Origin of the sequence: Rhizobium sp. SSA_523 (assembly GCF_030435705.1) — a bacterium.
Taxonomy (GTDB): Bacteria; Pseudomonadota; Alphaproteobacteria; order Rhizobiales; family Rhizobiaceae; genus Neorhizobium.
This window is the reverse complement of sequence record NZ_CP129379.1, coordinates 1-57,671: the sequence shown is the minus strand read 5'-3', so window position 1 is coordinate 57,671 and position 57,671 is coordinate 1. Positions and strand designations below refer to the sequence as shown.

Here is a 57,671-nt window from a genome sequence, read left to right as displayed (position 1 = left end):
ACCGACAAAGCAAGCTCGGCCGCCAGGATCACGCCGGCCAGCAGGGCCGCATTGGCCGGTGCGTCAACCGCATCGAAGGCGCGGGAAAAGGCGTTCTGGGCGCGCAGGAAGGCCGTACCGGTCTTTTCCGACAGCCGGCCCCCAATGCCGGCATCGGCGGCGGCCTTATCGGGAAAAGCCTTGTCGGCAAAGCCTTTGTTCGCAAAACCCTTATCGGAGAAACCCTTGTCTGAGAAATCCTTATCCGAAAACGCCTTGTCGGAAAGGCCCTTGGCATGCGCCTCGCTGTTTTCCAGCTTGAACAGCAGGAAAATGGCGGAGATCGACATGATGATGCGCGCGGCCGGATGGATGACGACATTCTTCGCCTGGCCGGAGCGGATCGACAGATAGGCCCGGACGGAGGATTCGAATTCGGTGATCAGCGCGGTGATATTGGCCGCCGAGAGGCGCAGGCTCAACGGATCGCAGATGAGGTGGCAGCGTCCGTCGATGCGCGCCACATGCAGGAAGACGTCCTGGGAGGCGAGATCGAAAAAGACCAGCCAGGGTTCGCCAATATCGCTGACGCCGCGGTCAATGCCGATGGCCGCGCCGTTTTCGCCGAGCAGCCGGTGCGCCCGGTAAAAATCTGCAATTTCCTGCTGTGACCAGTCCGCCACGGGCTGGGCAAACTTGCGGGCGTTTCGTGTCGGAAAAGGCAGAATGCGCATGCAATCCGTTCTCTGTTTGCGAACTGAAATCCACAGGCGTGCCCTGCGCCCCGGGGCGGGGCACGCAAAGCACGGGAATCCTGTCCCAATTCAGTATGCCAATTTGCTGACGCTTGCAATCCAGATCGCAGCCCGACCCCCGTCAATTCAGGCCATTAGCAGCCATTCGGCCATTATCGGCCACTCTCTTCCGTCCGGCCCCTGTCTTTCGGCCGTCCTCGTGCCGTCCTTGCACAGGCATGCCGCGCTATGTCCCGCTCTCACGGCGCCGGCCGCGCTTTCCCTTACGCGTCGGCGAAGGGCAGATGGCGGGCATGGCCGCGCATGGCCACGGCGCTGTAGCGCGGCGGCTCATAATGCTGTTCGGCCGTGTATGGGCCGATGAACAGATCCTCCCGGCACAGATCCTGGCGCACGAAAAAGGCATTCACGCCGAAAATATCGCAGCCGACGAGACAATAGCCGTGTTCGGCGCCGATCCGCTCCAGCGCCTTCAGGCTGGCGCCGAAACGGGTGGTGCCGGTCCAGGCCTTGTCCTGGTCGTAGGGGACCTCGAAATCCAGGCTCGGCGGGTAATGACCGTTGAATTCGATGCAGAACAGGCGCGGCCGAAAGCGCATCAGCCTGCGCCAGACATGCGCCGTATTGTAATCGATATCGACCGAGACATAATCGGGCGTGACGAAGCCGCTCTCTTCGACCATGGCCTCGACATTGTCCGGCGTGACCCGGTCATTGACGAAGACAAGCCGGCCGTCATCCATCGGCTGGCGCATCAGATTGCGGATGCAATCGGCTTCCGCCGGGCCGGCCTCGACCCACAGACCCCGCCATCCGGTTTCCAGAAGCAGGCGGGTGGTGTTTTCGATTCCATCGCCGGCGGCAATCTCGATGAAGGTGCGGCTCTCGGTCCCGATGCGCCGGAAGATCTCGCTGATAATACCGTCTTCGTTGTTCTGGCTATAGACCTGGCCGGGAGCGGCCGCAATACAGCGCGGATCGGCATATTTTGCTGCGGTCTGCTTGACGAGATCGATGTAGAGATTGGCGTTCAACTGGGTGATGCGATCGAGCCGGCCTGCGAGACCGGCCATTTCCCGTGACAGATAGGCAAGGTCATCCTGTTGAATATATTTAATACTTTGCAACATCTCCTTGAGCTGCTGTGTCAGTTTTGCTAGCATTCCGGGCATATCCTGTCATTTCATCGGCTTCGCGTCCGGCGCAGCCGGAGCGAGGTGGTTTTCGACAGGTCTTACCCCAGAAAGGTTGCGGACGGAATGGAGCCCCTGTCATCGAGCCCGGATCATCCCGTGCCTGTCCCCTTGCCGCAAGAGAAAGCCTGACCGGGCCCATGAAGCGCGCCAAATTCACCCTCATGCCGCGCGAGGATTTCGCCAGCCTCACTTTGCATGAGAAGAACGCCTATCTGCAGGATCTGTCCAAGCAGTTTGCCGCCCTGCATGGCCGCGACCATGGCGATCTCGACAGGGATGCGCTGAGCCGGCTCAGGCGCTATTACAGCCGGCGCGTCTGGGCGGATCTGAAGCTGGACCAGATCGGCGCGGAGGACAATGCCGTCAACCGGGCGATCCGCAATCTCGGCGAGGCGATCCGCGCGGAAAGCCTGCAGGCCGATGTGGCGGCCGTGCTGATGCAGGAAAGCAAGCCGAAACGGATCCTGCGCTCGGCGCCGCCGGAAGATGCGCAGCTGACCTTCTTCGTTCCCACCGTCTATGATGCGCCGATCAAGGACGACGTCAATCTGATGGATGTGGCGCCCTTCTCGCTCAGCAAGCGGGCCAATGCCGGCATCATCCGCTATGAGCTCAAGGACAGCCTGATCACGATTGAAGGCGGCGCCGAGACAGGCCTTGCGACGGTCTTCGACTATGACATCTTCCTCAACATGGTCTCGCACCTGGCCGACGAGGTGCAGCGCTTCCGGCGCGAGGAGGCCAAGGGGCTACGTCCGAGCCTGCCGCCGAAAACCTATCGGCCAAGCGCCTCGCATATCCTGAAATTCTGCCGCAGGTCGGATGGCGGCAAATCCTACGAGGATCTGGAAGCGGCGCTCGACAGGCTCGCCAATACCACGATCAAAGTGGTCAATCTCTCCAATGGCCGCCGCCGCCAGGTGGACAGCCGCCCCCTGATCGGCGGCTACAGCGTTGTCAGCCGGACCAATGCCAATCGCATCGACATGATCGAGATCACTATTCCCGACTGGGTCTATACCAGCGTCGTGCGCAACGAAAAGACCATTCCGCTGCTGACGCTGCATGAGGATTACTTCCTCATCAGCTCCGGCCTCGGCCGCTTCATCTATCGCCTGGCGCGCAAGGCGGCCGGCAAAGGCGGCGCGACCTACAGCATCCGCGAAATCCACAAGCGCAGCGGCTCCACCCAGGAATTCCGCAAATTCGCCTACGACCTGAAGGAATTCGTCATCCGCACCCAGGCCTTCCCCATGCCCGATTACGATCTGGCGCTGCAGGAGGGCAAGGATGGGACGGTGCTGGAAATGCGGCGGAGGGACGAACTCACCTCCTCCATGGCGCCGCTGATGATCGAGGATCCGTGAGCTGCGGCCGAGGCAGGACCGCATGTCCGATAAAACCCTTTCCCGCTAATTTTTGTCGCAGGATTTCCGTACTTGGCCGACGACAAAAATGGCCCGGCAATTCCGTACATGACCGACGACAAATCGTCGCGCGCGCGAGGCGGGCCCTCTGTCGCGATAGCCATGCCGAAACCGTACTTGGCCGACTTTTTTCCGTACTTGGCCGACGACATCCCGTACTTGACCGACATTTTTCCGTACTTGGCCGACGACAAAAATCGATATCGTGCTGAAAACCAAAGAGAAAAAGGCCATTTTTTTGGCTAAAACTATTTAAAACACTCAAAACAAGACAAAAACTCAAAAGCGGCGACAAAAGTGCTGCGCCAAGGCCCTGAAAAAGGGCAGATGAAAGAGCGGGGAAGAGCGGCAGAAAGGCTGCGGACAGCCGACAGAATTTCGCCAAAGGGTGCAAAAAAGCGGATAAGCCCTCCCCTTTTTTCGGGCAAGCCTTCGCTCTCTGGTCCTGCCCCACGGCTTTGCCCCGGGGTCCTGCCCCAGTCTGCCAGGCGCGTCGCGCAAATCGTTCAGGATCGTCCAAGATCGTCCAGGCCCGCGCGGCTCCGGATGGAGCTCCGTCGGTCAAGTCCGCGGGTCTGCCCCGCTTTCGCCGCGGCTGTCGGTTGCGGCGCCCATTTCGGCTTCAAGCAGGGCGACCGCTCTTTCGAAAGCCTCGCCCAGACCCCAGCCTTTCGCATCGGCAAGCGCATAGAAAAGCGCCATGGTCTCGGGCCGGAGCTTGAGGTTCAGCTGGGCCGAGCGGCCGGTCCGGCGGCGTCGAACCGAGGGGGATGATGATAAAGGCGCAACGGCGCGGGAAGCCGCAGCCGGCTGCTGTTCGACCGCTTGTCCCAAAGGGGCGGCCTCAGCATGGGCCGGACGAGCATCGGCTGAACGATGATCAGGGGACGGATGGTCAGAAGACGGACGAAACGGCGCCGGTTTCGCCTCGCGGCTTCGGAAGCTGGTTTTGGCAGCCGCCTCTTCCACCTTGAGGCGGTCCGGCCGCAGAGCGGGTTTCGGCCGGAACATGCTGAGATCGAAGGGATCGGCGGCAGGCGGTACGATCGCCTCGTCATCCTCTTCACCGAAACCCAGGCTGGGACGTCTGCTCATCAGGCTGCCCTCCCCTGCCCGTTTTGAATGTCCTTCAGCCGCGACACGACTTCGGCGGCAAATTCCATGGCATTCTGAACCGCCTTGTCGAGATTGCTCACCTGCCTGGGATCCAGCCTTCCCAGCAGGCCGCCGAAATCCAGAAGATCGCGATAGGCGGCCCTTTCGACGATGGAATTGGTCATGACCTCGATTCCCGCCGTATGCAGCTGCTCGCGGACATTCTTCAGCGATCGCGAGGTGACGGCGGCACTGACGCGGGTCAGCAGCACGGCATAGGGAATATCGCGCTTGGCCATGCGCGACTGGTTGCGGATGAGCCGGATGGTCTTCGACGCGCCCTTGGCGTCCATCGAGGCGCCCTGCGTCGGGATGATGACGAGATCCGACATGCCGATGGCATTGGCCACCATGAGGCTGGCGGTTCCTTCCAGATCGATGATGACGAACTGATACTGGTTGGACGCCTCCTCGACCAGGTCGACGATCGAATCCTCGGTCACGTCGCTGAAGATGCGGATCGTCTCCGGCCGGCCCGGAAGCGCGCCCCATTGGGAGATCCAGCGTTCCGGGTCGGCGTCGATAATAGCGATCGAGGCGCCGCGGGCGGCAAGTTCGCCGGCAAGGAGAAGCGCTGACGTAGTCTTGCCGGCGCCGCCCTTGGGATTTGCAAATGAGATGACTGGCATGGCGGCGCTCCTCGCGAATCAGAGATCGGCTAGTCTTAGGCTAGCAGATAGCTACTAGCTAGCCGAAGTTAACAGATAGCTACCAGATACCAGTAGCTACCATATTAGTACCGGATAGCTAACTGGTAGCTAGGAAGTAGCCTTTTCCGGGCGAATGGGGATCGTTTGCCTGTCGCCGCCTGAAATGCCGCGGAAACTCGGCCCTGACGCTGTAAGGCCGCTCCAAACCGGGAGACCGCTCCAAGCCCGGGGGGCCAAGCCGACACGGTCAACGCAGAGCGCGGACTGTGGCCCTCCATGCCTGCACCATCCCCCCGCCGCGCCCCGGCCATGCCTCCGTGATGCCCCCGGGATGCCCCCGGGATGCCGTTGACGTCCACCTTCAAGCTGCTACAACGCCGCGACGCCCGCGCGTGGGACGCCCTATCCGGCGGCTTCGCCGGGCAGCCATGACGAAACCTACCATTGGGGATCTGACCGTGAAATTCGGCACGAGCGGGCTTCGAGGCCTTGTGAAAGACCTTGAGGGTCACGCGTCTGCACTTTATGCGACGGCCTTCGCACGGCATTTGCTTTCGACCGGCATGGCTGTGGCCGGCAGCCGGATCTATGTCGGCGCCGACTACCGCCCCTCGAGCCCCGATATTGCCGCGACCTGTATCGGCGCCCTGCAAAGGGCCGGTTTCGATCCGGTGGATTGCGGCGCCCTGCCGACGCCGGCACTCGCCCTTTATGCGATGAAAAACGGTGCGGCCTGCCTGATGGTCACCGGCTCGCATATTCCCGCCGACCGCAACGGCATCAAATTCTACCGTCCCGACGGCGAGATCGACAAGACCGACGAGGCGGCGATCACCCGGCTTGCTGCCGAGCTCAAGGGCGATATCGTCGATCTGACGCCCGCCAGCGCCCCGAATGAAGGGGAGGCGGCCCAGGCGCTGTTTCTTCAGCGCTATCGCGGCCTGATCGGCACCACAAGCCTGGCCGGCCTCAGGATCGGCGTCTACCAGCACAGCAGCGTCGCGCGCGAGGGCCTGATCGCGCTTCTGGGCGAAAGCGGCGCCGAAGTGGTGCCGCTCGGCTTCTCGCAGAGCTTCATCCCCGTCGATACCGAAGCCGTCTCCGAGGAGACCGTGGCGCTCCTGAAGGGCTGGGCAGGCGAGCATGGGCTGGATGCGATCGTGTCGACCGATGGCGATGGCGACAGGCCGCTCGTTGCGGATGAAACCGGCCTGCCGCTGCGGGGCGATCTCCTCGGCCTGCTCGTCGCGCGTTTCCTGGCCGCCCGGGTGGTCGTGACCCCCGTCACCTCCAATTCCGGCCTGGAGGCCGCCGGGACCTATCATGTGGTGCGCACGCGGGTCGGCTCGCCTTTCGTGGTGGCGGAGATGAATGCCGCGCTGCAGGCCGGGGACACGGCGGTGATGGGCTTTGAGGCCAATGGCGGCGTTTTGACCGCCTCGGATTTCACCGTCGGCGAAACCCGTCTCGCCGCCCTCCCGACGCGCGACAGTTTCCTTCCCATTCTCGCCAGCCTGTGCCAGGCGGCGGCGGCCGCAAAGCCGCTTTCGGCGCTGGCCGCCGAGATCCGGCTGCCGGTGGCCGATGCCGACCGGCTGGAAAACATGCCTGTGGAGACGAGCCAGGCACTGATGCGCCATCTGCGTGCGTCTTCCGCCAATCTCGCCGATTTCCTGGCGCCGATCGGCACAGTGGCCTCCGTCAGCGATATTGACGGCCTGCGCGTGGTGCTGGCCGATCGCCGCATCATTCATCTGCGGCCTTCCGGCAATGCGCCGGAAATGCGCTGCTATGTCGAAGCAGAGACCGAGGCGGATGCGCGCGCGCTGCTGGGCGAGGGGCTGGCGCTGGTGCGCCGATTTGCCGGCGCCTCGCAATGACCCGACCGACCCATCCGTTTGCTGTTCATTCCCGAAGCTGGAGAATTCTATGAGCCAGAAGATCATTCCCGTTATCATGGCCGGCGGCAAGGGAACCCGGCTCTGGCCCCTGTCGCGCGCCAGCGCGCCGAAGCAGTTCATCAAGGTCGTCAACGACAGGACGCTGTTCCAGGAGACCCTGGAACGGGTGGCGGATCCTGAGATCTATGCCGCGCCGGTGGTCATCACCAATCAGGATTTCCGCTTCCAGGTGGCCGAACAGGCGCGGGAAGTGGGCATTGACCTGTCCGGCATCCTGCTGGAGCCGGTGGCGCGCAACACCGCCGCCGCCATTGCCGCGGCCGCCTTCTTCCTGACCGCCCGCTTCGGCGAGGATGCGATCCTGCAGCTGCTCGCCTCCGATCATGAGATCGATGCCGGCACGGCCTATCGCCAGGCGATCGAGACCGCCCGCGAGACCGCCAGAAGCGGCAAGATCGTCACCTTCGGCATCACGCCCACCGAACCGGTCACCGGCTACGGCTATATCGAACAGGGCGAGCCGTTGAAGAGCGGCGCCTATACGGTGAAGCGTTTCGTCGAGAAGCCGGCCGCCGACAAGGCGCAGGACATGCTGGAAAAAGGCGGCTTCTACTGGAATTCCGGCATCTTCATGTGCAAGGCAAGCCTCTTGCTGAGCGAGCTGGAACATTTTGCCCCAGACGTCCATGCCGCGGTCAAGGCCTCGGTCGACAAGGCCGATACCGATCTCGATTTCGTCCGCCTGGAAGAGGCGAGCTTTGCCCAGAGCCCGGACATTTCGATCGATTATGCGGTCATGGAAAAGACCCGCAATGCCGCGGTCGTCGCCTCGAGCTTTTCCTGGTCGGATCTCGGCAGCTGGGATGCCGTCTGGAAGCTCGGCGACAAGGATGAAGGCGGCAATGTCGTGCTCGGCAATGCCACGGTGCTGAATACGGAAAATTCCCTCGTCCTGTCGCGCTCGGCGCATCTGGCCGTGCAGGGTCTGAAGGACGTTGCCGTGATCGCCAGCGAGGATGCCGTCTATGTCGGGCGGCTGGCCGATGCGCAGGAGGTCGGCAAGCTGGTCAAGCTTCTGGCCTCTTCCAAGGCCAGCTCGGCCCTGACCGAGACCCATCCGACATCCTATCGTCCCTGGGGCGGCTATACATCCCTGCTGCATGGCGACCGTTTCCAGGTCAAGCGCCTCTTCGTGCTGCCGGGCAAGAAGCTGTCGCTGCAGAAGCATTTCCACCGGTCGGAACATTGGGTCTGCGTCAAGGGTACGGCAGAGGTCACCATCGGCGATTCCGTCAGGTTCGTGCGCGAAAACGAATCCGTCTACATTCCCCAGGGCGAGTTGCATCGCCTCTACAATCCCGGCAAGATCATGCTGGAGATGATCGAGGTCCAGACCGGCTCCTATCTCGGCGAAGACGATATCGTCCGCGTATCGGATGAATTCGGCCGCGGGACCTGAGCCGTCCTTTCCGACATGATCCAGAACCGGTGCGCCAGGACCTTTAGCACGCCCGACGGGCGGACAAGGGGTCTTGCGATCGCCGGATGTGGCGCGAGCGCGAGATCTTGCCATGAATGAAGCCCATCCTGCATTCGGCGAGAGAGGATCTCGCTGTGCTCTGGTGTCGATCGTCGTGCCGGTCTTCAACGAGGAGGATGCCGTGGCCCTCTTCGTCGAGACGGTCAGCATGCATTTGCCGGCCGGGATCGATCATGAAATCGTCTTCGTCAATGATGGCAGCCGCGACGATACGCTGGCTGCGCTTCTGGCCCTCCAGGCGCAGAATCCCGTCTTGCGCATCGTCGATCTGAGCCGCAATTTCGGCAAGGAAGCGGCCATGAGCGCCGGGCTGCAGCATGCCAAAGGCGATGCCGTCATCGTCATCGATGTCGATCTGCAGGAGCCGCCCGAACTCATTCCCGCCATGATCGCCAAATGGCAGGAGGGGTTCGACGTGGTCTATGGGCAAAGGGTGTCGCGCGCCAGCGACAGCCCGCTGAAGCGCGTCACCGCCGGCGGTTTCTACACCTGGTTCAACCGCATGGCGGATTTCAAGATCCCGGCCGATGTCGGCGATTTCCGGCTGATGGACCGCGCCGTCGTCGAGACCTTGAACGCGCTTCCCGAACGCGTCCGGTTCATGAAGGGTCTGTTCGCCTGGGTGGGCTTCAAGACCTATGCGCTGGAATTCGAACGGCGCGAACGGCAGGCGGGAACGACCAAGTTCAACTATTGGCGCCTGTGGAATTTCGCGCTGGACGGGATCACCTCCTTTTCCACCTTTCCGCTGCGCATCTGGAGCTATGTCGGCCTTGCCACCGCGGGCCTGTCCTTCCTCTACGGAACCCTCATCATCCTGAAGACGCTGATCCAGGGCGTGGATGTCCCCGGCTATGCATCGCTTTTGACGGTCACGCTCTTCCTCGGCGGCGTGCAACTGATCGGGCTTGGCGTGCTGGGAGAATATCTCGGCCGGGTCTATATCGAGGTGAAGCAGAGACCGCTCTTCGTCGCCAACAAGGTCTATGAGGAACGCCAGGACGGGCAGGCGGCCCGCGGCCAGGGCCGGATGGTCGAACCCGCCTCCGCTACCGCCTCAAATAGAGGTCAGGACGACGGCGGCAACGGGGGGCCCGGCGCAGGCTATGGCGGAAGCCAGGGTGTGGACCAGAATGGAGACCAGAGCGGAGGCCAGAGGGAAGCCCAAAGGGACGCCAAGGACACAGGGCCGGGGGCAAATCAGGATTTCGCATCATGATGCCGGCCGGCCTGGCACCGCATTATGCGAAATTCCGTCAGGTCGCGATCTTCGGCCTGGTCGGTGTCTCGTCCACCGCCGTGCATTACGGCGTGGCGCTTCTTCTGTCGCAGGCCATGCCGCTTGCCTATGCCAATCCGTTCGGCTTCCTGGCGGCCTTTCTCGTTTCCTATCTCGGCCATAGCCATCTGACCTTTGCGGTTGCAGAGGGACAGCGCCGCCATGCCGAGCGCCTGCCGCGCTTCGCGCTGGTGGCTGTCGCCGCCTTTTGCCTCACCCAGGCCATCGTCATGGCGCTGTCGGCCCTGACCGGATTGCCGAACTGGCTGATCCTGGCGATCGCCCTGGTGGTGGTGCCGGTCCTCACCTTCATCGCCGCCAAATTCTGGGTGTTCGGCAGCAAGGCGGCCGCGCCCCGAAGGGCATCCGACCCAACATCCGTCCGCCCGCCCGCTCTCTCGCCGGCGCATTCGGGCACACATCCAGCCACGCATTCGGGCGCGCTTCGAGGCGCGCTTTCATCCGCCGCAACCCCGGCCCTCTCATCCTATGGACTTGCCGCGGGCCTGGCGCTGGCCTTCTTTGCCCTGACCTATCCGCATCCGCTGCAATTCCTGCTCGGCGACAGCGTCTATTTCGAAATCGGCGACATGCCGCAGCATGTGACGGGCTGGCTGTTCTTCGCCAAGGATCAATGGCGCTGGCCGCTTCTGACGACGCAGCTCGTCCATCCGCCGCAGGGCATCCATATCGCGCTGACGGACAGCATCCCGCTGGCGGCCCTGCTGGTGAAGCCGTTTTACGCCTGGCTGCCGGAGAATTTCCAGTATTTCGGCCTCTGGCATCTCATCAACAAGCTGGTCTTGGCCCTGGGAGCCGTTTTTCTCCTGCGCAGCCTGCAGCAGAAAAGCCTTGTTCTTGCTCTTGCCGCCGCCTGCCTTGCCCTTTTATGGCCGGCCTCGCTTGCCCGCCTGACGCATACGGCGCTCGCCACCCATGGCCTGCTGCTGGTGGCGCTCGGCCTTTACTTTCGCAGCGTCGCAACAGCCGGCGCGCTTCACCGTCACAGCCTGGCCTTTGCCGCTCTCAACAGCGCGCTTCTGCTGATCCATCCCTATCTTCTGGCCATGTCCTTTGCGATCACGCTTGCCGCGGCCGCCGATTGTGGGCTGCAGCGCCGCCAGGCGCTCGGCGCGATCGAAATGGCGCTGTCGAGCCTCGTCGCGGTGGGCGGCCTTGCCCTCCTGCTCGGCTATGGCGGCAGTCAGTCCGATACGGCCGATACCTATCGCATCTTCAGCATGAATCTGTTGAGCCCGGTCTGCGGCGGAGCCCTGTGTGCGGCCGTCGATGCGACGGGCGGACAATATGAAGGGATGAACTATCTCGGCCTGGGCGGCCTCCTGATCGTGCTCCTGGCGCTTGTGCGCTGGCAGGGCAGGGCGGTGGAGCGCTTTGTCCGGCGCCATCCGGTCTTCCTGCTGATGCTGCTCGGCCTGACGGTCTATGCGCTGTCGAACCAGATTTTCCTCGGCGGCGAGAAGATTGCCAGCTATCCGCTCTTTGCACCCCTGTCGGTCCTGACCAGCATTTTCCGTGCCGCGGGCCGCTTTTTCTGGCCTGTCGGTCTTTCGCTGCTCTTTCTCTCGCTGGTTTATGCCTTCAGGGGACGCAGCATCTGGTTCACCCTGCCAATGCTGATCCTGGCGCTTTGCCTGCAGTGGTTCGACACGCAGCCTCTGCGGCAGGCCAATCTTGCGCTCCTCTCCATGCCGCGCCCCTTCGACTATAGCGGCTGGAACAGCCTGGCCATCGACCGGATCGACATTGATCGGCCCTATGGCTGCGACGCGACGATCGAGAACATGAAATATCTCTATTTCCAGATCGTCGCGGCGCGAAAGGGGATCGCCATCAACACCGCCTATCTGGCCCGGGCGCAGAATGACTGTCGGCAGGAGACAGGCGCCGATCGCCTGGAGCCGGGCGTTCTGTCGGTCTTTCTCGATCCGCCGCCGGCCGGGCCGCTGGCCGATGCGATTGCCACAGGCCTTGCCACCGGCTCCTGTTTTCGGTGGAGCTATTGGAAGACCATCCTGTGTCTCAAGGGGGCAAGGCCGCAGGACTGGCAGGCGCTTCGCCTGCCCTGAGGGCCGGGATCTGGGTGCAGGCGCTCGAAAAGCGATCAGGAAGCGCTGAGGACATGCCCAGGACGTGCCGAGGACGCGTATTGAAGCGCCCTGAGCCCAAGCGCATTGCCGGCGCTACCAGTCGCGCGCCGAAAAGCCCCCGGTCGCCCATTCGGTGATCCGCCGATGGGCGGCAGGATCGAGATCCGCCGGCAGGCTGTCGAGGCCGAAGAAACGGCTTTCGACAATTTCCAGCGTGCCGGTGAAATCGGTCTCCTGGGCAACGCTGACCGTATAGAAGACCACGTGTTCGCGGCTCAGCCTGTCGGATTTGAGATAGATCTGGCGCAGCACAGGACGGTCGAGCGGCATGAGATGTCCCTCCTCGCGCAATTCCGCCAGAAGCGCCTCCTCGCTGCTCATGCCATTGTCTATGCCGCCGCCCGGCAGGTGCCAACCGGGCGTATAGCTGTGGCGCACCAGATAGACGTCCTTGCCGTCGCGGGTGCAGATTGCCCGCACCGACAGGACCTTGCCGCTGAAAAGCGCATAGCGCAGCAGGAGGATGTGCGAGAATATTCGACTTAATGCGGAAGCGAGATGCAATTTCATCGGCATTTGGTATCGTAACTTGGCGGGTGATGCATCTTGCTATGTGGGGTCGACGATCACTGACAGGTTTGCGGCAAGGTTTGTGGCCAGGATTGTGGCCAAGAGAATTCGGGGGAATTGAAATGGCATCTTATGTCTTGTCCGGACCGAAATGGGGAAATCCGAGCTATGGAACCTCCGGCGGCCAGATCTTCTGGAGCTTTGCCGGCCGCAGCTGGGGCGGCTATGCCTTCCAGCCTCTGGCCGATCCCACCTTCCAGCAACTGGTGCGGGACGCCTTTGCCGCCTGGGAGACGGTGGCCGATATCGATTTCGTCGAGATCGCCGATGGGACATCGGCCAATATCCGCGTCGGCTGGGACGCCATCGACGGCGCCGGGCAGACCCTGGGCGAGGCCAGCTGGCAGGCAAGCTCGTTGAACGGCATCAGCTACTCGATCAGCGGCGCGGAGATCCGCTTCGACCTGGCGGAAAGCTGGTCGTCGAGCAAGACCGTGCTGGGCGCTACGCAGTCGAATTTCTACACGACGGCGGTGCATGAAATCGGCCATGCCATCGGGCTTGGCCATCCCGACGACAAGACCCAGATCATGTATGCCTTCGCCAATGACCAGCTGACGCTGAACACCGGCGATATTGCCGGCGCTCAGGCTCTGTATGGCGCGGCGAAGAAGACGGCGGCAACCGCCGGCAATGATGTCTTCGTCCTGTCGGCCGGCAATGACGTGATCGACGGCCTGGCCGGAACCGATACCGCCGTCTTTTCTGTCGGCCGCGCCGCCGTCACCATTGCCAAGGCCGGCGCCACCGTGACGGTGACGGGGCAGGGGACCGACCAGCTGACCAATATCGAGCGGCTGCAATTTTCCGATGGCACTCTGGCCTTCGATACCAGCGGCAATGCCGGGCAGGTCTACCGCCTCTACAAGGCGGCCCTCGACCGGGTTCCGGATGGTCCCGGCCTCGGCTTTTGGATCAAGCAGATCGATGCCGGCAAGGGCGATCTTATCTGGATGTCGGCCAATTTCATCGATTCACAGGAGTTCCGCTCCACCTATGGCACGCCGCAGACGGTGACCAATACGGCCTTTATCAGCCTGGTATACAAAAATGTGCTTGGCCGCGCGCCCGATTCCGACGGCTTCGGCTTCTGGGACGCCAAGCTCTCGACCGGCTATCAGCGCGAAAGACTGATGGCCGATTTCTCCGAAAGCGCGGAAAACCAGGCCAATGTCGCCGCCGCCATCAAGGACGGCATCTGGTATGTCTGAGGCACGGGCTGAAGGATCAGCCTGGGTGCGTAATTCATCCAAGTTGTGAGGCTATCACGTCTTGGGCAAAAGAATTTCTTTTGCTGGTGCCTCGTCTTTCCAAGGCGATCATTATTCGTCTCTCACATTACCGAGATCCATGACATGGGCAGGTAGGTGTGGAGTTGCACCTACGTTGATGCGGCAGCAGACCACTCCAACTGCTTCGTTGTTAAGATCTTCACATCGAAGCAAATCTAACATGTGAACACAAGCAGGTTAAGATCAAAACATACGTGTGAACGCACGCTTTAGGACATCTATCAAACCACACGAGTTAGTCGTGTGGTTTAGCCGAGTGCTCAGGTCGAGTGGTGAACCCCGGAGCCGCGTGAGGCCGTCTTTGGCGCTCGCACGGAGGGCGCAAGGGCGAAGAGCGAAGCGTCCCTTGCGCCTGAGTACGAGGGACAGACAAAGGCCTTCAGAAGCGGTTTGGCGGTGAACCCTGGTGAGCGTTCCAACGGAAAGGGTGCGAAGCGAAGCGGAGCGGAGCCAGTCGAGAGGTGAAATTTGGTTGAAATTGGGGGATAGTGCTTTAGGTTTAGAGTGGCAGGATACGCAAAAATGTTTTACATTTTGCATCACGATCGTGGGACAAGCCCACGATGACGGTCGCAAGGCTCCGGGAAGGCTTAATTGATTGACGAGTAAAGACACGATCGAAGTGCCGACAGCCAAGCAACGCAAGGGGCGTCTCATCAACGTCCGCGTCAGCGATGCAGAGCATTCGGCTATCGAAGAAGCGGCCAAGTCGGCCGGTATGAGTGTGTCTGCTTTTTTCCGTTCTCTGCTCCTCGAGGGTGCTGGCGTTCGACCTATTCTGACTGCGGAAGACAGGTTGATCATGGCCGCATTGCTCGAAGACATGCGGATGATCGGCATCAATTTGAATCAGGTCGCCCGCTCCCTGAATGCAGGAAAGAGTGTCCATCCCTCAGAGCTGGACATCAACCTTGGCAACGTCCAGCGGATTCAGGCGGCCGTAATGAGTGAGCTGCGGACATTTTCGCGCCGTGCCGGGCATGAGCGCCGAGGCGAGGTGTAGGCCGTGGAGTTCTTTTTCGGCACGTTCACAAGCGAATGGGAGCAAAGGCGCGCGGCGCTATTGCACGAAATGACGCTTGGCGGCCGTCGGAGCGCTGTCGAGGAAGAGCTTGAGAAGAGACTGAAGAATCTGCAGCACCAGGTTGGGATGTCGAAACGGGGCTCAGGATCTAGGGGAGGCCTGAGGACTTCGGCATTCAACGTGTCATCCCCTTCGAGTTCGGTCGCTGCCGGTTCGGGTGCTATGCGATCAATGGATGTTCGTCTTGCGAGCGTTGCCAAAGGAAGCCAGCCAGCAGTTGTCAAACTGGCTTCCTACGGTGGTGGCGCCCGCGTCGGCTCGATGCTCAACTATGTTTCCAGAGGGGGGGAGCTGAAGGTTGAGAACGAGAACGGCGAGACGTTGCGTGGCCGTGAGGAGCTGGCGCGTCTCCGTGGCGATTGGGATCACCTTTTCCAAAACAGGACCGAGAGCCGCGATATCGGCGCGTTTAGCGTCGAGGTGAGCGTTTCCGGCGGCTCGAACCCGCATGAGATGGTGCGGGACATTCTCAGCAGTGGCTTTGGTGATCGACGCTACGCTTACTCTGTCGAAACCCGAAACAATGGATCGCTGAAGGTCGAGGGCTATGTCGTGCTGCGCAGCGGGCAGGGCGAGCGGCTGACGGCTGACGCGAAGGCGGCCGCCATCGTTCAGGAGCGTTTCAACGCCAGCGCCGTTGCGAAAGAGGCCCCTGCGGCTTTCTCGTTCACAGGCTATGGCAACGGCGTGGAATATGGCGCTGCCAAGTTGCGAGACCTGATCGCGCAGCGGAACGACGTTCGAGACGATCAGGGACGTTCGATTGCCGATGACAAGGCTGCGGGCGACCTGGTGCAAAAGGAATGGCGGGATGAGCTGCACAGCCGCAAGAGCCGTGACGTGATGCACGTGATCATGTCGGCGCGTGCCGGCACGGATGCTGTCGCGTTCGAAGGAGCTGTTCGCGACTTCCTGGCTGAGCAGTTTGCGGGCCACGGTTATGTATTCGCTATGCACGATCCGGAGAACGATCCGAAAGAAGCAGGGGAGGGGGGCAAGCGGCCGCATGTTCATGCCCATGCCATCGTGACGATGCGGTCGGAATCGGGCGATCGGATCGAGACGACTCCGGCCACCTTCCGGCAATGGCGGGAGGTCATGGCCGAGAAGGCGCGTGACCACGGCATCGATATGGAAATGACCGATCGGCGAGAGTTCGCCACGCCGCCAGCCTTCATGCGAAATCAGGTTCGCGCCGTCAAGCATGACGGTCGAACCGAGCATGTAGGCACCAGCGAGCCGGCACAGGCGCGATATGACGCAAAGCGAGCTGGTCGGCGCGTGGTGGCGACGAGCCAGAGAAGCCGCCAGTACATTCTAAATGCTCAGGAGACATGGCAGAAGATTGCAGTCAACGCCGGCGACACAGTGGTTGCGGCCTATGCCGCTCAGCATCGCTCCTATCTCGAAAGCGGCCTTGCCCAGGTGGATCAATCGCCTGCTGGTGCCGTCATTCATGCGGATTTTGGCCGTGATTACCGCTCTAATATGGTCGCAATCAGAGACATGTTGTCGGAGGCAAAGGACATGCGCGAGCAGACACGCCCAGAGTTCGAAGCGTACGAAAAGACGGTTGAAACGGCACTATTCAACCTTCAGCGCAGCGCTGGTCCAGAGGACCGGTCAGGCTTCGAAGAAGTTTCCTCCCTCGCTCGCGAGATCGTCGATCTGCGCAGGCAGATGCTCGAAATGAGTGAACTACAGCGTTCGGAAGAGCCCAATAAGGATGCAACACGGCCTACCGATAGCACGAAAGCAAATGCCGCACAGCAGGGTGTTTCCCGTCTCCACCAACTGGAACGTGAAAGAAGTGAACAGAGGGAGCATAATCAAGACGACCGTGATCGCTGAAATCTCATGCAAATCCGTCGCAAATTGGGAAGCCTTCAATACTTTATGGCTTGCAAGTTAGGTCCTGCCATTCCTGTGCTGAACTCTTCAAATAAGTGTAGCTTTACAAATAGAAGACCCAGTGCAGACGGAAACGAGCCGGACCTTTTGCCAAAAATCTTATTGAGGAGAGAAGATCGCTATGGCGAGATGGAAGGAAGCCCTGGCGGCTGGCTTGTGGTCACGCGTAAGCCTTGCGGGCATGGTCGTTACAATGCTCTGGCTTGTCGCGCGCCCGGCGACCGCCGAGGCGGTGTTCGCCAGGCCGACCGCCGCATTCCTTGACAGTATCGGCGTCGTTTCGACCTTCGAGGATCGTGGACAGCCTGATGCCGAAACGCTCGCAATGGTTCGCTATGGCGGTTTCCGCTGGCTGCGGGGCGGGATCGAAGGCCTGACGGAAAAAGGCCCTCTCCGGATCGACAGCTTTCTGCGGCTGCACCGCGAAGCCGGGGTCAAGATCAGCTGGGGCCTTGTCAGCGGCAGCGCGGATCTCGATCGGCTCCTGTCGACCGGGCGCATCCTGGCGAAGGCGGGTGCGCTTCTCGCCTTCGAGGGCAATAACGAGCCGAACAACTGGCCGGTGACCTATCGGGGCGAAAAGGGCGGCGGCCGGTTCTCCTGGCTGCCGGTGGCCAAGCTTCATGCCGACCTCTACCGGGCGGTCAAGGCGGATCCCCTGCTCAAGTCATATCCGGTCTGGTCGGTGAGCGAGCCCGGGGCGCAGACGGACAATGCCGGCCTGCAATTTCTCGAAATTCCACAGGGCGCGGGGACTTTGATGCCGGCCGGGACCCGGTTTGCCGATTACGCCAATGTGCATAATTACCTCTATCATCCGAGCGTGCCGGAACCGGCCGACAACAAGGCCTGGAATGCTGCCGATCCGACCAGCGCCTCCCTGGTCGATGGTCTTTACGGAAACTTCGGAAGAACCTGGGCCAAGCAGTATCAAGGCTATTCGGAAGAGGCGTTGAAGGACCTGCCGCGCGTCACGACCGAGACCGGGGCGACGATAGGCGGTGCGGTGGACGAGCGGATGCACGGGCTGAACCTGGTCAATCTCTATCTGTCGCAATTTGCCAGAGGCTACAGCTATACCTCCGTCTATATCCTGCGCGACCGCACCGACGAACAGGGAAATCAGACCTTCGGCTTCTTCCGGCCGGACTACAGCCCGAGGCTTGCGGCCCATTACCTGCACAATCTGAGCCGGATCCTCGCCGATCCCGCGCGCCGCCCGTCGCCCGGCCGGCTGGATTACGAGATCGGCCCGAAACCGGAGACGGTGCATGATCTGCTCTTGCAGCACAGCGACGGCACGTTCCACCTCGTCATATGGGGCGAGGCGCTGGCAGGATCGAGCCGCGTGCAGGTCCGGTTGGCCGATCGCGTGCGGCGGGCGGATCTTTTCGACGTGACGAGCGGCACATCCGCGATCGCGTCCTTTCAGGACACGAGGCAGATGGAGCTTACCGTGAGCGATCACCCCCTGGTGCTGAAACTGGCCTTCTGAGGACCGTGCGCGTCTTGCGCTGCAGCGGCCGGATCTCTTCGGGTACGGGGTATCATACCAAATGTCGATGATAGGAACCCATTGCGTGGGACCGGAGGCCTTCATCCGACGTGGGACGCAGACCGTAGAGCGATGCTCCCGCATCGGTCGAGGATTTAGACAAAGCCGGCGAAGGAAAAAAATCGCTTCGGCGCAATCAGTTCCTATCATCGACATTTGGTATTACGCATCGACGGCCTCGAGCGCTGCCCGCTGCGCATCGAGCACCGCCTGCAGCGTCTCGTCCAGCGAAAAAGACGCAGACCAAACCAGATCCGCCTGCAGGGCCGACGGATCGCCGGAAGCGGTTTCAACCGTATTGGCAACATAGCGGGCGGGATCGACGGCCACGGTGATCTTGCTGTTCGAGCGGGCCAGCAATCCGTTCAGCAGGCTTTCGATGGAGACCGGCCGGCCGGTGGAGATATTGTAGCAATGGCGGGCGGGTGCGGAACTGCGGGCGGCCAATAGATAGGCCTCGGCGACATCCTGCACGTGGAGGAAATCCCGGCGCGCCGCGAGATTGCCCACCTGGAGCACCGGCTCCTGCAGGCCCTTTTCGATCCGGGCCACCTGCCTGGCAAAGGCCGGCACAACGTAATCGGGCGTCTGCTGGGGACCGGTATGGTTGAAGGGCCGGAAGACGACGACGTCAAATCCGTCCTGCACCATCTGGCGCAGCATGATATCGGCGGCGGCCTTGGTGGCACCATAGGCGCTCATGGGTTCCAGCGCGGCCTCTTCGAGGATCGGCTCGGCATATCTGTTGAAGGCATTGCCATAGGCCTCCGAACTGCCGGACCAGATCAGCCGGGCGGCGGGCGTCCGGCGTCGCATGGCGGTCGCGACATGCAGCGTGCCCAGGACATTGACCATCCAGGCCTGGCTCTGGTCTTTCTGCGCCTGGCGCGGTGCAGCAATGGCGGCAAGATGGAGGACCGCATCGGCCTGTGCCCGGTCAATGGCCCGCTCGACCGCCGCCGCATCGCGGATATCCGGCCGCAGATGCGTCTCCGGATCGATGAAATCGACGGGATCGAACCCGTCGGGATAATGGCTTGCGACCCGATCCATGACCGCGCGACCGACGAAACCCTGTGCTCCGGTGATCAGAAGGCGGCGTTTCGTCATCGCGGAAGCTCCTCTAGGGTCAAAACTCAATCAGGTTTCGGGCGCGGCGCGCAGCCTGGAGGAGCTGGGCGGGACGCCCCCCCGGAAGAAAGCGGACAAGGCGCCGAGCCCGTCAGGACAGGCGCTTGAGGTCCGCGTCCACCATTTCCCGGATCAGGTCTTCCATCGGCGTCACCGCTTCCCAGCCGAGCTTGGCCTTGGCCTTGGCGGGGTCGCCGAGAAGAATGTCGACCTCGGCCGGGCGGAAGAGTTTCTCGTCGATGACGAGATGGTCGTCGATGTTCAGGCCGACATGCTCGAAGGCGATTTCGCACATGGTGCGCACCGTGGAGGTGCGGCCGGTCGCCACCACGTAATCATCGGCCGTGTCCTGCTGCAGCATCAGCCACATGGCTTTGACGTAATCGCGCGCATGGCCCCAGTCGCGCTTGGCGCTGGTATTGCCCAGCCGAAGCTCCTTGGCGAGGCCGAGCTTGATGCGGGCCACGCCGTCGGTCACCTTGCGGGTCACGAATTCAATGCCGCGCAGCGGCGATTCGTGATTGAAGAGAATGCCGCTCGAGGCGTGAATGCCGAAGCTCTCGCGGTAGTTGACGGTGATCCAGTGGCCATAGAGCTTGGCGACCGCATAAGGGGAGCGCGGATAGAAGGGCGTCTGTTCCGACTGGATCGGATGCTGCACCAGGCCGTACATTTCCGAGGAGGAAGCCTGGTAGAACCGGGTATCCGGCTTTACCAGGCGAATGGCCTCGAGCATGTTGGTCACGCCAAGGGCGGTGACCTGGCCGGTCAGGATCGGCTGCTGCCAGGACGAGGCGACGAAGGACTGGGCAGCCAGATTGTAGACTTCGTCCGGCTTGATGCTGGTCACGCTGCGCACGAGGCCCGACAGGTCCTGGAGGTCGCCATCGACGATCTGCACGTCCTTTTCGATCTGCAGCCATTTCAGGCGCGTCAGGTTGACGTCGGCCGTGCTGGAGCGGCGCGCAAGACCCAGGACTTCATATCCTTTCGACAGCAGAAGCTGGGCGAGATAGGCGCCATCCTGGCCTGTGATACCAGTGATCAATGCTTTACGGGTCACGTCATGCTCCTGACTGGTCGAGCAGTATCATCTGCTTCGTCAAACTGCCCATGCGGGCCTACAAAGAGAGTGTCGTCTCGGTGATTTCGGTCACAGCCCTCTAGCCGAAGGTCCAGGGTGGTTCAAGCGCAACCGGCGCAAATAGGCGCCGGATCCTCCGCAATGGGCGCTTCGGGGCGTCGAAGACGCAGCCTCGGGCATTGCCTTTGCATAAAACTTCGCTATGACCCCATAAGATTCCGTCCCAACCGGCTGACTGATATCGCAAATCAGCCACAATGTTGATACGTTGGTCAGGAAATGGCGGTACTATTAGGCGCTGATTTGCCCTGACACAGCAGCGATTGGAAGATAGCTTTATGAAAATAAACCCGTTTCAGCAGGCCCTGACAACCTATCGCACCATTATCGTCGCGACCATGACCTTCAGCGTCGCGATCAACGTGCTGATGTTTGTCAGTCCGCTCTACATGCTGCAGGTTTACGATCGCGTGCTGCACAGCCGCAGCGAGATGACGCTCATCATGCTGACCGTCATTGCTTTGGCCATGCTGGCGCTCTACGGAATACTGGAGTGGATCCGCTCGCGGGTCCTGGTCCGGGCGGGGCTCCGCTTCGACGAGATGATCGCCAAGAGCGTCTTCAGCCGCGTCATCAGCTCGACCCTGAAGCATCCGCAGTCGCGCTCGGAATTCGCGCTGATGGATATCGACCGGCTGCGGGAATTCCTGACCGGCTCCGGCCTGATCGCCCTGTGCGACCTTCCGTGGATGCCGATCTTCCTGGCCGTCTGTTTTCTGTTCCATCCGCTGATCGGCTGGATCGCGCTGATCGGCGCGGCCATCATCTTCGCCATTGCCATCGCCAACGAGTTCATGACGAAGAAGCACCTGTCCCAGGCGACCATGGCCGGGCAGGGCGCCATGCATTTCTCCAATTCCACGCTGCAGAATGTCGAAGTCATCCGTGCGCTCGGCATGGAAGACAGCCTGCGGTCGCGCTGGAGCGTGATGCATCGTGGCATGCTGGAAAGCCAGGCCATTGCCAGCGACCGCTCCGGTGCGCTTCTGTCCATGTCGAAATTCGTGCGCATGGGCCTTCAGACGGTGATCCTCGGCGCCGGCGCCTATCTGGCGCTTGAAGGGGCGATCTCGCCCGGCTCGATCATTGCCGCTTCCATCATGATGGGACGCGCGCTGCAGCCGGTGGACCAGGTGGTCGGCCAGTGGAAGCAGTTTCTCGGTGCGCGCCAGGCCTATGACCGCCTGAACAAGATCTTCGTGGAAATGCCGGAAGACGAGGACAAGCTGCCTTTGCCGGCGCCCTCCGGCACGCTCCTGGTCGAGCAGCTGGCCGTTGCCGCGCCCGGTGCCAAGGCGCCGCTGGTGCATAGCGTGACATTCGGCGTCAATCCCGGCGAGGCCGTGGCCATTGTCGGCCCGAGCGGCGCGGGCAAATCGAGCCTGGTGCGGGCGCTTGTCGGCGTGTGGCCGCCGGCGGCCGGCACGATCCGGATCGACGGCTCCGAACTCCAGCATTGGGATGCCGATTCGCTCGGCCGTCACCTCGGCTATCTTCCGCAGAATGTCGAACTTTTCGCCGGTACGATCGCCGAGAATATTTCCCGCTTCCGCGAGGATGCGACCTCCGAGCAGATCATCGAGGCGGCCAAGCTCGCCAATGTCCACCAGCTCATTCAGAACCTGCCGGATGGCTATGATACCCAGATCGGCGTCGGCGGCCGGCAGCTGTCGGGCGGCCAGCGCCAGCGCGTCGGATTGGCGCGTGCCCTGTTCGGCGAACCCTCCGTCATCGTGCTGGACGAACCCAATGCCAATCTGGACAGCGAGGGCGAAGAGGCCCTCAACCAGGTCATCATCCACCTGAAGGCGATGGGCAAGAGCATCCTGTTCGTCAGCCACAAGATGAGCCTGGTCGCCATGTCGGACAAGACGCTCGTCCTGGCGCAGGGACGCATGCAGGGCTTTGGCGCAACGCGCGACCTTCTGCAGCCCAAGCCTGCCGTGGCGCCGGTCAGTGCGCCGCCGCAGCAGCAGCAGCTGGCGCCGGCCGAGGCTTCTTCGGAGCGCAGCGTCGCATCCTAAGTTTCGCCTTGGATTGGGTTCATGGTGCCGAGGGCCTGCATTGGGCGCCAGGATTGAGAGCCGAGACCCTTGAGAAGTGAAGAACACCGGCGCATGACGGCGCCAGAAGGAAGTCAATGTCCGAGATGACGACATCAAAGCCTGTCACCAAGCGTTCCTTTTCTCCACGGCCCTATATCGCGGCCGGCTATGCATCCGTGTTCCTGGGCTTCGGCGTTTTCGGGACCTGGGCGGCAACCGCACCTTTGGCCAGCGGTGTCGTTGCCCATGGTGTCGTATCCGTCGAGGGCAATCGCAAGACGATCCAGCATCTGGAAGGCGGGATCGTCTCCGATATCGTCATCAAGGAAGGCGATGTCGTCAATCAGGGCGATATTCTGATCAAGCTCGACCCGACCCAGGCCATGGGCAATTATACCGTCTGGAGCACCAAGCTTCTCTATCTGCAGGCTGCCGAGGCCCGTCTTGTGGCGGAAGCCAAGGGTGGCGACCGGATCGAATTCCCCGAGAGCCTGCTGAATAGCCAGCAGCCGGAAGCCAAGGCGGCCATGTCGCTGCAGCAGAACATTCTCGAAACGCGCATGAAGACGCGGGACGGCCAGGTGGCCATTCTGAAGTCGCGCATCGAGCAGCTGTCCAAGGCCACGGACGGTTTGTCGAACCAGCTGAAGGCCATCGACAAGCAGGTCGCCTCGATGAACGAGGAAATGGACCGCATGAACAATGGCCTGAAGAATGGGGCCGTGGCGATCAACCAGCTCTCGCAGATGACGCGTCAGCAGCTGGAAATGCAAAGGGTCAGGGGCGAGGCGGATGTCGATCTGGCGCGGATCCGCGAGACGATCAGCGAAACCGAGCTGCAGATCGTCCAGACCAAGCAGGAATTTGCCGACAAGGCCGTGAGCGAGCACAAGGAAGTCCGCGACCAGATCGAGGAGGTCCGCGAAAGGGCCCGCGTGGCCAAGGACGTGCTGGAGCGCACCACCGTGCGCGCACCGGTTCGCGGCATGGTCCAGAATATCCGGGTCCATACGACCAATGGCGTCATTCGTCCGGCCGAGCAGCTGCTGGATATCGTGCCGCTGGATGACGACCTTCTCGTCAATGCGCAGGTTCGGCCGATCGATATCGACAGTGTCACCTCGGATGCCAAGGTGGAAGTTCGCTTCTCGGCCTTCTCGTCCAAGACGACGCCGGCCATCTACGGCGAAGTGTCGGTGCTCGGCAGGGATGTCATTCAGCCGGAAGGCAATCGCGAAGCCTATTACCAGGCCCTGGTGCGGGTCGATGACCAGAATGTTCCGCCGGAAATCAAGGGTCGCATCGTCGCGGGCATGCCGGTCGACGTGATCATTTCCACCGGCGAGCGCACCTTTGCGCAATATCTGACGAAGCCGCTCATCGATTCCTTCCATAAGAGCATGAAGGAAAAATGATGACGCCGCTCGCCTCAGACGGCCGGCGGAGCTAGCGATCCGCATGGATGTCGTCCTGTCGGTGCAATCGGTCAAATATCCGCTGACGGGTATTGGCCGATATACCTATGAACTTGCCCGCCATCTGCCGCATCTGCCTCTGGTGGAGGCCGTTCGCCTGTATAATGGCGAGCGCTTCCTCGATCATCTGCCCGATGCGCAATCGCTCAGCTCGCAGGCTGCCGAACGGGCCGCCACCGGACCGGTGCAGCGGCTGAAGCGGGTGCTGGCGCGCAATCAGATGGTGGTGGATCTCTACCGTTTCTTGAAATCGCGCAGCGAGACCTCGCCCTTTGCCGGGCTTGAAAACCATATCTATCACGGCACGAATTTCTATGTGCCGCGCTTTCCCGGCGTCTCGGTGATGACCATCCACGACCTGTCGGTCTTCACCATGCCGCATTTCCATCCGCGCGAGCGCGTCTTCTATCTCAGCCGCGAGGTGGAGGAATCGATGAAGCGGGTCAGCCGGATCGTGACGGATTCCGATTACATCAAGGCCGAGATCGTGTCGCATTTCGGCTATGCGCCAGACCGGATCAGCGTTGCGAAACTGGCCTGCGGCGCGGAATTTCGCCCCCGCACGGCGCAGGAGACCGCCGCGACGCTGTCCCTCTACGATCTCGTCCATGGCGGCTATGCCTTTTATGCAGGGACGATCGAGCCGCGCAAGAACCTCGCCAATCTGATCGAGGCCTATGCGGCCCTGCCGCTTGCCGTTCGGCTGCGCCGTCCGCTCGTTTTGTCCGGCTATAAGGGCTGGAACAACGAGGATATTCTGGAGCGCATCGCGCGCGGCCAGCGGGAGGGCTGGATCCGCTATCTCGGCTTCGTCTCCAATGATCATCTGCCGGAACTGCTCGCGGGGGCAGCCCTGTTTGTCTTTCCCTCATGGTATGAAGGGTTCGGCCTGCCGGTGCTGGAGGCCATGGCATCGGGGGTTCCGGTCATGACCTCGCCTGCCTCCTGTCTGCCGGAAGTGGGCGGCGAGGCGGTGCTCTATGCGGCGCCCGACGATATTGACGCGATGACGCGCGGAATCGAACAGGGGCTTTTCGACGAGGCCTGGCGTCAGGGCGCGCAACGGGACGGACTGGCGCGGGCCGCGCAGTTCAGCTGGCAGCGCTGCGCCGAGGAAACCGCCGCGGCCTATCGCCTGGCGCTTGACGGGCGCCTGTAACCGATATGATCCTGCCGGTATCCTTCGGCGCAAAAATCGATTAGAGCATGTCGCGCAAAAGTGTTTAACGGTTTTGCGATGACGACATGCTCCAGGAACAACCGCATGTCGCGCAAAAGTGTTTAACGGTTTTGCGATCACGGCATGCGCCGGGAAAGAACCTCATGGCGCGCAGACATATGCGGCGCTCTTGCGCCAGGGACATGCGTGAAAACAAGAACCTGAAGCATGATCGCGATCGGAAGATGGCAGCATGCGATAGAGCGAAGGCCTGCCGCCACCAAGACATGCGGGCGAGGACAATTCCCAATCCATGTTGAATGCGATCTGGAACTATCGATATTTCATCGTCACCTCCGTGCAGGCCGATTTCCGCAACCGGGTGGCGCGCAGCCGGCTTGGCCTGCTCTGGCTCATCCTGGCGCCGCTGGCGCAGATCGTCACCTATGCCTTCGTTCTGTCCTCGGTCATGGCGCAGCGCCTGCCGGGCATAGAGAGCCCCTTTGCCTATGCCATCTACCTGATGGCCGGCTTCCAGGGCTGGCTGCTCTTCGTCGAGATCGTCAGCCGCAGCATGAATGTCTTCATCGAGAGCGGCAATGTGCTGAAGAAGATCGCCTTTCCGCGCATTGCCCTGCCGCTGGTGGTGGTGATCAGCTCGATCATCAACAATCTGATCTTCTTCATCGTGCTTCTGGCGGTCTTCACGCTGGCCGGTTTCTCGATGGGCTCGGCGCTGATCTGGCTGCCGCTGCTGATCCTCGTCAATGCGGCGCTGGCCGCCGGCCTCGGCGTGACGCTCGGCGTGCTGAACGTGTTCCTGCGCGATATCGGCCAGATCGTGCCGATCATCATCCAGTTCCTGTTCTGGATGACGCCGATCGTCTATGTGAAGGATATCCTGCCGCCCGCCTTTCAGACCGTCATCAAGCTCAATCCGCTGTTCTGGCTGATCGACAATTATCATCGCGTGATGGTCTATGACGCGCGGCCGGACCTGGTGGTCCTGTCTCTTCTGGGGCTTCTCGCGATCGTTTTCCTGGCGCTCGGCATGACGCTGTTTCGCAAGGCGAGCGCTGAAATGGTGGATGTGCTATGACAGGCGTGGTCATGTCGGTCGACAGGGTCGGCAAGGTGTTTCGGCGCCACACCCATGAATTGCACCGGATTCTCGGCTGGTTTTCGATCCCGGTCGGGGCGCCGGAAGAGCGCTGGGTGCTGCGCGACATCAGTTTCACGGTGGAGGCCGGCCAGGCGCTCGCCATTGTCGGGCGCAATGGCGCGGGCAAGAGCACGCTGCTGAAGCTGATCACCGGCACCATGCGGGCCAGCGAAGGGGAAATCGGCCTGTCGGGAAAGATATCGGCCATTCTCGAACTCGGCATGGGCTTCAACCCGGATTATACCGGCCGGCAGAATGTCTTTCATGCGCTGGGACTGATGGGCTACCAGCACAGCGATATTGCCGCGGCACTTCCCGATATTGCCGGCTTTTCCGAACTCGGCAGCTATTTCGACCAGCCGCTGCGGGTCTATTCCAGCGGCATGCATATGCGGCTGGCCTTTTCGGTCGCCACCGCCTTCCGCCCGGATATCCTGATCGTCGACGAGGCGCTGTCGGTGGGCGACGCCTATTTCCAGCACAAGAGTTTCGACCGCATCAAGGAATTCCGCCGGCTCGGCACGACGCTCATCCTCGTCTCGCATGACCGGATGGCGCTTCTGAGCCTGTGCGACCGGGCCATCCTGCTCCATGAGGGACGGATTGCGCTGGATGGCGAGCCGGAGGGCGTGCTCGACTATTATAATGCGCTGCTCGGCCAGAAGGAGGCCGAACCGATAAAGACCGAACAGGGCGAAGATGGCCGCATCCGCACGCGCTCCGGCTCACATCATGTCGAGATCGTCGAATCCCGGCTCGAGGATGCGGCGGGCCAGCTGGTCGATACGGTCGATGTCGGCGAGGCGCTGGTGATCAGGGTCAAGGTGGAGGCGCAGAAGGATGTGCCGGCTCTGGTCTTCGGCTATGCGCTGAAGGACCGTTTCGGCCAGACGCTCTACGGCACCAATACCCATTACAGCGCCCAGACGCTCCACGCGATCCGCGCCGGCGAGGCGCTGGAGTTTTGCGTCGGCTTCGATGCCAATCTCGGGCCCGGCACCTATTCGATCGCGCTTGCCTTGGTCGGCGGCGAAAATCATCTGGACGAAAATTACGACTGGCGCGATCTCGCCATCATTTTCGAGGTGACCAATGCCAGCCGCCAGGTCTTCGACGGCAAGGCCTATCTGCCGTCGACGATCCGCGTCACGCGCGACGCGGAGGCAAAGCCCGGACCCTCCACGCGCTGATGCCTGGCCTGTGATCCGCACATGAAAAAGCCGGCGCGGGGGCCGGCTTTGAGACATCGTGATCTTTCGTCGCAAGATTGAGGGCGTCAGCCCTTCATCAGGCTTTCGAGCGCCGCCAGGCGCCTTTCCAGGGCCGTCAGGCTGCTCTTTTCCTGCACCGGAGCGACAGAGGCGCCGGAGACAGCCTTGTCTTCCATCTGCAGCAGGCGATAGATGGCCGGCTCGTTATAGCTCAGCATGGTCAGCGTGAATTCGCGCGGCGGCACGTTGAGAGCGGCGGCATAGGCCTCGTAGCGATCGGCGGGCACGCGGCCGCGGCCGGCTTCGATCTGCGAAATGAAGGTATAGTATTCAATACCCACCTTCACGGCCATTTCCCGCTGGCTCATGCCCAGCGCTTCCCGCTTCTCCTTCAGCCAGAGACCGGCTTCGCGACGCAGTGCCGCCGCCTCATCCTTGTTCTGTGCCTGCTGAATAGGGGAATACATGTGCCTGCCCTTAATCCGTCCGTTACGCTGCCCTGTGGCGACAGGTATACAGTGAATTATTGATCATTGCAAACTGGAATCTGTCCAAAAGGTGTCACTAATGAGAAAAATTTTCTTCCGGATGTCGTGTAATCGCTTTTTGGCAAGAGAAATCAGCCATTTGAGCTGCTTTACGGGTCATAAATTGCGCATTGCAACGCTGACTTAATGAGAAAATTTGAGACAAAACGTATAGTGACTTATTGAGTAGTTGCGTGCATCGCTGTACTTATCGCCGCGACCATACAACCGGTCGTTCCAATCGAGAGGAATTTCATCATGGCTACCATCCAGGGCGTATACGTCGCGCTGTTCGGCCGTCCGGCCGACCCGACGGGTCTTGCTTATTTCAACTCCGTCACCAACAACGGAGCAAACCTGTCCGGCATCAACAACCTGTCTGGCACGGCTGAGTATCAGGCTCGTTTCACCGGCCTGAACAACATCCAGATCATCAACTCGATCTATCAGTCGCTGTTCGGCCGCGACGCCGACCTGGCCGGCCTGAACTTCTTCGCTGACGCGCTGGCCAAGGGCACGCTCAACATCAACAACATTGCAATTGCGATCCTTGACGGCGCCCAGGGCAACGACAAGACGATCGTGACCAACAAGGTTGCTGCTGCTGACCTCTACACGAAGGCTCTCGACACCGGTTCGGAAGTTGTTGCCTACTCGGGTCTGGCTGCTGCCGCCCAGGGCCGCGCCTTCATCTCCGGCGTTTCCACGACTGTTCCGACGGCTGCTGCTGTTGACACGGCAGTTGCTGCGATGGTTTCGGCTTCTAACGGTGGCGGTACCGGTTCCGCTGGTGTAACGCTTGTTCTTGGTACCGGAAACGACTTCATTTCTCCGACCGTTACGTCTGATGCTGCCAAGTCGACGGCTGGCAATGACACTATTGTAGCTACTACGGCATCGGCGCTCGCTTCTACCGATTCTATCGATGGTGGCGCCGGTACGGATACCCTCAACGCCCCGGTCGCAGTCGGATCGATCGCGCCGGTTCTTAACAGTGTTGAAATCATCAATCTGACTGGCCCTTCCGCCAATCTTTCGGCTGGTGCCGACAACACTGCCGCTGGCCAGAACGTTACGTTTGATGGCACGAACGTAAAGGGTGCGCAGCAGCTCAACATCTCTGGTGTTAAGTTGGTTTCCGATGACACCAGTGGCACCGCTCTGCAGGGTGCTTCGCTGGCCACCACGGGTGTAGACAAGGCAGTTGTTGTTGGTCTGAAGGATGTTGGTAGCGTTGCAGCTGCCGCGGCCGCGAACGGCGACACAGCTTTCGTAAACGTTGGCTTCTCCAGCACCGGTGGCAGCAGCGACAGCGCGACCATCAGCGTTAACAATGTCACGTCTGCCAATGCTGCTAATGCCATTTTGCAGGTTGGCGTCGCCGGCATTGAAAACCTGACGATCAACACCACGGGCGCAGCTAGCTCGTTTGCACTGTCTGACGCTCAGTTCACTAAGCTGACGATTGGCGGTGACAAGGATCTGACGCTTGTAAACGCAACGGGCAACAGTGCGCTTAAGACCGTCGATGCGTCTGCTCTTACGGGTAAGCTCATCTACACCGCAACGGCGAATGGTGAAACCATCTCCGGTGGTAAGGGCGCTGACTCGATCACTCTCGCTGGTGGCTCTGACACTGTAGTCTACACTGCAGCCAACAAGTCTACGCTGGTGGCAATGGACACTATCTTCTCCTTCACCGCTACGGGCCAGGACAAGATCGACCTTAAGGCGTTTGGCCTCTCAGCCACGACGATCGGTGCTACTACCCTTAACCCGGGCGCAGATCAGGTTGGCCTGTTCTCCTCGTCTACGGGCGGTACCGCAGCAACCAACTACATCGTGTTCAACGACACGACGAAGATGATGTATGTGGATCTGGACAAGAATGGCAACTTCGACGCGACAACCGACTTGGCGTTCAAGCTGGACAGCGTAAGCGCGGTCAACATCGATAAGACCGACTTCCTGCTCTAATATTCTCTGCTTAGTTGCAAACATGCAAGGCCTCCGGAGAGTTCCGGGGGCCTTGTCATTTCTATTTGTAAGATTAGGAGCGAGTCGGCTTAAGGATGAAGCAAACCCTTATTGCCTCCCAAGAACCTCGATGAGGAAGTTGCCCTTCCGACCCTTAGCTCGCTTCTGGAGCAGTCCGTCGGCTGATCCGCAATTGTCTTCTGACATGTAGTGATCAAATAGGCACGTATGTATGACAGGATAGCCTTTATAGCTCTCCGGCGGCAAGCTGAGTTCGATAATTACGAAAGGCGGCGGACTAACGCATCAGCCCGCCGCAATGATGATGCAATACTCGCACGGTACTCTAAGTCTACTTTACCGGGGCACTAATATCGAACACGACGTGATTAGTGCCTATCAGTGTGACGCCATCTTTGTCCCAAGCTTCCAGTATGAGATCATAAGTGCTAGTCGAGAGGTTGTCAGCCTTTGGGGTGCTATCAAACCACGAGATGTTCTCGATGTTTTGCGTAACTAGCCCTATGCCAGTCAAGCCGTCCTTCCCACCATCGCCGCCGTCGTCAACGATTTTAATTGTGCCATCGGCGTTTGACCAAATGTACTTTGAATTGGTGGTGTTTGAGTGGTTGTTTGTCGTTTTTAGTGGGTCGACTGCAATGGTGCGGCTGCCAAGGGTAAGCTCAACAAACTCAGTATCGGCGCTGCTGTCGATGTCGATTTTTAGCTTGAACACGTTGCTGGAAAGCGGGCTGTCTTTCGACGCAATCGAATACGCAAAGCGTGCATCGTCACCGGCGCTCAGTTTGAAATGAACGAAGCCATCGGCGCCGAGCTCACCTCCAACCGGGCTCTGTCCTTTCATCCGTCCGCTCAGGCCGAGCTCAATTCTTTCGTTAGCAAAGCTTGCGACGGCAAAATCCTTGTTGGAATTGCCAGAGCCAGCCCAGAGTGTTGAAGTGCTGTTCCAGGAAGCGTTCTCAGACAAGGTCGCGTTTACATTGGGCGCCGAGTTTCCGACTAACTTTATCGCAGTGTCAGCGATCTTTGTCGTCGTGCCCTTATAAAATGCTTCCAACTTAATGTCGTATTGCTCCCCCGCGTTCACTGCTACAGGTTTATTGTCCTTCCAAGCTATCGCTTGAATGTTCTGCGTTATCGAGGCGTTGCCGCCATCATCCACAATTTTGACCGCTCCGTTCGACCAGACATATGGGGAGTCAGCATTCGTAGCGTTATTGGCTCCTGTTCCCTCACCTCGCCCTAGATTCAAGGTGAAGAAGTTAGTCCCGCTCGTGCTATCAGTATCGATTGAGAGCTTGTAGTCGAAGAGGTCCAGGTCGATCTTCTCGACACCGCTGGTCGGTGAGATGCCTGCGGAATATGCAAAACGAACATCTGAGCCTGGATTTACGCTGTAGATCGCTACGCCATCCTTGACCGCCGCCGGCGCGACGTCGAAGGCTTCTGGTTGTAGCGCGCGTCTAGTGCCAACTCGACCTTGTGATTCTGATTGCCGGTCGCGGTTGTGATATTCATTCCCGTTGCAGGATTCCCCCCACCCGCAAACAGCTTTTGGCCTGCCGCAGCGTTGGCGATGTCGCCAACCGTTTTGGTGATACTAAATTGCTCTGGTGTTGGAGGGTTGGAAGTTCCTGGATCAGTCCCTGTATTTCCACCACCCGGCGCCTGACCTTGGCCCGGCGTCGCGCCGTCGTTCAGGTTCAGCCCTGTGTTCAGAGACGTTTGCACCTGGGCAGGGGTCGGGATCGAAGCCGGATCGGTCGTTACCGTCTTGATGAAGGAGCGGGCGAAATCGGCCGCGGCGAAGCCAACATAGGCACCAACCTCAACCGGCGTATCGAGGCTGGCGGTGAAGACATTGGCGGCCGTCTCGCGGTTCTGCACGAGCGTCAGGTCGCTGCCCTTGGCGCCGTCCAGAATATTGATGGCGATGCTGCCGATGGTCTGCTTGCCACTGGCGAGCTGCTGGGTGAAGAAGGCGAGGCCCGCGGCATCCGGCGCGCGGTCGAAGAGCGCCTGGTAAATGCTGGTGATGAGGGCGGAATCTGATTGGCCGGCAAAGCGCGCGGTTGCTTCCGGCAGCTTGGTCATCACATCGATGACCTTTCCGAGATCGGCGCCGTTTTTGCTCTGCTGGGTCCAGTAGGCGAGGCCGGCCGGATCGGCCGGGCGGCCAAACAGGGCCAGATAGACTCCCTGAATCGAAGCCATTTTGTTTCTCCCGATGATTCTACACGAATGACGTGCAGTCGGGACGAAAGCAGTTGTTTCCCCAAAAAGCTTCAGCGCGACTGCCTCTGCAGTTAAGGGTAGAATTTAGAATTAAGCAATATTTAATATTAATGAAGGGTTAATAGGCGAAATCTCCTGCCGAATTATGGCGGAGTATCCAAGCTTGCATTTCTCACTTTGTCTCGTTTGGGAACAGTTGTTCCAGAACGGAGCGTGGCCGCGCCGCTGGAAAGACAGGTCTGCCGGATTTCGGTCAAGTTCCGGCCCAGCTTCGGCCGCAGCCGTGACGGCCTGGTCGTCAACACGTTGCCGGCGGGGTGCCAGATGTGCGCCCGGCCTTCTACCCGGGCCTTCTGCCCGCACTTCTGACCGCAGTGCGGCAGGTCTGCGGGGTAGGCTCTCTCTCTTTGTTTCTACGCAGTCCGGACGCAAAAACCGCTGACGCATTTTTGCTGGACCTGCTTGTCTTATGATTTTCTTGCTTCTTGGTGAGATAAAGAAGCGCCGGAGAGGACGGCCCTCCTCTTCCGGCGATGGGGGACGGATCGTGGACATGCAGGCCGCCAGTCTTGCGAATGCCGGGCCGAGCTAGAGTGTGATCGCCCCCATCTTTTCCAATCGTCCTGAACGGATACCCGAGCTTTGGGCTCGGATGACAAGCATGGGAGATCAGAAAAGATGACGGATATTACCATCGGCGCAGACATCTCGAAAGACCATATCGATCTGCACAGCCTGCCGGATGGCCAATCACTGAAGGTTGCCAATGACCGCAAGGGATTTGCCGCCATTGTCAGATGGATCGGCGCAAAGACAGTGGCACGCATTGTCTATGAACCCACCGGCCCTTATCACAAGGCCTTCGAGCGCTTCATGATGGTGCAAGGCTTGGCCCTCTCAAGGTCAATCCCCGCCTTGCAAGGCGCTTCGCGCAAGCCACTGGCAGACTTGCCAAAATAGACCGGATCGATGCTGGACTGCTGGCGCGTTACGGCGCGCTTCTTCAACCGCGCATTCTTGAGACCGACACGCAAATCCGCAATGATCTGAAAGAGTTGCATATCGCTCGTCTGGCCCTGATCAAGGACAGGACCGCCGCGAAGAACAGGTCGAAGACCCTGTCCAACCTGCTCTTGAAGAGACAAAATATCGACAGGCTTCGGCAGATCGAGCGGCAGATCAAGGCCGTGGATGAGGCCATCATGGCCTTGATTATCGAAGATACGACCCTGAAGGCCAGGTTCGATATCCTTGTCTCGATCCCCGGCATATCTCAGGTCACGGCCTTCACGCTTCTTATCGAGATGCCGGAACTGGGCGAATTGGAGGAGAAAACAGCCGCAGCCCTTTGCGGTCTTGCCCCCATGAGCCGCCAGTCCGGACGATGGACCGGACGCGCTTTCATCGCTGGCGGGAGGGCCATCGTTCGGCAGGCACTTTACATGCCAGCCCTCGTTGCCTGTCGTTTCAACCCGGACCTCAGTGCCAAATACGACCAGCTCAAAGCCGCCGGAAAACCACCGAAAGTCGCCATAACAGCAGTCATGCGAAAGCTCATCGTGCTGGCAAACGCTCTCCTGCGGAAAAATCGAAAATGGACGCCAAAACCCACTTGATCAAAACGGATACTCTAGCTCAGCAGGAGCACGAGCGGCAGGAGCTCTGCCAGAAGCGTCAGGAGACCGACGGCGATCAGGGCGCGATCCTTGAGCGCATCCTTTCGCGCGAGCGCGGGATCGTCGGCCGCCTCGATCGGCCGGGTCTTGCCCGGCGGAAAAATGTCGATCTTCTGTTTCATCCGGCCTTTATCGCATTCCCGCGATCCTCTGGCTACTGCTGGCCGGCCTGCTGATCGCGCGTCCGGCGGCTTTCTGTCCCGGCACAACGCATCAAAGCGCGATCCGTGCCCGTGGCCTCCTTCCGGCGCGTCCGTGAACGGGGATCGGCGCGCCGCCGCATGCCGTCCCTGCATGGTTAAGCAATTGATGTTTTATTCAATAAAAATGCGCTAAACAACTGAAATATATATCAAAATTTATCTCGTATTGTCTCTTCCAGCAACAGGCAAGGGGCATAGCGGGTCATGGCAAGTATTGCGTCCAACAGTGCAGCGGGTTCTTCTGTCATCGATAGTCTCCTGACGTCGGCCCGCTGGGCAGGCGGCTCTGTCTCCTTCGGCTTCACCACCTCGGCCGGCCAGTATGGCGGCGCCTATGGCTATGGCGAAACCACCAAGGGCTTCCAGGCGCTCACCAGCACCCAGGCCAATGGCGTGCGCGATGCGCTCTCGCAATGGGCCGAGCTCATCAACCTGAAGATCGTCGAAACCGGCGGCGAAAGCGCCGATCTGCGCATTGCCGCTTCCGCTCTGCCGGCCACCGCCTGGGCCTATACGCCATCCACCATCGCCGAAGGCGGCGATGTCTGGTTCGGCACGGCCAAGGGCTATTACACCAATCCGGTCGACGGCACCTATGCCAAGATCACCATGATCCACGAGCTCGGCCATGCGCTCGGCCTCAACCATCCCCACCAGCCGGTCTTCGGCGCCGGTGGCAGCGGCTTTGTTGCCGATGACGGGACCGGTGCGGCGCTCTGCCCCTGCTGCGGCGGTGCGGCGCATGGCAATGGCGGCAATGGCGAGGCCGCTCTGCTCTCGCCGTTGGGCGCCAATGGCAATGCGCTGGATTTCGGCGCCTCGGCGGCCGCCAGCGCCATCGATGCCATGGCCTATACGGTGATGAGCTATTCCTCCTATGCCGGCGACGGCCGCGGGGGCTATACCAACGGCACCTATGATTATGCCCAGACGCCGATGATCCGCGATATCGCCGCCATCCAGCATCTCTACGGCGCCAATTTCGCCACCCGCAGCGGCGATACCGTCTATTCCTGGAATGCCGCGACCGGCGAGAAATTCGTCAATGGCCAGGGCCAGGGCGCGCCGGGCGCCAACAAGGTGTTCGAGACGCTCTGGGATGGCGGCGGCCGCGATACGATCGACCTCTCGGCCTATGCCAGCAAGCTCTCGATCGACCTGTCGCCGGGCGGCTGGATCCATTTCGGCAATAGCCAGGTGGCCAATCTCGGCAATGGCCAGACGGCGCCCGGCAATGTCGCCATGCCGCTTCTTTATCAGGGCGACCAGCGCTCGCTGATCGACAATGCGGTCGGCGGCGCCGGCAATGACCTGATCAAGGGCAATCTCGGCAATAATGTCCTCATCGGCGGCGCCGGCGACGACCGGATCGAAGGGCTTGGCGGCCACAATATCCTGTCCGGCGGCACGATCGGCAAGGAACTCTCCTATCTCGGCCTCGATCGCGGCGCCCTGATCTCGGTCATTCCCGCCATCAGCGGTCCGGATGGCACCGATAGCCTGATCGGCGGCAATGGCAATGACATCTTCATCGTCCAGACCGGCGACGACATGCTGGAAGGCAATGGCGGCCTCGACACGCTGGTGCTGGATGCAAGCCTGGCCGAACTCAGCCTCAGCGGTTCCGCCGCAAAGCTCGTCATCGGCTTCGGCAATGCCAAGATCACCGCCGGCAATCTCGATTTCCTGGCCACCAAAGACGGTATCTTCGCCATTGGCGGGTCCGATGCCGCCGCCGATACGGCCTCGCTTGCCACGCTGCGCCACGATATTTCGCTCGTCTACAATGCCGGTCTCGACCGCACGATCGACACATCCGGCCTTGCCTATTGGTCGGGCGTGCTCGGCAAGGGCGGCTCGCTGCGCGATCTGGCCAGCGGCATCATCAATGCCGACGAGTTCACCAGCCGCTTCGGCAATGCCAAGGCCATGGATGATGGCGCCTTCGTTCAGGTCCTCTACAAGAACGTGCTGGATCGCGCCGGCGAAAGCGCCGGCCTCGACTACTGGACCGGCACGCTGTCGAGCGGCGGCATGAGCCGCGCCGATGTCCTGGTCGGCTTTTCGCTCAGCGCCGAAAACCGCGCCGCCGTCGACAGCCTGGGCAAGGCGCAGGCCGGCACGGCGCCGGGCGGCGTCGATCTGGTCGCCGTCACCCAGGCGCACTGGTATGATCTGTGGGCCTGACGCTCAGAAAAGGTCGATGCCCCCGGCCGGGCCGGCGCCAAAACCGCCCGGATCGGCTCCGAGGCCGAGCACCGAGGCCTGATCGGCGAAATGGCCGGCAAGGGCCACGGTGACCGTCTGGGTGGCGCTGTGGCCGGCCGCATCGGTCGCCGTGACCATGAAGCTCGCCACTTCCCTGTCGCGCAGATAGCCGGCATCCTGCAGGCGGATGGCACCGCTGTCCTTCTGGATGGCAAAGGCCAGGGCATCGGCGCCGGAAAGGCTCCAGCTGTTGAATTCGATATTGTTGATGGTGGCGGCGGTCAGGATCACGCGTCCCGTCTCCGGCGCATGATCGAGCTTGACGAGATCCGGCGACGTGAAGATGAGGACCACCGGTTCGCCATCGGCCGGCTTTTGCCCGCCACCTGGAAAGCCGCCTGGCCCCCCTGGAAAGCCGCCAGGCCCCCCTGGAAAGCCGCCAGGCCCCGTGATCATCGCCAGGCGGGAAATGCTGTCATCCACCCCGGCCGGGTCGGCCGGCCTGTCGGGCCGCACCTCGGCGAGAAAGGCACGCCCTGCCTGCGCGCCGGCGGCTCCGGCATAGGATTGCTGCTCCAGCGGCAGATCGAGATGCGCGCTGAACAATTCGGCCGCCGCCAGTTTCGAGACCGCAATGGCCTGATCGCCGGCCCTGGCGCCATCCAGCAGGGCAACGCCCAATCTTGCCCGATCGAGATGTCCGGCCTGCAGCTCGGCCAGCCAATAGGCCAGGCCCGCCGCATCCGGTGCGCGACCGAAGACGGAATGATAGAGGAGCGAAACCGCCGCCTTGTCGGAGAGACCGGAAAAACGGGCCTGAAACTCCGGCTGCGATGCCAGCGCGGACAAGCCGCTCCAGTCGCGGCCGTCTTTGGTCAGTCCCGCCAGATAGGCAAGGCCGGCGGGATCGGCGGGTCTGCCGAACAGCGTAACGAAAACGCCCTGTAAGCTGGCCACGGCAGTCCCTCATCCGCATTGGCGTTATAGGAGATGTCGTCATGACACAGGCCCCTATCGTTAACCAAAGGTAAACTTGACGCATGGTTAACCCTGCGGGTCTTTGCGGCGCCGGAACGCAAAAACCGTTCCCTCCCGGCCTGTGATGCGATAGAGCGCAAGGAAACAGGATGAAGCAGGAGCTTTGACGGACCATGTCCGACCATATGCCGACAATTGACGAGATTCTGGCACGCGTGCGGGCCGAGACTGCGGCCGTGGCGGTCGAAGACACTCCGCCTGCCGGTCGCCGTCAGGGGCTGGGCACCATTCCTCTCGTCCAGGAGCCGGATGATGGCGAGATCATTCCGCTGGGCCGCCCCTTCTATACGATCGAGGAATTCGCGGCACTGGACGACGAGGATTTCCTGCGCAATGCCTATCGGGTCCTTTTGGGACGCGACATGGATGGCGTCGGCCGGAGCTATTACCTGCCGGCGCTGCGCCAGGGCCATATCAGCACCGTGCGGGTGCTGAGCGCGCTGTCGCGCTCGACGGAGGGCAAGGCACGCGGCGTCAAGATCCGCTGGCTGCTGCCGGCGGCCGCGCTCGACCGTCTGGCGGGCCTGCCGGCGATCGGCAAGCTTTTCGAGCCCTTCATGCGCTTCATCGTGCGCTCGACCACCCAGCGCCGTCTGGCCCTGCTGTCGGAACGCCATGCAACGCTGATCCACGAAATCAACGGCACGCTGTCGGCCATCCGCAAGAACCAGGCCCTGCTCGATGCCGGGCATATGGAAATCGAAAAGCGGACCGCGGTGACCGAGCACAGGGCGGCCGAAGCCCGGGCCGATGCCGAAACCTCCAAGGACAGGGCCGTCGCCTCGCTCTCGGAAATCCGCTCGATCCGCCAGGAGATCGTCGCCCAGCGCACGGCCCTCAACAGCCTGATCGCCGAGGCGCGCGCCAGACTGCCGGCCGAGCATCAGCCGGCCGTGACCGCGCTGGAAGAGGCTTCGCTCGATTCCCTCTATGTCGCCTTCGAGAACCGCTTCCGGGGCTCGACCAGCGAGATCCTGCGGCGCTCGGAACGCTATCTGCCGATCTTCAGGACCAACAAGCCGATTGCCGCCGGCGGCGTCGTCCTCGATATCGGCTGCGGCCGCGGCGAATTCCTCTCGCTCTTGAAGCGCAACAATATCGCCACCCGCGGCATAGACCTGAACGGCGCCATGGTGGCGGAGGCCAAGGCGCTCGACCTCGACGTGCTGGAAGGCGACGCCATCGCCTATCTGCGCTCGCTGCCGGATCACAGCCTGGGCGCCATTACCGGCTTCCATATCGTCGAACATATCGGCTTCAAGGACCTGGTCAGCCTCTTCGACATCGCCAACCGGGTTCTGATGCCGGGCGGGCTCGTGCTGTTCGAGACGCCCAATCCGGAAAATCTCGTGGTCGGCGCCTGTACCTTCCATTACGACCCGACGCACAACAAGCCGCTTCCGCCGGATTATCTGCGCTTCGTCGCCGAAGCCCGGGGCTTCACCAATGCCCGCATCATCCGGAAAGATGAAGACTGCGACCTGACCCAGCCGGAAAGCGGTTTCGAGCCCCAGGAGGTCAATGACTGGTTCCGTCAGCCGGCCGATTATGCGCTCTATGCGCAAAAGCCCTTGGCGGAAACGGCCGGGGATGGCCAAGCCTGATGCGTGTGGGGATAGCGACGGTTCATACACCCGGCATTCATGGCGGGGCGGAATTTCTGGTGGATGGCCTGGTCGAGGCGGTGCATGCCGCCGGCCATAGCGTCCACAAGATCTCGATGCCCTTTTATTTCGAGCCTGTCGATGCCGCGGCCCACACCATGGATCAGGCGCTGGGGGCCAATTACCTGCCGTTCAATGGCGGCCGCATCGACCGGATGATCTGCCTGAAATTCCCGGCCTATATGCTGCGCCATCCGGACAAGCGGGTCTGGCTGCTGCATCAGCATCGCGCGGCCTACGACCTTTACGGCACGCCCTATGGCTGGCTGCCGGGCAAGCCGGAAACCGATGCGCTGCGCGACGACATCATCGCCGGGGACAATGAGAGCCTGGGCGGTGTCGAGCCCGGCTCGGCGCGGGCCGTCTTCACCATTGCCGAGCGGGTCTGCCAGCGCCTGCGGGATTTCAACAAGATCGAATCCAGGGCGCTGTATCATCCGCCGGCCAATTGGCAGGAATTGCGCTGCGAGGAGGCGCTGCCCTATGTCTTCGTGCCGAGCCGGCTGGAAGGGCTGAAGCGGCAGGATCTGATGCTGAAGGCGCTGGCCGCCTGCAAGACGCCGATCAGCGCCGTCTTTGCCGGATCGGGCGGCATGCGCAGCCATCTGGAGGCCCTGGCGGCGCAGCTTTGCCTGAGCGACCGCGTGCGCTTCGTCGGGGCCGTCAGCCGCGAAGACATGCTCAACCTTTACGCCCATGCCGCGGCCGTCTTCTTCGGCCCGCTGGACGAGGATTATGGTTACGTGACGCTGGAGGCCATGCTCGCCTCCAAGCCCGTCGTCACCTGCCGGGATTCCGGCGGCCCGCTGGAATTCGTGGTGGATGGCGAGACCGGTTATGTAACCGATCCCGAACCGGACGCGATTGCCGCCGCCCTGGAAAGGCTGATGGGCGATGCGGCGCTGGCCGGCCGGCTCGGCCGGAACGGGCGCGCCCGCTACGAGGCGATGAACATCAGCTGGCCGCATGTGGTGGAAACCCTGCTGCAGGACCTGCCCCCCTTGCCTGCCCCGCATGCAAAGGACTTCTCCCTATGAAGATCGCACTCGTGACGCCGCATCCGGTTCCGCTGGCCTTAGGGGGCGCGGAAAACCTGTGGTGGGGCCTGCAGCAGCATTTCGAGGAAGAGACCGAGCATCGCTGCGACATCATCTCGGTGATGGCGCCGGAGAGCAATTTCTGGGATCTCGTCAGTTCCTACGAGACCTTTTCCAAGCTCGATCTGTCGGCCTATGATTGCGTGATCTCCGGCAAATATCCGGGCTGGATGGTCAAGCATCCAAACCATGTCTGCTATATGCTGCACCGGTTGCGCGGGCTCTACGACACCTATCCGTCAAGCCAGCATCATCCGGACATTCTGAAGCATCCGCGGCTCGGCAATCTGGCGGAATGGCTGGAGGACGGGATTGCCAATCCGGATCCCGACCAGATCCCGGAACTGTTCGACCGGTTGCGGTCCCTGCGCAAGATCGACCTGCCGCCCGAGGTCACGGCGTTTCCGGGTGCCTTCAGCCGTGCCGTCATCCATTTCCTCGACAATGCCGCGCTCTCACCGATGCGTATCCAGCGCTATGCGGCCATTTCCGCCACGGTTGCGCGCCGCAAGAGCTATTTCCCGCCGGACATGCCGGTGGACGTGCTCTATCCGCCGCCGCATCGCGACAATTACAGCTGCGGCAAAAGCCAGTATTTCTTCACCAGCAGCCGGCTGGACCGGCCCAAGCGCATCGATCTCCTGATCGAGGCGATGAAATCGGTGAAGGGCGATATTCCGCTCCTGATCGCCGGCACGGGCCCGGACGAGGCCCGCCTGAAGGCGGTTGCCGGGGAGGATCCGCGCATCCGTTTCCTGGGCTATGTGGCCGATGATGCCATGCCGGGGCTCTATGCCGATGCCCGCGCCGTTCCCTTCATTCCGGTGGATGAGGATTATGGCCTCATCACCATCGAGGCGATGAAGAGCGGCAAGCCCGTCCTGACCGCCTTGGATAGCGGCGGCCCCTGCGAATTCGTGGTGCAGGGCAAGACCGGATTTGTATCCAAGCCGCATCCGGCAGCGCTTGGCGAATGGCTGAACCGCCTGGCGGCGGACGAAGAGGAGGCCGTGGCGCTTGGCCAGGCGGCCCGCGAAAAAGTCTCCACCATTCGCTGGGATACGGTCGCCCGGGGGCTTCTGGAGGTCTCGGCTCCGCATGTGAAGACGCGGATCATCCGGCCGAAAATGACCGTGGCTACGACGTTCAAAGTCTATCCGCCGATGAATGGCGGCCAGTCACGGGTGTTCCATCTCTATCGCAACCTCGCAAAGACGTATGACGTGGATCTCGTCACGCTCAGCGCCGTCGGCGATGTCCGCCACGAGGCCGAAATCGCTCCGGGCCTGATGGAAATCAGCATTCCGCGCAGCCAGGCGCATGCCCAGGCCGAATATGAGGTGTCGCGGCTCGTCGATCACAAGCCGGTCAGCGATGTGACGGCCAATGCGCTTCTCGGCCTGACGCCGGATTATAGCGAAGCCCTGAAACTGTCGGCCATGACCAGCCGGGTCGTCATTGCCTGCCATCCCTTCATGGTGGACTGGCTGAAGCGGGCAGCGCCCGACAAGAGCTTCTGGTATGAGGCGCAGGATGTCGAAAAGACCCTGAAGACGGCGGTCTTCGGCGATCTCCCGCAGGCCAGAAGCCTGTTGCGGGAAGTGGAAATGGCCGAGCGCGACTGCTGGATCACCGCCGAGCGGGTCTTTGCCTGCGCCAATCGGGATCTCCAGGCGCTGGAAAGCCTGTATGGTCCGACCCGGGCACGCCTGTCGGAAGTGCCCAATGGCGTTTCTCTTGATGATGTCGCCTATACGCCCTTGGGTGAGCGCCGTCGCTTGCAGGGGATCGGCGGTATCAGCGGCCGGCAGCTCGCCATCTTCATGGGAAGCTGGCATGGCCCCAATCTGGAGGCCGTCGAGGACCTGATCCTGCAAGCGCCCGATTGCCCGCAGACGCGCTTCGTCATTCTTGGCAGCGTCTGCCTGCCCTTCAAGGATCGCAGGCTGCCGGACAATATGGAGATGATGGGGGCGGTCGATATGAGAACCCGCGACCTGATGCTGTCGATCGCCGATATCGCCTTGAACCCGATGCACTCTGGCACGGGCACCAACCTGAAAATGCTGGACTATATGGCGGCCGGCGTGCCGGTGATCTCCACTGAATTCGGCGCCCGCGGCCTCACCATCACCAAGGGCGAACACTTCCTCTGCGCACCGACCAGCGATCTGCCTGCAGCGCTCGCGACAATGGCAGACATGGGCGAGACGGAGCTGGACGCTCTTATTCTCGCGGCGCGTAGCCGCGTCGAAGAGGATTATAGCTGGTCCGTCATCGCCGACCGCTTCCTGGAGGAGATAGCGCAAAGCGCGTAACGGGTCATATCCTTTAAGAACAATGATGAAGGCCCCGGATCGCTCCAAGGGGCCTTTATCCCTGTCATCGGTCTGCTTGTGTTTCTCGTGCCGACCCTTGGCGGCCAGAAGGATCAGGTCAGCCAGATGCCGGCGCTGATTTCCGGCGCGACGGCCGCGACGTTTTCCGGGCTTTCGGCAAAGCTTGCCAGCACATAGGCCTTGCTTGCGCCGCGATCCAGCTGGCTTGTCCAGTAGTTCATGCCACCCGCCTCGCCCTGGCGATCGAGAACATTCTGGTACAGCCTCGACACGAAATCGTAATTGGAGGGGTTGGAGCCGTAGACAGACCGGAACTCCTGCGACTGGGCAAAGCCGAAGCCGACATCCGTCAGGCTCGCGCCGCGATCCATCTGATCGATCCAGTATTTCAGGCCGCCGCTATCGGGCGTGCGGTCGAAAGCCGCCTGATAGATGCGATAGGCCTGGCCCGCATTGCCATTGGTATCGACGGCCAGCGTCCCATTGTCGAAGCGGATGCGCTCGACATTGATGAAATCATTGTCGGATGTGCCGTTCTTCTTATCCAAAAAGATGAAGCCATTATCCGATTTGAGAAAGTAATCGGAACCGTTTCCGGACAGAACGGCGGTATCGATCCCCCGGCCGCCATCGACATAATCATTGCCGCCGCGCGTATAGATGACGTCATTGCCGTCATAGCCGGCCAGCTTGTCACTGCCTGTCGAGCCGTAGATCTGGTCGTCGCTGCGCAGCATCAGGGAAATGAAGCTCTTCAGGTCGCCGCGGCTGAGATAGGAATCGGCAAGCGAAGCGGGCGCTGAAAAGCCGTAGACCTCGCCGATGATGGAATTGCCGGCATATTGGCTGAAGCCGGTCATGGTGCCCGCCACCAGAGCGCGCCCGGAATAGCCGAAACCATAGCCGTCATAATAAGCCGTGCGGTATCCGTCGCTGATGACGTATTCGCTCGAGGTTCCGCGTACGACATCCCCCGACCAGAAGGTCGGATCGACAAGATTGGTTGCGGTATAGGCGCGGGATGTCGCCATGTCAGTCCTCCATTTCAAGATGATGCCATCGGCCGGCAGTTCAGCGCCTCGGATGGGTTAATGCCGCGTACATCATGTACTATCGATAGAGGGAGATGATGCGCAATGGCACAGCGTCAAGGTGTGGCCCGGCCATTTCATGATCCCGCCTGCGGCCCTCATGGCCGAATGCGTCCATTCTTAAAAAGCGATTGCGGCAAATTTTGATAGGGAGCCCAAGTTTTGCGCTGCCGATCGCGCGTCTCCGTCGATCCGGTTAAACCCGGGAAAAAGCGCCTCGGAAGAAAACGCCGGGCCGAAAGTCCCTGCCGTAAGGCCATGGATTTCCACGCAAACACAACCCATAGCGACGCCATTCAACCCCTAGCGTCCATGACAGCAGGCAAGAAGTTCGCTGCACCTTCACGACCGATAACTATCGCTTATCAGAGGTTAGCCATCTAACACGATTCTCTTGCCATCTCGCCCTACTGTCTGTATGTTAAGGCCACATTTTCGACGAGGCACACCATGTCCGAGCCCCAGCTTTCCATTCGCAGCAGCAAGGCGCGCGATCTCGCGCATGCGCTGTCCCGCCGGACGGGCCAGCCGATCAACCGGCTCGTCGAAATCGCGCTCGAGCGCTATGATGTCGAATTGAGGCAACAGGATAAAAAGCATCCGCTGGATGCCGTCTGGGAGCTTGCAGCAGAAGGTCGTCGCACTGTTCCGGCTGGTACGACCTCTGCGCATGATGATCTCTATGACGAAAACGGTCTGCCCATATGATTGCGATCGACACCTCGGTTCTTGTCGCAATCGTCCTAGAGGAGCCGGAAGCTGAAACATTCAAGTCGGTCCTCCGGCAAGAAGAGATCGTTGTCGGCTGGCCTACTCTGTTCGAAACCAGAACGGTTTTGACAGCCAAACGCTTTTCCAATCCGGCTGACATTGTTTCCCGGTTCGTTGACGCGCCAAACATCATGCCGATCGCTTTCAGCGAAAAGCACTATCGTGCGGCTGAATCCGCGCTGGACCGATACGGCAAGGGCCGACATCCAGCGGGTCTGAACATGGGCGACTGCTTCTCCTATGCCGTTGCCGCAATCGCCAAGGCTCCGCTGCTCTTCAAGGGTCAGGATTTTTCGCAGACGGACCTGAAATGTCATCCCGCCTCCTCCACCGCCTGAGCGGGACAAGCGACCGGGGCTGGCGCGCGGCCGGAAGGCGGCGGCAAAGCCACATCAGATAAATTTGCTTATCAAGCGATCCTGTATTCTCGCGAAAAACCTTGGATCTTTCGAAAAACAAGGCTTGGTTGCAGTCACATTCCCGTGAGAATGCGATGCTTCCTCGGATTTTCGGGGATAGGTGACGGAGATATTCATCCCTTGGCGTCAATTTCTCCGCCACAGCCACCGAAGACGGAGGAATGGATGCGGCTTGAGATCATCGACAGCGTCGCGCGGTTGCATGCAATCGGCGAGGCCTGGTCCCGCCTGGCGCAACGGACGCCCTATCCGATGTTGCAACACAGATGGATGCTGTCGGCCGCGGAAGCCTATGAGGGGCAGGTTCACTTGCAGGTCTTTGCCCTTTGGGATGGCGAGAGCCTCGTCGCCCTTGCGCCCTTGGCGCGGTTTCACCGGGGTCCCGCCGCTCATCTCCAATGTCTGGCGCGGGATGTGGGGGAACCGGATGCCTTCCTCTATGCCGATCGTGCGGCGCTCGATGCGCTGGTCCTGGCGATCCTCCGGCAGGGCCTCGCCCTGAAATTGTCGCATCTCTCCCGCGACGGGAGCGAATATGCGGCGGTGAAAGCGCTGGGACGCGGCGCCTTGTCCATTGAAAGATCCGGAAGCGGTCATGCCGCCCTCCTGCCCGCCACGCAGGCGCAGCTCGACGAGGGCCTGTCGAAGAGCGCGCGGACCATGCTGCGCCGCAAGCAAAGGCGCGCGGAAAAATTCGGCTCCGTCCAGTTCCTGATGGAGACCCTGCAGGACGACAACCGGGCGGCCTTTCTGCAGGATCTCGTTCAGGTGGAAGCGTCCGGCTGGAAGGGGCGCAACAAGACATCGCTCAGCCATAACGAGGGGCAGAGACGCTTCTTCGACCTCTATCTCGGCCGCATGGCGCCAAGCGGCGCCCTGCGCGGCGATCGCATGCTGATTGATGGCCGCACGGTCGCCATTCGCCTTGGCCTTCGCTCCGGCGGACGTCTATACGAGTTGAAGATCGGCTTTGACGAGGCCTTCGAAGCCTGTTCTCCGGGCATTCTCCTGACGCATGAGACGCTGAAGGCGTCGATCGCCGAGGGCCTGACGGTGCACGAATTCTTGGGCGTCGGGGAGAATTGGCAGAGGCACTGGCCGCTGCGGCGTCAGGAACAGGTCACGGTGCGGCGCTATCCACCATCCCTGAACGGGGCATGCAATCTCGGCCGCGATGCCTTTGCCCAATTGGGCGGCCGGGTGGCGCGGGCGCTGGCCGCAAGGCGCTGAAAGATCGCGCGCCAGCGCGCCGCCGCAACCGGCCGATCCCCCCCTCACCTTCAATAGCCCCGATCCTTGAGCCTCAATCGTCTGGATGCGTGGTGGCGGGGGATGGCTCGATCTCCCGCCCGCCCAGGAACCAGCGCGCGGCAAACCAGGTCAGACTTGCCCAGGCGGTTCCGGCCGCCCATCCGCCCAGCACATCCGTCGGATAGTGAACCCCAAGATAGACCCGGCTGCAGCCGATCAGAAAGGTCAGCAGGAGGGCAATCAGCGGAAAGAACAGCCGCAAGGCCGCCGTCTTTTCCAGCCGGGACAGGAGCGCTCCGAGCGTGAGATAGGTAATGGCCGACAGCATGGCGTGGCCGCTGGGGAAACTCAGATCATAGACATCGACGAGATGCGGCACGAGATCCGGCCGCGGCCGGGCCACGCCGAGCTTGAGGGCACTGCTGAGCAACCATCCGCCCAGGATCGAGCCGGAGACGAAAAGCGCTGTGCGGCGCGAGCCGCGCAGCAAGAGATAAAGGACGACCAGGCCCGTCATCAGTGCCAGCACGGTCGTGCCGCCCATGGCGGTCAGGTCGTTCATGACCTTGGTCAGCCAGACAGGGCCGATGGGAACCGAGGGATCGGAGGCATCGCGCAGGGCCAGGAGAATGCTCTCGTCGAACTGGCGGGTCTCGCCTTCCATGATCTCGGAGGTGAGGCTGACGAAGCCAAGGGCAAAGACGGAGGCGATCAGGACCAGAAGCCAGGCCCGATATTCCAGGGCAGCCGAGAGCCGCGACAGATAGGGTCTCGAAAAAGAGGGAAAATGCTTGAGCATCACGACAGGAGAGACTTTCGCAGGCAAGGCAGGATCGCGCGGGATCGATGCTGAAAACTATGGAACAGGGACAAGGAAAGACAAGGTCCGGCGAAGGGCCTCTGAGTGAGGCTCGGAACTGAAGCTAGCACTGGAACTCACAAAGACCAGGAGAAGGGGCAAGCACAAGGGGCTGAGCGGCCAGCCTTACCAGGCTGCGCCCAAACTGCGGTAAAAGATATCTTAACACACTGGAAATAGAATTCGCCTGAGAAAATCCCAGGTGAACAGGATAAAGAAGCGGCGTCCCCTATGGCTGGCACTACGGATCTCGACGAAGGCATGCAGGGTTCCAACCGTGCCGAGGCCGTTTCTCAAATTGATTTCGCCTATGTTTCGGTGACTTTACGTCATCACATCGCGCTAATTGCCGCTCTGGGAGTCCTATTTTTAGTTACTTCGGCAGGACTATCTTTCCTTATCCGTAATTATTACGTCGCAACTACTGGTATACTCGTTGATCCGGAAGGCTCGCGTATTGTTCAAAGCGAAGTCGAAACCAATCGGAACTCCACAGAAGCACGTGCGCTCAACCAACAATTCATTCTGACCTCCGTCAAGGTTCTATCGGCGGTCGTCACTTCGCAAAATCTAGCGGATGACCCAGAGTTTGGCGCCACCAAGCCCTACGAAGCCGATTCACAAAAGCGGAAACAAAAGGCGCTAGAAGCCCTTCAACTAGTCACTACAGCAACACTGAACAAATCAAGCTTCGTTGTTAACCTGTCCGTCACCACCCATGATCCAGAAAAATCGGCACGGATCGCCAATACGATCGCGCAGACCTATATTGAAACGCGCGCCTCGATGAATAACGGCTTCCTGCGCCAGGCCACGACGGATCTGTCGGCCCAGCTGGCCAGCCTGGAAAAGGCGGTCGAGGACGGCGACCGCGCCGTCCAGGCCTATAAAGCGGAGCATAATCTCGTCGATATTGGCGGGCGCCCGACGGTGGAACAGCAGATCACCGAGGCCAATACGGAGATTTCCCGCATTTCGGCCAGCCTGGCGGATAATCGCGCGCTGATTTCGGAACTGGCCCTCGCCCGCTCGAACCCCGAATATTTGCGGCTGACGCCGGATGCCTCACTGACGCCGGCCCTCATCGAATTGCGCACGCGCTATCTGGCGGCGCTGGAACAGCAGACGGTGATGCGCTCCTCCTTCGGCGAGCGCCATCCTTCCTTTCGCGGCGCCGAGGCGAGGACCCGCACCATTTCCTCCCTGCTCGACAAGCAGCTCGAGGATTTCGCCACGTCCCTGTCGCGCAATGGCGACAAGCTGAAGAGCCAGCTGGAGATCCTGCGCAGCAATCTCACAAACTACAAGAACAGCCTGAACCAGAATGACGAATCCATGGTGCGTCTGCGCGAATTGGAGCGCAAGCTGGCCAGCGACAGGCTTGTCTATGAATCCTTTCTGCTGCGCACCCGCCAGCTGACCGGCCAGGAACAGACGGTCAGCGAAAATCCGCAGATCATTTCGCCGGCGCAAGCGCCGTTGCGTAAGAGCGGACCACCTCGCGCGCTGATCGTTGCTGGCGCCACGCTTCTCGGCCTGCTATTCGGTTGCGGCATTGCGCTCTCGACCGGCGGGCCCGAGGCAAGGCGGGAAAAACGCGGCCTTCGAGAGGCGGCCGCGGCGCAAAACCATCCTGACGAGGGTGATCGCGACAACCGCCAGAGCCGAGGCCGTACGCCCCTTTTCCGGCGTCTGTCCGGTTTGGGAGCCTGGATGGGGCGCAGGCAGCCGCCGGCCAAAGAGCCAGTGCTGGCCTCCGCGCCTGTTGCGTCCCTCATTCAACCCCCTGCTCAACCTGCTGCTGAACCCCTTGTTCAACCCGGTGTCCAACCTATCGCCCAGGCTCCTGTTCAGCCTCTTGCCCAGGCCCCGGCTCCGGCTGCCATGCCGGTTTCGGCCTCCACGCCCTATCTCGATCTGGCGCGCAGATGGGCCAGGGAGGCCAAGGCCCGCAAAACCCATTGCATCGCCCTTTACGCCGCAAAGCCGGGCTTTGCCGAAACAGCCCTGCTGCTGGCCAATGCCGTGTCGCAGCTGGGGCATCAGGTCCTGCTGGTGGATGGCGATGCCGATGCCAGGCTGACCGAACTGGCGGCAGCACAGCAGCATCCGGGACTTCTCGATGCCGTGTCGCTGAACCGCATTGCCGGGGAGTTCATCGCGATCTCGGAGACGGCGGACGGCTTCTGCTTCATGCCGGCCGGCCAGGTGCAGCGCCCGAGCGCCACCCAGCCGCCGGCCCGCACGCGCAGCCTGCTCGACCTCGTGCCGCGGATCAGCACGCTGACCGACTGGCTGAGCGAGGGCGGCCACCGTTTCGATCTCGTCATCGTCTATCTCGGCCCGCATGCCTTGAGCGGTGCGCTTCCCGCCATCGAGGCGGCCGCCAATACATCCCTGGTGATGGGCAATCAGCGGGATGTCCAGACGGTGGCCGATATCATGTCCCGGCTGAAGCGCCGCGGGATGAGCCCTGTCGAACCGCTCTTCATCAGCGACGGCCACCAGAGTATTGCCGATGCTGGATGAGCCCGACCGCCCGCAAGACGCCCTCCTGCCGCAGTCTCAGCACCGGCCCGCCGCAGCAGGTCGTCCCTTGAAGCGGGTGGTTCTGATCAATGATTTCTCGGTGGCCCGCGGTGGCGCGACCGTTCTCGTCCTGCTGCTCCTGCGGCTGTTGCGGGCACAGGATATAGCGGTGACGGTCATCGTGGGCGATGCCGGCGCGGCTCCGGAGCTCCAGGAGCTGGGTGTCGAGGTCGTGGCGCTCGGCCAGCAGGCCCTTCTGGCGGGCAATCCGGTCCGCACCGCCATCAACGGCATTCACAATCAGGCGGCGGCCGATCTTCTTTCCGGCTGGATTGCCGCTCACGATACGTCGGAGACGGTCTATCACGTGAATATCTGGTCGCAGATCCTGTCGCCGGCGATCTTCGTGCCGCTGCGGCGGGTGGCGCGCCGGACGATCATCCATGCCCATGATTCCTTCCATGCCTGTCCGAACGGCGCATATATGGATTATCGCCGGCAGGAGCCCTGCCAACGCGTGCCGCTGGGTGTCTCCTGCCTGACTACCCATTGCGATCGCCGCTCCTATCCCCAGAAGCTCTGGCGCGTGGCCCGCGAGGCCCGTCTCTGGGCCGCCATGGGTCGGACCCCGGACTGGGCGCGCATCGTGATGATTCATGAAAAAATGGCGGCGGGCCTGCTGCGTGCCGGCTATGAGCCATCGATGCTGACGACGATCCGCAATCCGGTTCTGCCCTTTTCCAGCACCCGCATTGCCGCGGAGGATAATGACCGCTTCATCTTCATCGGCCGGCTGGAGGAGGAAAAGGGGCCACAGGATGCCCTGGCGGCGGCGGAACGCGCCGGTCTCTTAATCGATATCATCGGCGACGGCCCGTTGCGGGCCAAGCTCGAAGCCCGCTATCCGCAGGCACAGTTTCATGGATGGCGCAGCCGCGACGAGATCGGCGCGCTGATCCAGAAGGCCAGGGCCATCGTCATTCCATCGCGCCTGCCGGAGCCCTTCGGCCTAGTGGCCGCGGAGGCGGCCGCCAGCGGCGTGCCGGTCATTCTGACGGACATGGCCTTCCTGGCCGATGAAGTGGTGTCCAAAGGCATGGGACTGGCCTGCCGCACCCAGGATCCGGACGATTTTGCCGCGGCCTTGCGCCATATCGCGGCCCTGCCCCATCCCGACATGCAGGTCATGAGCGAAAATGCCTATGCCAGGGGCATGAGCCTTGCCAATACCGAGGCCACATGGCGCGACGCTGTGCTTGCTTTGTACAGCGAGGTGCTGGCCAGCAGCATTGCAAAAATTGGCTTGATTGGAAGGCATACCAAGCCGCCCGCACGGACAAGTTGATCGGAGTAAGGGGGTTTAACAAGAGGTGGCTAGGTGCCCTTGTGACGGTACCCAATTAATGGCAAAGGAAGTAAAATGGAATTCATTCCCATAGCTCTATTCTGGCTGACATTGGCCTTCGCAATAGTAAGCCGGGGACCGTTTATATTTTTCTTCTTGTTCTGCTCCATGTCTTTCGGCTCCTTCTCAGTCGTTCCGCCGGCTCTGACCCAGAATCTGAGTCTTACGCCGACACCCGTCATCGCCCTTGCTTTCATTGTCAAGTATGTCGGTGGGCGGAACAGTGCTTCGAATATCATTAATATTGCGTTACAACCGTCGCATTGCCTTCTACTCTTCCTCTTTCTAATAACAGCGATCTGGACGACGATTTTCATGCCGCGCATTTTCGCTGGCGCAGTGAATATAATTCCAATGCGGCTGGATGACAGCACTTACATAGCCGCGCCGCTTTATCCAACGCAGCAGAATATTTCTCAGTTGGGCTATCTGGTAATCTCAATATTTACCACACTGACCTGCGCCCTTGCATTTCAGGCGCCAAAAACCCGCCAGCAGGTGCTTTTAGGCATGTGCATGGGAGGCGTTATGGTCGTACTGACTGGCTTCCTAGACGTGCTAGGTCTTGGTCCATTATTGGACATCTTCAGGACGGCGACGTACGACTATCTAACAAATGTTGAAATTGCTGATGTTAAGCGGATTGTAGGATTGATGCCAGAAGCGTCCGTATATGGAGCTCTTTCTGTAACCTTCTTGACAGCAATCTATTTTTTTCGTCGCGCAATAGCTAACTGCTACGTCAGGCAAATTCTAGCTCCTTGCCTAATTGTTCTTCTTGCTCTGTTTTCGCTTTTATCAACCTCATCATCCGCCTATGGCGGACTGGCCGTTTTTGGATGCATGGCTACTACGGAATGGGTATGGCGTTGGGTTAAGGCAGAGCAAGGTAGCCTTGCGCGAGAGGGACTCCTAGTTGAATTTTGGTCATTTGTCATAAGCCTTGCTGCCGTCTATGTTTTACTGTTGATAGTTCCCGCCTTGTTCGAGCCCTTCGCCAAGCTGGTCGATACAATCATTTTTCAAAAGAGTACGTCAGATTCATACGAAGAACGAACTATGTGGACTCTGGTGTCGCTAAATGCCCTTCTAGACACCGGCTTCTTAGGCGTTGGAGTTGGATCCACACGGGCTTCAAATAGCATCGTTGCAATTTTTAGTAGTTGTGGATTGCTTGGTGGTCTTTTTTATTATGGTTTTGTTCTTCAGACATTTCTGCGTGCGTCAGCGAATGGCTCCGATGTTGATAAGGCCGTGCTCAATGCAGTCCGGTATTTCCTGCCACCCGTCATTATCCTCGGCGCACTGGCTGGTACCTCACCTGATTTTGGCATTATGAGTGCCTGTGTCTATGGCTTAGCAGCTGCCGTGACAGGTCCCCAGTCGCTCACCATTTCAAGACGCGCAAAGGAAGCTCTTCCCCCTCATGCCCACCAATCTACCTGATGTCCGATCCTAAAGTGGCGGCACTCTCTGAAAAAACCATTCGTGCTGGGTTCTGGACCATCGGCGCCCGCTTGATCTCAAGGGGGCTCGACTTCCTGACCCTTCTAGTATTAGCCCGCTTCTTGGGACCTGCTGATTTCGGCCTGGTGGCCACAGCGATGACAGTCATCTTTGTTCTTGAAGCCGTTCTAGAGCTGCCGCTAATTTCGGTCTTGATCCGCATGCCCGAGATCAGCGATCGCGCCTACAACACCGCCTTTACCCTTGGCCTGCTGCGCGGCCTGCTGTTGACTATCATAATGATCACTCTCTCTTATCCCCTCGCCCTCTTCTATGGTGATGATCGGCTCATGATACTGATCTCAACACTTTCTGCCGCACCAGCTCTGCGGGGAATGGTAAGCCCCCGGATGGTTATTTTCGATAAGGCAATGAGTTTCCAGCAAAGAGGCATGCTAGAAATCGTTAGCAAGGCGGCCGCCGCCGCCGTAGCAATAACTCTCGCAATAGCGACTCAAAACTACTGGGCGATTGCTGCCGGTACATTGACTGTGCCTGCAGTAATGGTGATTTTTTCTTATGTTATAGCCCCAATGTGGCCACGCCTGACTATAGCTGATTGGCCGTTATTCGAGCGAATGATCAGCTGGAATCTTGTGTCCCAGACCCTGACCGCGATAAATTGGCAGATGGACCGGATCCTGCTGCCACGCTTTGTTGACACGGCCGCTTTCGGTCGATTTGCGGCGGCGAATGATCTGGCCTCACTACCGTCGCAGGCAATCGCGATTCCTGCCACAGTGCCTTTAGTATCAGCTTTTGTAGTCGCACAAGAAAACAACCGTCTAAGAGAAGCTTATCTTAAAAGTAGTAGTGGCTTCTGTTTGGTGCTACTGCCAGTCTTAGTGTTTTTGGCAGTCTGTTCTAACCCGGTCATCAACGTCCTACTTGGGCCCAAATGGACAGAAGCTGCGCCCATTCTGGCGGGCCTTGCGCTTGTTGCAATACCCACCCTGCCCACCATGCCGGTGTTCCCACTAGCTCTGGCACTGAATCGGTTCCGTGACCTTGCTATCCGCTCAGGCGTTGAATTCCTTTTTCGCCTTCCCCTGTCTTTGGCCGGCGTCATCCTGTTTGGTATACCAGGCGCGATCATAGCGAGATTGGGAAGCGCGATAGTAGTGTGTATGTCATCTCTCATCCTGACAAAAGCAATGTGCGGTATCGGTTTACAAGATCAGCTGGCCGTTACGATTAGGCCTTTTATGGCCGTCATTCCGGCCTGCGGCGCACTTTTGGTCTGCCAGTATGCCTTCAGATATGATGATCAACTCGTCATTGAACTCTTCGCGACCGGTCTAGCTTACTGCCTAACTTATACCGCCTCCGCTGTCGCTTTCTGGTATATGGCGGGTCGCCCTGAAGGGGTGGAAGCTAGCATCCTCGGATTGGCAACATCATTGATCCGAGCTAGATGACAATCAATTAACAGCGTCTCATGACGCCACTCCGATGCTTAAACAAAACGCCCGTCACTTTCGCCGTTCCAGCGTTCGATGGCGCCGGGAAACCGGCCCCGATCGGCCTGCCCCATGGCTTCGAGCCAGCCCGGCACGACATCGGTCGAACGCGTCAGCTTCGTCACGCGATCAGGATGGATGCCCAGTCCCATGGCGGAAAAGGGCCTCAGAAGCATGGCGGCGAAGGTCACGACGGCCTTGGGCACCAGGACGGTGCGGGCCCGCGGCATGTGGCGCAGGCGCAGGCTCTCGACAATGTCCTCCAGCGTGTAGCGATCCGGATAGCAGCCGTTGAACAGCACGAAACGCGCCTCCTGCCGCTCGGCGAACTGGATCGCATCGAGAAGATCACCGACATAGAAACAGGCCTTGATCGTATCCCGCCGGCCCGGATAGACGAAGAAACCCTTTTTCAGAAGGGCCGCCATGCGGGTGAAATTGCCCCCTTCCCCGGGTCCGAAGATGACGGCCGGGCGGCAGATCACCAGCCGGCGGCCGGCCTCCTCCTCCATCCAGGCGCGCTTTATTTGCTCGGCCATGAATTTCGACCAGCCATAGGGCGATTCAGGCGCCGGCGGCGTCGCCTCGCTCTTGGTCTCCTCGCCAGGCCCATAGACCGAAATCGAGCTGGTGAAGACGATCTGCGGGATCTGAAGCCTGCGGGCAAGCGCGGTGATGGCGACGGCGCCCAGGATATTCGTCTCGTAATATTCGTGATCGGGATGGCCGGGCGTGGTGTGCACGGCGGCCAGATTGTAGATGCGGTCGATCCGCATGCCGGGATCGAAATCCGTCAGATCGCGCACATCGGCGGTGCGGTAGTCGACGCCCTCCAGACGCTCGCGCGGCGGCTTGATATCGACGGAGAGGACGCGATCGCCGACGGCGACGAGCCGGCGGACAAGATGCGTTCCGATGAAGCCGGAGCCGCCGAAAACCAGCGAATGGGTGGAAAGATCTGCCATGATAAAGGCCTCTCGAAGGGAGGTTCAACGTAAAGTTCGGCCGGGCTGAGATCCAAACTGAGATCCGGATGCCGGCCCGGATACTGGGCCGGATACTGGGGAAGGTGCCTGGGCGCCGTCGAGCCGGACGGCATGCATATCGTCTGGCGCCAGCCTCAGCCGGCCGGCCATGTCGCGCAGTTCGGGGATCTGGCCGAGGAACTGCCGCAGCTCCAGTTCGAAGCGCTTGACGTGAAAACTATGCGCATGGGCTTGGATCGCCTTGGAATCGAAGGCGACCTGACCCGCTTCGAAGGCCTTCAGGCTTTCCATCAGCGCCTCGGTGGTCTGTTCGTGGAAGAACAGGCCCGTCACCCCGTCGACCACGGTTTCCAGGGCGCCGCCCCTGGCAAAGGCGATCACCGGCCGGCCGCTGGCCATGGCTTCGAGCGGCACGATGCCGAAATCCTCGACGCCGGGATAAAGAAGCGCCCGGCAGCCGGCGAGATAGCGCTCCATCTCCGCATCGGAAACGCCGTTCAGGAAACGGACGGTCGGGCCGGCCATGCGCTTGAGCTTGGCCGAGGCGCCATCGCCGAGCACGACGAGCGGCAGATTGAGCCTCGTGCAGGCCTCCACTGCCAGCTCGATCTTCTTATAGGGCGTGATCTGTCCGGCACACAGGTAGAAATCCTTGGGCCCCTCGACCGGCTTGAAGCGGTCCACATTGACCGGCGGATGAATGACGGTGGAGGAGCGGCGGTAGAATTTCATCACCCGCTTGGCCACATAGCCAGAATTTGCAATGAAATGGTCGACGCGATGCGCGGTGGTGACATCCCACTGGCGCAGCGCGGGCGCCGTCAGCGCCAGCATCCACCGGGCGAGACGTCCCGCGCCCTGCCGGTATTGGGGATAGAGATCCCAGATATAGCGCATGGGCGAATGGCAATAGCAGACATGCACGGCATCGGGCCGCGTGATCACCGCCTTGGCCGGGCCGGCTTCGCTGGAAATCACCAGGTCATAGGCGGTCAGATCGAAGGATTCGAGCGCGAAGGGCATGAGCGGCAGCATTTTCTGATAATGCCTGGCGCCGCCGATCTTCTGCAGGAACGAGGTGGTGATCTTATGCTTTTTCAGCTTGGGGGACAGGGTGTCCGGATCGGCGACCAGCGTGAAGATATCGGCATCCGGAAAAATATCGCAAAAGGTCTCGAGGACCTTCTCGCCCCCGCGCATGCCTACCAGCCAATAATGTACCAAAGCGACTTTCAAGGCGCGACCTCGTAAAACATATACGCATACGTGCTTCATACAGGGGGCTTATGTAAATCCTGCTAACCGCAATGCTCCATTTTGGGCAGGTAGGCTTACACTTCATTCACCATGCCGGGAAAAACCCGGGTATTCGTTATCTCATTAGAGAGAGTTAAACCTTAACTCCTGGGTCTGAAGGACATCCGGACGGGCGGGACGCCCTGCCCGCTGAAGCGGGCATAGAAAGGCCGGAGTGCCGCGAAAGCAGGCATAAAACGGCGGGCATGCCTGCCGAGGCGACAGGATACCCCGCGGGGGCGGGCATTGGGGCGCAAGGATCAGGCAGGATGGGGGAAGACGGATTGCACGAGCCGCCGGATGAGACAGGCAAAGCGTCAAACGCCGCAAGGGGAAGCGCAGCGGGGAACGTAAGAGAGAGCTTACCGAGAAGCGCCGCCATGACGCAGGACGATTTTGCCGGATGCGTCATCGTCATGGCCCATCCGGATGATGAGATCCTCTGGGCGAGTGCGCTGGTAGCCGGCGCCCGCAAGATCATTCTCTGCTATACCGAATCCGCAGACAGTGCGGAGGTGACGCAAGGCCGGCGGCAATTGCTGCAGAGCTTTCCGGTGAAGACCGTCATTTCCCTCGATATTCCGGAATCCGGCACCTATCAGTCGACGGACTGGACGCGGCCGGTGGAGACCCCCTACGGCATTGCCTGCAGCCGCAACCGGGATCGCTATGCCCGCAATTTCCACCGGCTCGTCGATGCCTTGAGCGGGCATCTTGCCGAGGACGACGTGGTGGTCACCCATAATCCCTGGGGGGAATATGGCCATGAGGAACATATCCAGGTCTATCGCGCCGTCTGCGCGCTGAAGCAGACATTGCGGCTTCGCCTCTTTGTGTCCGGCTATGCGAGCGACCGCATTCTCTATTTCATGCAGCGCACCATGCCGCGGCTGGGCCGCGTTTCCGCGCCGCTCTTGACCGACAAGGCCCTGGCCGCGCGCCTGAAGGCGCATTACCAGGCGCACCGTTCCTGGACCTGGGACGATCATTACGACTGGCCCGATCACGAATGTTTCTACGAGATCGCCGCACCGGATGCGCCCTTGCGGCCGGGCACCGGCACGCTCTCCTCGCGCCCGGTCAATGTGATCTGGCTGGATGGATCGCTGCCCGCCTGGCGACGGCTCTATCGCAGCCTCAAGCGGCGCTGGCGCGCGCTGATCGATCGCGGCTCGGCCTGGAAAAAGCTGGTTTGACGCCGACTTCAAAGCGGACTTTGTAAAGTCCATTTGACAGAGGACGCGCGGAAGCCTGTTCTACCGCCCACTGCCCGCTACTGCCTACCGTTTCCCCTACTCGCATTCGCAATTTGCAGCCCGGT

44 protein-coding genes and 1 pseudogene (1 of these 45 running past the window's edge) are annotated in these 57,671 nt (G+C 60.8%); 29 read left to right on the top strand and 16 right to left on the bottom strand.

Annotated elements, in window-relative coordinates:
* Positions 1-713 carry the start of a hypothetical protein gene (locus QTJ18_RS00225; RefSeq protein ID WP_252755428.1) on the bottom strand. Its footprint begins 802 nt before the window's first position, so 713 of the gene's 1,515 nt are visible here — the first part of the coding sequence; the start codon lies at positions 711-713; the stop codon falls past the left edge of the window.
* Positions 714-997: 284 nt separating this feature from the next.
* Positions 998-1,897, bottom strand: coding sequence for a hypothetical protein (locus QTJ18_RS00220; RefSeq protein WP_252755429.1), 900 nt, complete (start codon positions 1,895-1,897; stop codon positions 998-1,000).
* Positions 1,898-2,067: 170 nt separating this feature from the next.
* Between QTJ18_RS00220 and QTJ18_RS00215 the strand changes: the two genes are divergently transcribed.
* Together QTJ18_RS00215 and QTJ18_RS00210 are read left to right on the top strand one after the other, a co-directional pair.
* Complete coding sequence (locus QTJ18_RS00215; RefSeq protein WP_252755430.1) at positions 2,068-3,297, top strand: replication initiator protein A; 1,230 nt, start codon at positions 2,068-2,070, stop codon at positions 3,295-3,297.
* A gap of 72 nt (positions 3,298-3,369) precedes the next feature.
* Complete coding sequence (locus QTJ18_RS00210; RefSeq protein WP_252755431.1) at positions 3,370-3,603, top strand: hypothetical protein; 234 nt, start codon at positions 3,370-3,372, stop codon at positions 3,601-3,603.
* Positions 3,604-3,918: 315 nt separating this feature from the next.
* Here the strand turns inward: QTJ18_RS00210 and QTJ18_RS00205 are convergent, their stop codons facing one another.
* Complete coding sequence (locus QTJ18_RS00205) at positions 3,919-4,452, bottom strand: stability/partitioning determinant (RefSeq protein WP_252755432.1); 534 nt, start codon at positions 4,450-4,452, stop codon at positions 3,919-3,921.
* Positions 4,452-5,141, bottom strand: coding sequence for a ParA family protein (locus QTJ18_RS00200; protein ID WP_252755433.1), 690 nt, complete (start codon positions 5,139-5,141; stop codon positions 4,452-4,454). Before QTJ18_RS00200 ends, QTJ18_RS00205 begins: the two co-directional genes overlap by 1 nt.
* Before the next feature lie 449 nt (positions 5,142-5,590).
* Here QTJ18_RS00200 and QTJ18_RS00195 point away from each other — a divergent pair, with 449 nt between their 5' ends.
* The 4 genes from QTJ18_RS00195 (at position 5,591) to QTJ18_RS00180 (ending at position 11,972) form a co-directional block, all read left to right on the top strand.
* The gene (locus tag QTJ18_RS00195) at positions 5,591-7,042 is read left to right on the top strand and encodes a phosphomannomutase (RefSeq protein ID WP_252755434.1); all 1,452 of its coding nucleotides are present in this window, start codon (positions 5,591-5,593) and stop codon (positions 7,040-7,042) included.
* A gap of 49 nt (positions 7,043-7,091) precedes the next feature.
* Positions 7,092-8,522 (top strand): mannose-1-phosphate guanylyltransferase/mannose-6-phosphate isomerase, encoded by a 1,431-nt coding sequence (locus QTJ18_RS00190; protein ID WP_252755435.1) that lies wholly within the window; start codon positions 7,092-7,094, stop codon positions 8,520-8,522.
* Positions 8,523-8,634: 112 nt separating this feature from the next.
* Positions 8,635-9,822: a glycosyltransferase family 2 protein gene (locus tag QTJ18_RS00185; RefSeq protein ID WP_252755436.1), complete on the top strand. Its 1,188-nt coding sequence runs from the start codon at positions 8,635-8,637 to the stop codon at positions 9,820-9,822.
* Positions 9,819-11,972, top strand: a complete 2,154-nt coding sequence (locus tag QTJ18_RS00180) for a DUF6311 domain-containing protein (protein ID WP_252755437.1) — start codon at positions 9,819-9,821, stop codon at positions 11,970-11,972. The genes QTJ18_RS00185 and QTJ18_RS00180 overlap by 4 nt, the downstream gene beginning before the upstream one ends.
* 114 nt (positions 11,973-12,086) lie before the next feature.
* Here the strand turns inward: QTJ18_RS00180 and QTJ18_RS00175 are convergent, their stop codons facing one another.
* Complete coding sequence (locus QTJ18_RS00175; RefSeq protein WP_252755438.1) at positions 12,087-12,569, bottom strand: NUDIX domain-containing protein; 483 nt, start codon at positions 12,567-12,569, stop codon at positions 12,087-12,089.
* Positions 12,570-12,685: 116 nt separating this feature from the next.
* On the opposite strand from QTJ18_RS00175, the gene QTJ18_RS00170 reads away from it, so the two are divergent.
* The 4 genes from QTJ18_RS00170 (at position 12,686) to QTJ18_RS00155 (ending at position 18,405) form a co-directional block, all read left to right on the top strand.
* Entirely contained in the window at positions 12,686-13,834 is a 1,149-nt protein-coding gene (locus QTJ18_RS00170; protein WP_252755439.1) for a DUF4214 domain-containing protein, read from the top strand.
* 679 nt (positions 13,835-14,513) lie between these two features.
* A complete protein-coding gene (locus QTJ18_RS00165) occupies positions 14,514-14,918 on the top strand; it encodes a DUF6290 family protein (RefSeq protein ID WP_252755440.1) in 405 nt (134 codons plus the stop codon).
* Positions 14,919-14,921: 3 nt separating this feature from the next.
* On the top strand, positions 14,922-16,850 hold the full coding sequence (locus QTJ18_RS00160) for a relaxase/mobilization nuclease domain-containing protein (RefSeq protein ID WP_489667283.1): 1,929 nt from the start codon (positions 14,922-14,924) through the stop codon (positions 16,848-16,850).
* 181 nt (positions 16,851-17,031) lie between these two features.
* On the top strand, positions 17,032-18,405 hold the full coding sequence (locus QTJ18_RS00155; RefSeq protein ID WP_252755441.1) for a glycosyl hydrolase: 1,374 nt from the start codon (positions 17,032-17,034) through the stop codon (positions 18,403-18,405).
* 222 nt (positions 18,406-18,627) lie between these two features.
* Here the strand turns inward: QTJ18_RS00155 and QTJ18_RS00150 are convergent, their stop codons facing one another.
* On the bottom strand, positions 18,628-19,575 hold the full coding sequence (locus QTJ18_RS00150) for an NAD-dependent epimerase/dehydratase family protein (protein ID WP_252755442.1): 948 nt from the start codon (positions 19,573-19,575) through the stop codon (positions 18,628-18,630).
* 112 nt (positions 19,576-19,687) lie between these two features.
* On the bottom strand, positions 19,688-20,659 hold the full coding sequence (gene gmd, locus QTJ18_RS00145; protein WP_252755443.1) for a GDP-mannose 4,6-dehydratase: 972 nt from the start codon (positions 20,657-20,659) through the stop codon (positions 19,688-19,690).
* A gap of 359 nt (positions 20,660-21,018) precedes the next feature.
* Between gmd and QTJ18_RS00140 the strand changes: the two genes are divergently transcribed.
* From QTJ18_RS00140 to QTJ18_RS00120, 5 genes are all read left to right on the top strand, one after another.
* A complete protein-coding gene (locus tag QTJ18_RS00140; RefSeq protein WP_252755444.1) occupies positions 21,019-22,764 on the top strand; it encodes a type I secretion system permease/ATPase in 1,746 nt (581 codons plus the stop codon).
* A 116-nt stretch (positions 22,765-22,880) separates the two neighbouring features.
* Positions 22,881-24,200 carry an HlyD family type I secretion periplasmic adaptor subunit gene (locus tag QTJ18_RS00135; RefSeq protein WP_252755445.1) on the top strand — a complete coding sequence of 440 codons (1,320 nt, stop codon included), beginning with the start codon at positions 22,881-22,883 and terminating at the stop codon, positions 24,198-24,200.
* Between the two features lie 43 nt (positions 24,201-24,243).
* Positions 24,244-25,419 (top strand): glycosyltransferase family 4 protein, encoded by a 1,176-nt coding sequence (locus QTJ18_RS00130; RefSeq protein WP_252755446.1) that lies wholly within the window; start codon positions 24,244-24,246, stop codon positions 25,417-25,419.
* A gap of 313 nt (positions 25,420-25,732) precedes the next feature.
* Complete coding sequence (locus QTJ18_RS00125) at positions 25,733-26,518, top strand: ABC transporter permease (RefSeq protein ID WP_252755447.1); 786 nt, start codon at positions 25,733-25,735, stop codon at positions 26,516-26,518.
* Complete coding sequence (locus QTJ18_RS00120; RefSeq protein ID WP_289852228.1) at positions 26,515-27,771, top strand: ABC transporter ATP-binding protein; 1,257 nt, start codon at positions 26,515-26,517, stop codon at positions 27,769-27,771. Before QTJ18_RS00125 ends, QTJ18_RS00120 begins: the two co-directional genes overlap by 4 nt.
* Positions 27,772-27,857: 86 nt before the next feature.
* Here QTJ18_RS00120 and QTJ18_RS00115 read toward each other — a convergent pair whose 3' ends face one another.
* A complete protein-coding gene (locus QTJ18_RS00115; protein ID WP_252755448.1) occupies positions 27,858-28,259 on the bottom strand; it encodes a helix-turn-helix domain-containing protein in 402 nt (133 codons plus the stop codon).
* Between the two features lie 318 nt (positions 28,260-28,577).
* Here QTJ18_RS00115 and QTJ18_RS00110 point away from each other — a divergent pair, with 318 nt between their 5' ends.
* Positions 28,578-30,296: a beta strand repeat-containing protein gene (locus QTJ18_RS00110; protein WP_252755449.1), complete on the top strand. Its 1,719-nt coding sequence runs from the start codon at positions 28,578-28,580 to the stop codon at positions 30,294-30,296.
* 352 nt (positions 30,297-30,648) lie between these two features.
* On the opposite strand, the gene QTJ18_RS00105 is transcribed toward QTJ18_RS00110, so the two are convergent.
* Both QTJ18_RS00105 and QTJ18_RS00100 read right to left on the bottom strand, forming a co-directional pair.
* A complete protein-coding gene (locus tag QTJ18_RS00105) occupies positions 30,649-31,479 on the bottom strand; it encodes a hypothetical protein (RefSeq protein WP_252755450.1) in 831 nt (276 codons plus the stop codon).
* Positions 31,480-31,721: 242 nt separating this feature from the next.
* Positions 31,722-32,531: a DUF4214 domain-containing protein gene (locus QTJ18_RS00100; RefSeq protein WP_252755451.1), complete on the bottom strand. Its 810-nt coding sequence runs from the start codon at positions 32,529-32,531 to the stop codon at positions 31,722-31,724.
* Between the two features lie 699 nt (positions 32,532-33,230).
* On the opposite strand from QTJ18_RS00100, the pseudogene QTJ18_RS00095 reads away from it, so the two are divergent.
* A pseudogene (locus QTJ18_RS00095) lies at positions 33,231-34,168 on the top strand (IS110 family transposase).
* Between the two features lie 14 nt (positions 34,169-34,182).
* Here the strand turns inward: QTJ18_RS00095 and QTJ18_RS00090 are convergent.
* Positions 34,183-34,350 (bottom strand): hypothetical protein, encoded by a 168-nt coding sequence (locus tag QTJ18_RS00090; protein WP_225246624.1) that lies wholly within the window; start codon positions 34,348-34,350, stop codon positions 34,183-34,185.
* Positions 34,351-34,635: 285 nt separating this feature from the next.
* On the opposite strand from QTJ18_RS00090, the gene QTJ18_RS00085 reads away from it, so the two are divergent.
* Positions 34,636-36,618, top strand: coding sequence for a DUF4214 domain-containing protein (locus QTJ18_RS00085; protein WP_289852227.1), 1,983 nt, complete (start codon positions 34,636-34,638; stop codon positions 36,616-36,618).
* A 3-nt stretch (positions 36,619-36,621) separates the two neighbouring features.
* Here QTJ18_RS00085 and QTJ18_RS00080 read toward each other — a convergent pair whose 3' ends face one another.
* On the bottom strand, positions 36,622-37,596 hold the full coding sequence (locus QTJ18_RS00080; RefSeq protein WP_252755412.1) for a DUF4214 domain-containing protein: 975 nt from the start codon (positions 37,594-37,596) through the stop codon (positions 36,622-36,624).
* Between the two features lie 194 nt (positions 37,597-37,790).
* Between QTJ18_RS00080 and QTJ18_RS00075 the strand changes: the two genes are divergently transcribed.
* From QTJ18_RS00075 to QTJ18_RS00065, 3 genes are read left to right on the top strand one after another with little or no spacing between them, the layout of a single operon-like run.
* Positions 37,791-39,281 carry a methyltransferase domain-containing protein gene (locus QTJ18_RS00075; protein ID WP_252755413.1) on the top strand — a complete coding sequence of 497 codons (1,491 nt, stop codon included), beginning with the start codon at positions 37,791-37,793 and terminating at the stop codon, positions 39,279-39,281.
* Complete coding sequence (locus tag QTJ18_RS00070; protein ID WP_252755414.1) at positions 39,281-40,378, top strand: glycosyltransferase family 4 protein; 1,098 nt, start codon at positions 39,281-39,283, stop codon at positions 40,376-40,378. Before QTJ18_RS00075 ends, QTJ18_RS00070 begins: the two co-directional genes overlap by 1 nt.
* Complete coding sequence (locus QTJ18_RS00065) at positions 40,375-42,756, top strand: glycosyltransferase family 4 protein (RefSeq protein ID WP_252755415.1); 2,382 nt, start codon at positions 40,375-40,377, stop codon at positions 42,754-42,756. Before QTJ18_RS00070 ends, QTJ18_RS00065 begins: the two co-directional genes overlap by 4 nt.
* A gap of 113 nt (positions 42,757-42,869) precedes the next feature.
* On the opposite strand, the gene QTJ18_RS00060 is transcribed toward QTJ18_RS00065, so the two are convergent.
* Entirely contained in the window at positions 42,870-43,808 is a 939-nt protein-coding gene (locus tag QTJ18_RS00060) for a DUF4214 domain-containing protein (protein WP_252755416.1), read from the bottom strand.
* Positions 43,809-44,318: 510 nt separating this feature from the next.
* Here QTJ18_RS00060 and QTJ18_RS00055 point away from each other — a divergent pair.
* From QTJ18_RS00055 to QTJ18_RS00045, 3 genes are all read left to right on the top strand, one after another.
* Entirely contained in the window at positions 44,319-44,576 is a 258-nt protein-coding gene (locus QTJ18_RS00055) for a type II toxin-antitoxin system VapB family antitoxin (RefSeq protein WP_252755417.1), read from the top strand.
* Complete coding sequence (locus QTJ18_RS00050) at positions 44,573-44,977, top strand: type II toxin-antitoxin system VapC family toxin (protein ID WP_252755418.1); 405 nt, start codon at positions 44,573-44,575, stop codon at positions 44,975-44,977. The genes QTJ18_RS00055 and QTJ18_RS00050 overlap by 4 nt, the downstream gene beginning before the upstream one ends.
* A gap of 246 nt (positions 44,978-45,223) precedes the next feature.
* Positions 45,224-46,288: a GNAT family N-acetyltransferase gene (locus QTJ18_RS00045; RefSeq protein ID WP_252755419.1), complete on the top strand. Its 1,065-nt coding sequence runs from the start codon at positions 45,224-45,226 to the stop codon at positions 46,286-46,288.
* Between the two features lie 73 nt (positions 46,289-46,361).
* Here QTJ18_RS00045 and QTJ18_RS00040 read toward each other — a convergent pair whose 3' ends face one another.
* Complete coding sequence (locus QTJ18_RS00040) at positions 46,362-47,108, bottom strand: phosphatase PAP2 family protein (RefSeq protein WP_252755453.1); 747 nt, start codon at positions 47,106-47,108, stop codon at positions 46,362-46,364.
* Between the two features lie 291 nt (positions 47,109-47,399).
* Here QTJ18_RS00040 and QTJ18_RS00035 point away from each other — a divergent pair, with 291 nt between their 5' ends.
* The 4 genes from QTJ18_RS00035 (at position 47,400) to QTJ18_RS00020 (ending at position 54,026) form a co-directional block, all read left to right on the top strand.
* Positions 47,400-49,697, top strand: coding sequence for a GNVR domain-containing protein (locus QTJ18_RS00035; protein ID WP_301557734.1), 2,298 nt, complete (start codon positions 47,400-47,402; stop codon positions 49,695-49,697).
* Positions 49,687-51,042: a glycosyltransferase family 4 protein gene (locus tag QTJ18_RS00030; protein WP_252755421.1), complete on the top strand. Its 1,356-nt coding sequence runs from the start codon at positions 49,687-49,689 to the stop codon at positions 51,040-51,042. Before QTJ18_RS00035 ends, QTJ18_RS00030 begins: the two co-directional genes overlap by 11 nt.
* Positions 51,043-51,117: 75 nt before the next feature.
* Entirely contained in the window at positions 51,118-52,548 is a 1,431-nt protein-coding gene (locus tag QTJ18_RS00025; protein ID WP_252755422.1) for a hypothetical protein, read from the top strand.
* Entirely contained in the window at positions 52,548-54,026 is a 1,479-nt protein-coding gene (locus tag QTJ18_RS00020; RefSeq protein WP_252755423.1) for an oligosaccharide flippase family protein, read from the top strand. The genes QTJ18_RS00025 and QTJ18_RS00020 overlap by 1 nt, the downstream gene beginning before the upstream one ends.
* Positions 54,027-54,064: 38 nt before the next feature.
* Here the strand turns inward: QTJ18_RS00020 and QTJ18_RS00015 are convergent, their stop codons facing one another.
* Positions 54,065-55,033, bottom strand: coding sequence for an NAD-dependent epimerase/dehydratase family protein (locus QTJ18_RS00015; RefSeq protein WP_252755424.1), 969 nt, complete (start codon positions 55,031-55,033; stop codon positions 54,065-54,067).
* 24 nt (positions 55,034-55,057) lie between these two features.
* The gene (locus QTJ18_RS00010) at positions 55,058-56,290 is read right to left on the bottom strand and encodes a glycosyltransferase (protein ID WP_252755425.1); all 1,233 of its coding nucleotides are present in this window, start codon (positions 56,288-56,290) and stop codon (positions 55,058-55,060) included.
* Positions 56,291-56,730: 440 nt separating this feature from the next.
* Here QTJ18_RS00010 and QTJ18_RS00005 point away from each other — a divergent pair, with 440 nt between their 5' ends.
* Positions 56,731-57,546, top strand: coding sequence for a PIG-L family deacetylase (locus tag QTJ18_RS00005; protein ID WP_252755426.1), 816 nt, complete (start codon positions 56,731-56,733; stop codon positions 57,544-57,546).
* Positions 57,547-57,671 lie beyond the last annotated feature (125 nt).

Excerpts from the sequence above, each read along its gene's own strand:
- QTJ18_RS00085 (WP_289852227.1), top strand. The coding sequence starts at position 34,636 with ATGGCAAGTATTGCGTCCAACAGTGCAGCGGGTTCTTCTGTCATCGAT.
- QTJ18_RS00050 (WP_252755418.1), top strand. The coding sequence starts at position 44,573 with ATGATTGCGATCGACACCTCGGTTCTTGTCGCAATCGTCCTAGAGGAG.
- QTJ18_RS00100 (WP_252755451.1), bottom strand. The coding sequence starts at position 32,531 with ATGGCTTCGATTCAGGGAGTCTATCTGGCCCTGTTTGGCCGCCCGGCC.
- QTJ18_RS00040 (WP_252755453.1), bottom strand. The coding sequence starts at position 47,108 with ATGCTCAAGCATTTTCCCTCTTTTTCGAGACCCTATCTGTCGCGGCTC.
- QTJ18_RS00185 (WP_252755436.1), top strand. The coding sequence starts at position 8,635 with ATGAATGAAGCCCATCCTGCATTCGGCGAGAGAGGATCTCGCTGTGCT.
- QTJ18_RS00195 (WP_252755434.1), top strand. The coding sequence starts at position 5,591 with ATGACGAAACCTACCATTGGGGATCTGACCGTGAAATTCGGCACGAGC.
- QTJ18_RS00070 (WP_252755414.1), top strand. The coding sequence starts at position 39,281 with ATGCGTGTGGGGATAGCGACGGTTCATACACCCGGCATTCATGGCGGG.
- QTJ18_RS00020 (WP_252755423.1), top strand. The coding sequence starts at position 52,548 with ATGTCCGATCCTAAAGTGGCGGCACTCTCTGAAAAAACCATTCGTGCT.
- QTJ18_RS00060 (WP_252755416.1), bottom strand. The coding sequence starts at position 43,808 with ATGGCGACATCCCGCGCCTATACCGCAACCAATCTTGTCGATCCGACC.
- QTJ18_RS00150 (WP_252755442.1), bottom strand. The coding sequence starts at position 19,575 with ATGACGAAACGCCGCCTTCTGATCACCGGAGCACAGGGTTTCGTCGGT.
- QTJ18_RS00065 (WP_252755415.1), top strand. The coding sequence starts at position 40,375 with ATGAAGATCGCACTCGTGACGCCGCATCCGGTTCCGCTGGCCTTAGGG.
- QTJ18_RS00025 (WP_252755422.1), top strand. The coding sequence starts at position 51,118 with ATGGAATTCATTCCCATAGCTCTATTCTGGCTGACATTGGCCTTCGCA.
- QTJ18_RS00125 (WP_252755447.1), top strand. The coding sequence starts at position 25,733 with ATGTTGAATGCGATCTGGAACTATCGATATTTCATCGTCACCTCCGTG.
- QTJ18_RS00015 (WP_252755424.1), bottom strand. The coding sequence starts at position 55,033 with ATGGCAGATCTTTCCACCCATTCGCTGGTTTTCGGCGGCTCCGGCTTC.
- QTJ18_RS00190 (WP_252755435.1), top strand. The coding sequence starts at position 7,092 with ATGAGCCAGAAGATCATTCCCGTTATCATGGCCGGCGGCAAGGGAACC.
- QTJ18_RS00215 (WP_252755430.1), top strand. The coding sequence starts at position 2,068 with ATGAAGCGCGCCAAATTCACCCTCATGCCGCGCGAGGATTTCGCCAGC.
- QTJ18_RS00045 (WP_252755419.1), top strand. The coding sequence starts at position 45,224 with ATGCGGCTTGAGATCATCGACAGCGTCGCGCGGTTGCATGCAATCGGC.
- QTJ18_RS00205 (WP_252755432.1), bottom strand. The coding sequence starts at position 4,452 with ATGAGCAGACGTCCCAGCCTGGGTTTCGGTGAAGAGGATGACGAGGCG.
- QTJ18_RS00155 (WP_252755441.1), top strand. The coding sequence starts at position 17,032 with ATGGCGAGATGGAAGGAAGCCCTGGCGGCTGGCTTGTGGTCACGCGTA.
- QTJ18_RS00135 (WP_252755445.1), top strand. The coding sequence starts at position 22,881 with ATGTCCGAGATGACGACATCAAAGCCTGTCACCAAGCGTTCCTTTTCT.
- QTJ18_RS00170 (WP_252755439.1), top strand. The coding sequence starts at position 12,686 with ATGGCATCTTATGTCTTGTCCGGACCGAAATGGGGAAATCCGAGCTAT.
- QTJ18_RS00180 (WP_252755437.1), top strand. The coding sequence starts at position 9,819 with ATGATGCCGGCCGGCCTGGCACCGCATTATGCGAAATTCCGTCAGGTC.
- QTJ18_RS00035 (WP_301557734.1), top strand. The coding sequence starts at position 47,400 with ATGGCTGGCACTACGGATCTCGACGAAGGCATGCAGGGTTCCAACCGT.
- QTJ18_RS00115 (WP_252755448.1), bottom strand. The coding sequence starts at position 28,259 with ATGTATTCCCCTATTCAGCAGGCACAGAACAAGGATGAGGCGGCGGCA.
- QTJ18_RS00075 (WP_252755413.1), top strand. The coding sequence starts at position 37,791 with ATGTCCGACCATATGCCGACAATTGACGAGATTCTGGCACGCGTGCGG.
- QTJ18_RS00055 (WP_252755417.1), top strand. The coding sequence starts at position 44,319 with ATGTCCGAGCCCCAGCTTTCCATTCGCAGCAGCAAGGCGCGCGATCTC.
- QTJ18_RS00130 (WP_252755446.1), top strand. The coding sequence starts at position 24,244 with ATGGATGTCGTCCTGTCGGTGCAATCGGTCAAATATCCGCTGACGGGT.
- QTJ18_RS00110 (WP_252755449.1), top strand. The coding sequence starts at position 28,578 with ATGGCTACCATCCAGGGCGTATACGTCGCGCTGTTCGGCCGTCCGGCC.
- QTJ18_RS00030 (WP_252755421.1), top strand. The coding sequence starts at position 49,687 with ATGCTGGATGAGCCCGACCGCCCGCAAGACGCCCTCCTGCCGCAGTCT.
- QTJ18_RS00220 (WP_252755429.1), bottom strand. The coding sequence starts at position 1,897 with ATGCTAGCAAAACTGACACAGCAGCTCAAGGAGATGTTGCAAAGTATT.
- QTJ18_RS00200 (WP_252755433.1), bottom strand. The coding sequence starts at position 5,141 with ATGCCAGTCATCTCATTTGCAAATCCCAAGGGCGGCGCCGGCAAGACT.
- QTJ18_RS00005 (WP_252755426.1), top strand. The coding sequence starts at position 56,731 with ATGACGCAGGACGATTTTGCCGGATGCGTCATCGTCATGGCCCATCCG.
- QTJ18_RS00120 (WP_289852228.1), top strand. The coding sequence starts at position 26,515 with ATGACAGGCGTGGTCATGTCGGTCGACAGGGTCGGCAAGGTGTTTCGG.
- QTJ18_RS00090 (WP_225246624.1), bottom strand. The coding sequence starts at position 34,350 with ATGAAACAGAAGATCGACATTTTTCCGCCGGGCAAGACCCGGCCGATC.
- QTJ18_RS00175 (WP_252755438.1), bottom strand. The coding sequence starts at position 12,569 with ATGCCGATGAAATTGCATCTCGCTTCCGCATTAAGTCGAATATTCTCG.
- QTJ18_RS00140 (WP_252755444.1), top strand. The coding sequence starts at position 21,019 with ATGAAAATAAACCCGTTTCAGCAGGCCCTGACAACCTATCGCACCATT.